This is a genomic window from Pseudomonas sp. GL-RE-29 (assembly GCF_019947275.1).
Lineage (GTDB): Bacteria > Pseudomonadota > Gammaproteobacteria > Pseudomonadales > Pseudomonadaceae > Aquipseudomonas > Aquipseudomonas fluorescens_A.
Genome location: NZ_JAGYGD010000043.1, coordinates 1 through 52,302, shown reverse-complemented (window position 1 = coordinate 52,302; position 52,302 = coordinate 1). Strand labels below are relative to the sequence as shown.

Sequence of the window (52,302 nt, the reverse complement as noted above, 5' to 3'; positions counted from 1 at the left end):
CGATGAATTCCTTATCGGCGCTTCGGGTAGAAAGGGCGGGACGAGAAGTCTCCCACGGTCCGTACTGGCTAGAGTCGGAATCGAGCTTTTAGTCCCGCCCACCCCTTCAAGTCTAAACATACAAGCGAGCTTGCTCGCGATGGCGGTGTTTCATTCGAAAAGAATGCTGAATGTCACTGCGCAATTGCGAGCAGGCATTGCAGCCAGTGAGAGCAGAGTCGGTTGTTCAAAACGCCAGCCGCCACTGACCTATCACACCATGATTGCGACTGTCGGTGCCGAACTCGGCGTTGATGCCAGCGCTCAGGGTATGGCGGGCTGACAGGCTGAGATCGAGACCGGCAGCGAGCGTCAGGCTGTTGCGATCCATTGCTGCGCCTTCGACTTCGAAGCGTTGGCCACCCACGACCAATTGCTGGCGCGTTTCGCTGTTGAGTTCACCGTAGATGTGTTTCACGCTCGCGCTCAAGCGCGGCGTCACATGCATGCCGTTATCCAGCGTGTTTTTCTTCGCCAGGCGTAGGCCGAATGTGCTGCTCATGTAGTCCAGGGTCTCGCCGTAGACTTTCAACGAGGCGGCACCGCCTTTTTCGGTGTAGCTGTCTCGCTGGTAACGCTGGTATCCGAGACCGGCAAACGGTTCGATGCTGACATTGGCGCGCCCCAGGTTGTAACTGACCTCGGCGAAGGCTTGTTGGGTGTTAGCGTCGTAACGACCTTTTGGCCTGTCACTGAATCGATTGAAAGCCACCTGGCGTTTGCTGCTGCCGTCATGGCCGGCGTAGGAGGCGCCCAAGCGCAGGGCGACCGGTCCGTCTTGTCGAACCGCATAAGCGCCCAGGTGCCAGCTGTCGAGATCGCCATCGAATTGCCGGGCATCAAGTCGCGTTTGCGATTTGCCGCCGATCAGCCCCACATGCCAGTGCTCGTCGACGCGCCAATCTGCGCCCAGTACCAGTCCTTGGGTGGCATGTTTCAGGGTGCTGTCGAAGTCACGATCGACTTTGCCTCCATGGCCTAGCGCCTGAAGCCACACTCGGCCGTTGTCGTCACTGCCGCTGGCCAGGCGGGGCGCCTGGTCGGACCTTTGGAGTGAGTTGCTGCGATTATTCAACTGGCGCATGGCCGAGAGCATGCTCACGCTCACTGGATTGACGCTGCTGAAAGTAGCTTTAGCCAGATTGGCATTGTTACTGGCGGCCAATTGTTCGATGGCGTGTGGGGCGGTTTCTTTATTGCTATGCACCAGTGCGCGGACGGCGGGGTTGTCAGTCGCCGCTTTCGCTGTGTCTACGCTACGCGCCAAGGCTTGGCCGTTTGAAGAAGCGGCTAAGTGATCGACTCTCAAAGTGTTGCGCTCAAAAGTAAGTGTCACTGTGGTATCGGTACGCGACAACTTCGGTGTCATGTAGGCAAGGCTGCTGCTGGGCTCTGCGAAATTGCCTTCTATCTTCGCGGCTTGCAAAACCGGGCTCACGGTTCTGTCGGCATAATCGCCCGGGACGGCGGAAACATGAAAACCCGCACCTGCCAAGGTGGCAGTGCCGCTGACAATGACGGGTTTGGAGTTTTCGTCGACGGTCATTCCATAGGAAAAATTCGCCCCGGGTGAGAGCGTCAGGTTGCCCTTGATAACGGGGGAGCCGAGTAACGGGCTGACCACCAGCGCACCGTCCACATGCAGGTTGTTCACGCTGCCATGGCCGCTATAGACCGCATTCGCATCGATGACGGCATCACCCTTGATCGAGCCGTTGTTCAAAAGGTTCGCTCCAGCCTTGACCTCGGCGTGACCCGCGAAATCATGGTGCAGTGTCCAATTACCTCGGGCGATGCGAGCGCGTTTAAAATTCCTGGTTTCGCCAATCTCACCGCCTTCCAAGGCGTTGAGCAGCAAGTTGTTCGTGCCGCCGCCGCCGTCGATCCGCCCATCCCATCGGGCACCCTTGTTGATCACCACCAGGTCGTCCGCTTCACCCAGCTGCAGTGATATTCCGTCAATGTTTTCCAGTGGCGTTGAGAGCAGCTGAGGGTCAGTGGTGTAGGCGTACCGGAATTTGTCGAACGCGTCCTCCTTTACCGGGGCCGCTACCGTTTCAGTCGGTGCGGGCTCGGTGAAAAAGTCAGCGAATTCCTGGGACATTTCCTCAAGCTCGGCAGCGAAGGGATTGGGTGTCGTCGTGGGTGACTGAGGGGGCTGCTCCTCGCCCGGCAATGTTTTGGACGGGACTGAATGTTCAAGTGGGCCGATGAATTCCTTGATGGAAAAAATATCGTTATTGTCGGCTGCCGGCTTAGGAGCTTTTTTGCGCGGCTTGGTGGTTTTTTCTTCAGTGGCGGTCGGGATGGGCGGCTGTTGTGCCTGAGCGATTTCTACGTATCCCAAGGCTAAGGCAATCGCCAAGGCAAGGTGTTTCGGTCGGTATTTGTGTTGAGCGGGCATCGAGTCTGGCCTCTTTTAGCAGGAGGCCAAACTCTAAAAGGACGGGTATGGGTGCCGATGTCAGCTGCTTCCGGCAGCGTTGAGGGGTGTGTCAGATAGTCGTGTGGAAAAAATCCGAATGCTCGAAGAAGACAGTTTCTATCCCTTCGTGCTGATGTTTTTTCTTACAACAAATCGGGAGGCGGCCGTCTATCACAACTTGAATAAACTGTGCATCCGGTGGTTTCAAGGCTTTAGCCACGACACTCCGCCAACGTTTTCACCTGTCCCGACCCCGTCTGATTCTCATCGCTCAACCAACGCTCGAACCCCGCCCCAATCGCCGGCCACTCCGAGTCCAGTATCGAGTACCACGCGGTGTCACGGTTCTGGCCCTTGACCACCATGTGTTGGCGAAACACCCCTTCAAAGCTGAACCCCAAGCGCTCGGCGGCGTACTTGGAACGGGCGTTGCCGTTGTTGCATTTCCACTCCAGGCGTCGGTAACCGAGGTTGAACGATTCTTTGGCCAGCAGGTAAACCGCTTCGGTGCTTTTCGGTGAGCGCTGCATCGGCGCGCCGAAGGTGACGTGGCCGATTTCGATGCGGCCCTGGGCCGGGACTATCGACATCAGGCTGAGGATGCCTTGCACGTCGCCGCTGACGCGATCGATGACGCTGAAGAAATACGGATCGCTATTGGCCGCGTGGTTGTTGAGCCAGTCATCGAAAGCGCTGCGTTCCGGGAAGGGACCGTAAGGCAAATAGTCCCAGAGTTTTGGGTCGGCGCCAGGGCCTTGCAGGGCATTCCACAAGCCGTCGCCATGGCGCGCCGGGTCGAGTTTTTCCAGGCGGATGAAACGCCCTTCGATTGTTTGCACCGAGGGGGCCGGGACGCCTTTCCAGTCCGCGAGTGAAGTCGACATGCTGTTCTCCTTGAACCTTAAATGGCTTTGCGATACTGGATGAAACCGGGGCGTTCGGCGATGCGCTCGTAGAGCTGGATCGCGGTGGCGTTGGTTTCGTGGGTCAACCAGTGAACCTTGCAGCAACCATCGGCCTTGGCCGTGGCGTAGACGAATTCGATCAGCTTGCGGCCAACCCCGGTGCCGCGTGTTTCCGGGGCTACCAGCAGGTCTTGCAGGTAGCAGGAATTCTCGATGCTCCAGTTCGAACGATGGTAGATGAAATGCACCATGCCCACCGCTTTGCCGTCGGCCCAGGCCAGCGCGGCGTGAGTCGGTTCATTCGGGTCAAGCAGGCGTTGCCAGGTGCTTTGGCTGACGGCGTCCGGCAGTTCGGTGTTGTAGAAGCGCAGGTAGGCTTGCCACAGCGGTCGCCACGCGGCGTGGTCGTCGGCAGTGACCTGGCGAATCTCGATCTGACTCATGGTCATTCCTTGGGCATCAATTGGGCGAGGGTTTGGTCATTGACGTCGGGGCTGGCGGCCAGCCCTTTGCGCACGCCGGCGATGTCCGCGGCGCTGCGGTTCTGACTGAGCTTGCGCTTGCCCTCCAGACGGTCGATGGGAATGGCGAAACCGACGATGGCCTTGAGCATGCCGTCAATGTAATCGGCGGGGGCATCGGCCACTGACCACGGTTGGGTGCGGCCCGCTTCATGACGGTCGGTGAGGGTGCTGACGATGTCGAGCAGCCGCCCGCCATCGCTGAAGGTTTCGGCGCGGCCATAGGCGTGTACGGCGACGTAGTTCCAGGTTGGCACGACCTTGCCGTGTTCGGCCTTGCTCGGGTAGAAGCCAGGGCTGACGTAGGCGTCGGGGCCGGCAAAAATCAGCAGGGCTTCGGCGCCGTCGCGCAGGTCTTTCCACTGTGGATTGGCTTTGGCCAGATGCCCGTACAACGTGCCGTTCGAGCCTTGTTCGCAATGCAGCAGCACCGGTACGTGACTGGCTTGCAGGCCGCTTTCGCCGTGGGTCACCAGGATGGCGAGTCGGCTGGCGAGAATCAGTTCATGCAGTTGGGACAACTCGTCGATGGCGAAACCATGTGGCGTGTACATGGAGATATTTTCCTTGGCGAATGACTGCATCCTAGGCAGGCTATTGGTCTGTTGTAAGAGCCATTAATGACCAATTTCATAGGTCCATTGCCATGACCAGCGAACCACTGTCGTTATCGTTCAACCCGGCGGGCATCGAGCTCGACCGCCGCCAGGGGCTCAGTCGTCAGCTCTATCAGGCGTTGCGGGTGCGGGTGCTGGATGGTCGACTGGCCAGTGGTACACGTTTGCCGGCCAGCCGTGATCTGGCAGCGGCCTTGGCGATTTCCCGCAACAGCGTGGTTCGGGCCTACGACCAGCTCTACGCTGAAGGCTTCATCGAGGGACGGGTCGGCGACGGGACATATGTTGCCCAGCTGCCGCAAAGCGCCTTGCCGGTAAAAAAATTATCCACAAAAGTATCCACAGGGTTGTCAACAGGCTTACCCACAGCTTTATCCACAAATTGGCTGGATTTACCTGTGGTTTCATCCAGTAAAGTTATCCACAGCGGCGCGTTGGGGCGGGTAGAAAAGAATCATTTACCGACTCCTCCAAGTGGCCCGCCACGGGCGTTTCGGGTCGGCGTTCCAGCGTTCGATCTGTTTCCCTTCGAGGTCTGGGCCAAGCTGAATGCGGCTTTCTGGCGCAAACCGGATTTGCAGCAGCTGTGTTACGGCGACCCGGCCGGCGACCCGCGCTTGCGCGGGATGATTGCAGCGTACTTGCGCAGTTCTCGGGGCATGCAGTGCACGGCTGAGCAAATAGTGATCACCAGTGGCGCGCAGCAGGGGATTAGCCTTTGTGCACAGTTGCTGGTGGAGCCGGGGGATGGGGTAGCGATCGAGAATCCGGGCTATCGCGCAGCGGGTCATGCGTTCGCTGTCGCAGGGGCGCGTTTGCACGGGGTATCTGTTGATAGCGAAGGCATCGACTGCGGCGAGCTGGCGAAACTCAGTGATTGCCGTCTGACCTATGTCACGCCGTCCCATCAGTACCCGACAGGGGTAGTGATGAGTCTCGCTCGACGTCTGGAGTTGCTGGCCTGGGCCGAGCGCACCCAAGGCTGGATCGTCGAGGATGATTACGATGGCGAGTACCGTTACAGCGGTGCACCGCTGGCGCCATTGGCGGCACTCGATCGCCAGGGTCGGGTGCTGTACGTCGGCACCTTCGGCAAAGTCGCGTTCCCGGCATTGCGCCTGGGATATCTGGTGTTGCCGATGGGTCTGGTGGACGCGTTTTCCCAACGTCGTGCCGTGGATGTGCGCCATTCCGAAGTCAGCACCCAGGCGGTGATGGCCGAGTTCATGGCTACCGGGCATTTCCAGCGGCATATTCGTCGCATGCGGCGTGCGGCGCTGAGTCGGCGTAATACGGTGATGAATGGTTGGCCACTGGATATCCCGGGCGTTGGCCAATTACCCACGGTCGCCTCCGGGCTGCACATGACCGTGCCGGTCGAGAGCGTGGCGCGTGAGCATGAGTTGATCGAGCGGGCGAACAGCGTCGATGTCGAGATCAACGGTTTGAGCAGCTACTGGCTACCGGAATCCACTACGCCGAACGATCAACGCGCCGGGCTGGTGCTGGGCTTCGCCGCCGTTCCCGAAAAGGCGATCGAGGCGGCGTTGGAGCGATTGCGGGCGGTGTGGCGTGTTGGCTGAAGCGGGCGGATTATCAGTCCGCCCGTGTACCTGTATCAGCGTTGTGTTTCGAGTTTCAAAAACAGACTCGGGTCGCCAATCCGGCGCAGTACATAGTCGAGCGGTGACAGGGTCGTCAGTGCCTGACGACGTTCAGCGGTGAGTTGCATAAATTGCTCATCGGCGATTTTCAAGTGCGCAGCCGTGAACTGCTCCGGCGGGGCTTCAGGCGAGTCGTAGTGAAAATGCGCGAGCCACAAAGGCCGGTCTCGGCTCGTGGTGTCGAGCACCTGATACTCCTGAAAGTAGTCCTGGCGTTTTTTGGTCTTGATCCGGCCTTTTGCGTTTCTCACGACACGGACCTGGTTGTTGTCCAGCAGCCACTGCAAATACGCCTGTCGAGGCTGCCGGTCCTTGAGCAGGCTGGCGCGGATATTGATGCCTTGATCGCGTAGCCGGATGGCGGCGTCCCGCAGTTCCGAGCTTAGGTCGCCCACAGGGAGCCGCGTTCCGCCCGTCGCAATTATGCGAGCCAAGGCCTGGTCGACATTGATCGCAGCTTGTTCCAGGCGTCGAGCCTGATTATCGAACAAGTCCTGTATGTCTGCCGGAATACGATTGGGCCTGAAGGCATCACGGCGGGTTCGATCAATGAAACTCTGTACATCCTCGTTCTGGGTCAGGGCATCGGCAATGATATCGATGTCGTCCAAGTGTGCTACTGGCGAGGGCTTTGGCCTGGCAGGAAGGAATTCCTCGAGTGGCGGCTCGCTGGATGTCGAGGGTTTAGCGGGTGCAGGGTCACGGGGGCGGCTCTTGGTGACTTTGCCAACGGGCCGTGAGGGGCCTGCGACAGCGGGTTTGGGCTCGACCGGTGCGACGCTTGCAGCACCCTCGGGCAGCAGCGCACTCAGTTGCTCCTGAGCCAGTTGCCTGAACTCGCCGATCAAGCTGCTGACCCGTGCCAGCTCGGTCGGTTCCACCATGCCGGGGTACTCACCGGGAAGGTCTGCAAAACGCTGATCGGCATCGATGTAGACATCGATCAGCCTGCTCAGACGATCGATGCGCCAAGTGGTGGTCTCGCCGCTCTCCGGGGTTCTGTTTAACGCTGCATGCCGATGGCTGGCAGTTGCGGCCTCGATAATCAACAAACCGACCGCTTCGCGAGCCGGCTCAGTGGCCGCCTCACGCATGCACAGCTCATGGGACAAGCCGATTTCATTGGACTTGAAGTCCCACTGAGTAAACGTTGGAAGCAGATCTCGCAGGCGTTGTGCAGTGGTCATGCCCGCGCTGCCGATGGCGTCGAGGGTTTCCAGGGATGTCTGCGACAGGTTCAACCGAGCGATGATGTCCCGGCTTAATGCCAATGTCTGCTTGACCTCCTTGATGTGTGACTGCAGGGAAGCGGCTGAATCAATGACATTGTCCTTGGCGAGCTTACCGGTGAGCGTTGAGTAGGCGTTGCGTTTGAGGACAAACCACAGGCTGAGATTTTTTTGCAGCAAAGTCGTCATGCGCTGCAGATCAGCGAAGTAGCCGTCACTGCCGCCCTTGAGACGCCATTGCCCGAGCTTTTTCAGGGCGTCGTCGTAATCGCCGATCAGTTGTTCTACCTGGACGAGGTAATTGTGTGTCGCTTCCTCGTGCGCTTGCCCGGTGGCTGCCAACATCTCCTTGTGGACCTTGTCCAACGCCGCATTGCCGGTCGCTTCCTGACTTTTGAACGTGTCCAGCGCTGTGCGCAGCTCTTTCCTTTGATTTTCTTTCTCCTTGCGCTGTGCCTTGAGCTGACTTTGCAGGCTGGTGCCACCCGCACCACCGCGCAGGCGCAATCGAGTGTCGACGAACCAGTGGCCTTGCTGGTTGTGAATCAATAACGGACCGGTCTTCGAGGGCGTTTTCGGGTAAACGATTTGTACCTGCTCGTCATCGTTTTCCATGACGCGGAACCAGCGCTCACCGACCTGTGCGTAGGTCTTTGTGTCGAGGCGATACAGGGTGGCTTTGTCGCGCAGCAGGGTTTCCAGGTCCGTAGACGTGAGATCGGGAGCCGTGACTGTCAGTGTGTTCAAATAAGTTGCCAATGCCGTGTTGGATCGATGGGGCACTGAGCCGTTGACCTCAAGCGAGGAGTAATGGCTGGACGGAAGTTCCCCGGTCAACGTCGCCGTGAGTTGCGTCACTGTTGGCTTCGCAGGCGTCACCGATGGAGTCACTTCGGCCACCGGCAGCCTTTCGTCTTCAAGCCGTATCGACGTTCGATCCCCGGTCTGGCGTCGGGTGGCCGCGTGATGGGCCAGGATCATGCCCAGATTCAGCAGCATATCGGCGACGGTGCTCCATTGAGCGTGAGCATCACCGCGTTTGTGGGCGTCGAGTACTTCCTCGATTTCACTGATGCTTTGCCAGACCCAAACCGCCGCCCCGGCCTGGCCGCAGAGAAAGTTCGCGGCGGAGTTAAACACTGCCCAGCCGCTGTCACGCAGCAAGGCCCAGCGTCGTTCAGCGTCGGACTGGGACTGCCGGTCGGCGAGTTCGGCCATGGCCAGTGCATGGGTCTTGAACAGCACCGGGAAAACGTCGCCGGCCAGTTCAGTGGATGAGAGTTCGACCGGGCCGGCCCAGTCCACGGATGTCCAGGGTTCGGAGAGCAGATGCGCGCCCAGCCACAGACTGGGCAGACCGACGGGAAAGGTGTATTGGGCGTATTTGAACCGGGTGGCCGAGTCGGGCAGCCATGCCAGTACCGAGTCCCGCAGTTCGCCGGGCTGATGCAAGGCATACAGCAGGTTTTGCGGTGAAGGAAATTGCAGCAACGGCTGGTCGAGCAACGGGCGATACAGCAGGCACGGCCCGGCTTCTGGCTGACGCGGAGCGATGATGAACATGTTGGCAACGGTGTCGCCATCGGTTGACCCGGAATGGACGAAAGTCAGGGGGCGGATGACCACGGGTTGCAGGTGAGCGGGTGTCGGCTTGAGCCATTCGCGGATGTAGCGATAACCCAGCTCATCAAAACCGCCGATGCGGCGGATCTTGCATTCCAGCGCAATCAGCGGCAGCAGGGCGCGCATTTGGCTGATGTAAAAATGCTTCTGCAAGGGTGCCTGTACCGGATCATCGATCAGCTTGTCCTTGATCAGTTTGGGATAGCCCTCACCGATGTCGACTTTGCTCGCCATTTTCGTCAGGTACGCCACGTCCAGCCAATCCGGGACCGGGTGTGTTGGGTTGAATTCAAGGGTGGCCAGATAAGGCGCGGAATTTTGCAAGGCGTATTCGCCCAGGGATTCGGTATGGATGTCGTGCGGATTGGGCAGCGTCAAACCACCGGATTCGAAGCTGTTGGTGATGGTGATTTGCAGACTGTCCAGGGGCATATCGGCGGCAGATGCCTTATCGGCATTGATCGCTTCGCGCATGCGGTTCTGGGCATAGGTAGTAATGGGCAGAATGCGGAACAGTTTTTTATCGGTCTGCTTGTACAGCATGCCCAATGCATTAATGGACTGGCTGTACTGATCCAGATCTGCAGCCGAAGCACCAAACAGCCAGTCGGGTATTGAATCATCAAGGCCAGTGAGCACGTTTTTATCTGCGTCACTGGCATGTTCGACCAAGGGCGTGGAGCTGATGCCGTCATCCGTTTCGACGGCGAGGCCTTCGTGTGTGATCAACCTAATTGCGTCGAGCTGACTGGCAATCAGGGCCCACGCCATGTGATCGAAAAAATTACCCTCAGGCTCGAACAGTTGCCATTGCAGGTTCTGGCCGGCCGGTGGCGTTTCAACTCGCTCTGGTAATGAAGCGCCCAATTGCGTCAGGGAAGCGAACGATTCATATCCTTTTTCCACTGTGTACATCATTACCAGGTCACGCTGTTTGTAGCGGCCGATGACCACCGCGGCTCCCCCCATAACCAAGTGTCGGGTTTGGCCTTGGGCATCGACGGAATCAATATCAATCAAGCAGACCTGGATAGCCGAGAGCGAAGGGTCATGGGTTTGCCGCGCCTGTTTGTCGGGATGAAGCGAGATAGCCCGGGCCACCAGACATTGGTCCGCATCCCAACCCTCGACGTTTTGCACATCAAGGGTTTTGCGCAAGGCTGCGGACAGTTCCTGCCAATGCGGCACCTGATGCCGGGTGCTGTTCCAATAGCCCAGTTGTCGTTCCCCGAAGGCCACGAACAGCAAGGGCGAGTAGTCATTGAGCATCTTGGCAATGGCTTCGATGTCGATGTCCAGATGCACCACTGGCGAGGCTTGGGGGTTGAATGTCAGGAAGTGTTCACCTTCCAGAAAGTTGGCGCTGGAAGAGCTGAAGAATTGTCGTACCAGCGCATGGGTCAGCGATTCAAACTGGGCAGGCATGGCCACGAGTTCACCGTCGAGCAGTAGCCATCGAGGTGTGCCGATCATGGTTTGGTCGGGGTCGATATACCGATCTGGATACAGCACTTTCAGTGCCTGGCGCAGCATTTCGGCGGCCACTTCATCGACCGTTGGACCACGACTGGTCTGATGGATGATCTGGCTTTTTTCCAGCAATGCGTGGGTTTCGGAGTTCTCTGATGGTTCAGTCATCGTCATTTTCCTTTTTGACGTCCGGGCTTATGCAAAGAACAGGGAGCGCGCCAGTTGCGGGCTGATCTCGCTGCGATAGATGGCGATTACTTGTGGGTTGGAGGTCGCCGAACGCAGGTCGAATGCGCCGGCTAACCGCCGTTGATCCTGCAGTTTCAAATGGGCTGCCGTGAACGCGTCGACCGGTGCATCCTGGGTGGCGTAATGGAAATGCGCATACCACAACGTCTGTTGAGTACGACGCTCGCGAATTTCGTACTCCTGCAAGTAATCCCGACGCGGGCCCTTGAGGCGACGTCGATCACCGGCAGACACAATGTCGATTTCATCTTTGCTTAGTAGCCATTCGATACGGGCTGCGGTGGGCGGTTGTTGTTTGATCATCTCGACCCGTACCCGGTAGCCCTCGGTGTACAGCCGGTCACGTGCCTTGTTCAGTTCCGCGATCACGGCCGGAGGCTCATCGGTGGTGTTCGCACGGAGCCGGGCTTGCTCCAGGTTCCTGGCGTTTTCGTCGAGCTGGTCGGCTTTCTGTTGGAACAGTTCTTCGATTTCCACCGGGATACGGCCAGGTTTTTTCGCACTCGCCTCGGTTTGATGAATGAAGTTTTCCACACCATCGAGCAGCGTCTGGCCTTGAGCGATTTGCGTGTTGAGGTCGGGTAATTGTGTCGTCGGGCGGCGGCGTCTGGGTTGGATTCGCTCAACCCAGACCCCGGGTGTTTTCTCGTGAAAAGTGGCGATCACGTTGCCGGTCATGGGCGCTTTCACGTCCAGCAGTATCGGTTGCCCGGGAGCCGATGGACGTACTTCGCCAACGACCGTGCCCCTGAAGCGGGTTTTGATCACCCGTTTACGCGATGGCGGCGCGGGCCTTGAGGGACCGGGCCGGGGTTCCACTGGCCGTTGCTCAAGCAGCAACTGCGCCAAGTGTTTTTCGGTTTCCTGTTGGAATTCGCTGACGCGGCTACGTATGTGTTTGAGCGGTTGCTCAAGTACCACATCTTTGTGGCTGAGGCCGAAATCTTCGAATGACTGGTCGATGGCGGCAAACTGTTCGAGCATGCCACTGAGGCCTTCGATATGTTCGCTGGCGATCAGGCGGCCCTCATCCAGCATCAGTTCCTGCGAGGTCTGGATCACCAGATTGGTCGTGTCGAGCAGGTGTACGAATTCACTCTGGGCCAGGTTCAGCGCTGCGGTGTTTCCTTCTTTCAGGCAGACATCACGGGCCAGGGAGACCTGAAGCGCCTTGAGATCGTTGAGGCCGAAAACCGGCAATTTGGCGCGGTAGGTGTTGGCGATTTGCGCGGCACTTTTGCCCAGTCGGGTCAATTCCTGGAAACGCGATTGAGCAAACTCGATTTTGCCAATCATGCTTTCGGCCAGATCGAACATTTTTTGGTAGGTCGCGCGGTCGCCGGCACCTCCGGCAGTTTCTTCCGCTGCAAGCAATACCAGGGTTTCTTTCAGGGTCTGAGTGAAGGTTGGATCGCGCTGATCAAGCCAGGTCTGGTTAAAAAAAAGCTGAGTACCGAGCATTTCGGCCATGGCGGTTCGGTAATGGGGAACGGTATCGAGCAGGTTCAGCGATTTCAGCTGATCGATGGGGGCGGCGTACTCCCGGGTGCGGCGATCGAGCGTCTCCAGAAACTTGGCTTGCTCGGCGAGCAGTGCGTCGTCGCTGACGGATTTCATGGCGTCATGCGCGGCCGTCAGCTCTTTGCGCGCCCGTTCGCGCTCGTTATCGAATTCGGCCAGTTGCTTTTTGAGCTCGGCGATGCGTTCGAGATTTTGCTGTTTCTGAGCCTTGCGGCGACTCGATAAACCGCCGCCGCGCAGGCGCAAGCGTGTGTCGACGAACCACTGGCCCTGTTGATTGCTGATCAACGCCGGGCCGCTGCGCACGGGTTCTTGTCCTGAGTCGATGATCGAAACTTCACCGGTTTCCTCAACAGCCACTTCGAACCAGCGCTCGCCTACAGGGGCGTAATATTTCTGTTCGTGACGATAGAGGTGGCGATAGTGGCCGGTTTCGCCAGTGGGTGGAGTGAGCTGCCTGGGTCGGGTGATCGCAAAGCCATCCAGGGTTTTGCTGAGGCTCAGTGCGGTGTCGGTCTTCAATGACGTTTGGTGCTGCGCAGGATGCTCGCCGACCACATCTGGCTGTTGAACTATGTTCACCGGGGTCGCTGCCGGTTCTTCCTTGATCTCGGTAGCGACGGTTTTGGACGTTTTTTCCTCGATTCTGCGGGCTGTCGAGTTGCGTGTGCTGGCGTGGTGGGCGAGGACCATGGCCAGGGTCAGCAACAGATCGGTCATCGCGGTTTTCTGCTGCTCGCCGTCGCCTGCTTCAGCGGCATCCACAGTTTGTTGCAGATCATCCAGCACCTGCCAGATCCAGGCGGCCGTTCCGACCGTGCGACCGAGGAACGGCAGTGCCGCGTTGAAAATCGTCCATCCTGCGTGCTTGAAGGTCTCCCAGCGATTCTGCGCATTGGACACCGATTGTCGCTGCGCCAGTTCGACCATGGCATTGACGTTGGCCTTGAACAAGGAGGCCAGATAGTCCGTGGCGATGACCCCGGAACCCAAGGAGAGCGCACCGCTCATTTGCAGGGAGGTCAGCGGGTCGGCCAGGAGCTGTGAGAGCGTCCAGACGGAAGGCCGGTCGTCGGTGAACACATAGTTGGCGTAATTGGCGCGTGCGTCGTCCGGCAGCCAGGCGAGTACCGACTGGCGCAAGCTTGGGGAATGCTTGACGGCATAGACCAGGTTGGCCGGTGTCGGGAATTGGCTCAACGGCCGGTCGAGCAATGGCCGGTAGAGCAGACACGGCCCCTTATCCATCTGCCGGGGTCCGATGACGAACATGTTGACCACTTCGTCCGTAGAGCTACCCACGCGCCAGCCGGGCTTGAAGGCCAGCGGGCGAATGACAATCTCCTGGCCATCCACCCGGCGATTGGCGTCGAGTACCTGAACGACGGCCGCGACGTAGCGGTAACCCAATTCGTCGATCCCGCTTTGCGCGCGAATTTTCTGTTGTAAGGCCAGCAACGGCAATTCGACGCGCAGTTGGCTGGTGAACAGGTTCTGACGACGCAGGCTTTCCAGGGGATCGTCGAGCAGTTTGCTTTTGATCAGCTGCGGGTAGGTTTTGCCGATGTCGACACTGACGATCAACGCCTCCAGATAACTCGCTGTCATCCAGGTCGGCAACGCATTGGCGTTGGAACTGCGTACGGACTTGGTCCCCAGCGGCAGGGCAATCAGGTTTTGCAGCGACAGATCCACCAGGCTCAGAATGGTGCGCTGAGACCCCACCGGCGGGGTAAAACTGCCCCAGACCACCACGCTGTCGACCACGATTTCAATTTCGGCCAGGTTCAACTTTTCGGCATCGGCATGCTGCTTGAGCATGGCTTCGCGCAACTTATCCAGGGCAAATTCGCGGATCGGTTTGATGCCGTCCTGAAAAGACTTCTCGGCGTTCTGGCTTTGCACTTGCGCCAGCTCCATCAAATGACGGCTGTAGGCGGTGAGGTCGCTGGGTGAAGCGTTGTCCATCCAGTCCGGCAGGGCTTGTTCGACCCGGTTGAACCGCGAAGGCGCCTGTCTGTCCGTCGGGTCGAGTTCGTTGTCCGTGCGGCTGATGTGCGGTGCCAGGTCGGGATTCGGCGTCGAGGCATTGGCCAACGCGCCAATCGAGTCGGTTTGCAGGGCGATCAGGTTGCACGCCAAATGATCGAAATAATTGCCCTCGGGCTCGATCAGGCGCCAGTGCAAGGCGTTGCCAGGTGTCGACTCATCGACATAGGTCTTCAATGACTCGCCCAGTTCCAGCATTGAGTCGTAGGTCTCGAAACCACGGGTGATCGTGTGACAGAGGATCAGGGTGCGCGGGCCGACGGTGCCGATCAGTACCGCCATATCGAGGATGTTGAGGTGAGTCGAGGCACCTTCCTTCGTGCAATCGAGGTCAATCAGACAGGCACGCGAGCGAAAACGGTCATGAGGTGCGCGGGTGGTTTTCTCCGGGAAGGAGAACAGGTTGCGCGCCATGGCGCACAGATCGTTGCTCCACTGCGGATTCGTCTCGATGTCCCACAGGTCGCGCAGGGACTTGGACAATCCCTGCCAGCGCGGTGTCGAGGCGCGGGTGAACTGGTTCCAGTATTCGACCTGCTGTTCTTGAAACGCGACAAACAGTAAAGGCGCGAGCTCGTTGAGTAGCCTGGCGATGGCGTCGATGCTGACGGGGAATTGCGTGGGTATTGAGTCTTGAGGTTGCAGGGTCAGGTATTGCTCGCCATCGAGGTAGACCACCGGCGTACCCGCTACGCTGTGGCGAACCAGCGCGTCGGTCAGCGATTCGAAGTGGCTCGGCCCGGGGACGACTCGCTGGTCGTGGAAGGTCCAGGTTGGCGTTACCACCATCGCCAGGCGTGGGTCGATTTGTAGCTGCGGGTACAACGCTTTCAGGGCCGGTTGCAGGGCATGGGTGGCGACTTCCCTGATAGAGGGGCCGGCCACCAGTTGGGTCAGCAGGGCCTCCTGATCGCGGGAGAGGCCGGGGTCAGTAGTGGAGTTGGAAGTATCTGTCATGGTCACATCCTTTTGAGGGCAGCAGGCACCGTGGAAGGTTCGGTGCGCGATCCTTTGCAAGGTAGTGACGGGCAGAGCGGCAATGGCGGTAAATAAATATTGCGGGCAAAAAAAGACCTGCGCGAGCGCAGGTCCTGGTGACGGCGTGGAATCAGGTGCCGGACTTGATCATTGATTTAATTCCTCATTGAGCGCTTTCAAAACCTTCAAGAACGTTCACGGCATTGATGCCGATTTCTTCGACCGCGTAACCGCCTTCCATCACGAACAGCGTCGGCACGCCGAGCTTGGCGATGCGCTTGCCCATGGCCAGATAATCCGGGCTGTCGAGCTTGAATTGCGAGATCGGGTCGTCCTTGAAGGTGTCGACGCCGAGGGACACGACGACGATGTCGGCACCGTAGCTTTCTATCTCTTTGCAGGCTTGTTCCAGCGCTGCGCTCCAGGTGTCCCAGCCGCTGCCGGCAGGCAATGGATAGTTGAAGTTGAAGCCTTCACCGGCGCCTTCTCCCAGCTCGTCTTCATAGCCGAGGAAGAACGGAAACTCGGCTTCCGGGTGGCCATGGATCGAGGTGAACAGCACGTCGCTGCGCTCGTAGAAAATCGATTGGGTGCCGTTGCCGTGGTGGTAATCGACGTCGAGGATCGCAACCTTTTTGTGGCCCTGATCGAGGAAGGCCTGGGCGGCGATGGCGGCGTTGTTGAGGTAGCAATAACCGCCCATCAAGTCGCCAGCGGCGTGGTGTCCCGGTGGACGGCACAGGGCGAACGCACTGCGGGCGCCGCGCTGGATTTCCGCTTGGGCGGTCAATGCCACTTGCGCCGCGCTGTACGCCGCTTGCCAGGTGCCGGCGGTGATCGGTGCGCCACCGTCGAAGCTGTAATAGCCGAGTTCGCCGTGCAGGCTGGTGGGTTTGATGCGACGCAGGGTGCGAGCCGGCCACGTGTAAGGCAGCAAGTCACCGTCAGTGTTGAACTCGGTCCAACGGGCCCAGGCACCCTTGAAGAAGTCGAGGTAGTCGCGGCTGTGGATGCGCGCGATTGGCTCCAGGCCGAAATCCTTCGGTGCTTCGACGGGGCCGAGATTCTGCTTTTGCACCCGTGACAACACGTGGTCAGCACGGGATGGCATCTCGAAGCAGGGCTTGAGTTGCCCGTCGATGAGTTCGCAACGACCGTGGTGCAGGTGGTGATCGTCCGAGTAGATCGTCAGCATTTTCTTGTTCTCCGCAGGCGGGTTCGGTTGCACACAGTCTTGCGTCGCGGATGGTTTTGGAGAACGGCAGGAAAGGCCAAAAGGGGATCGATATGGCCAAAACATTTGACCGAAATTCGCCCCTCTCAGAGCACGCATTTGTAGGAGCCGGCTTGCTGGCGAAAGCAATGTTCGAGTCAATGGAGGTGCGTCGGATGTACCGGCCTCATCGCCAGCAAGCCAGCTCCTACAGGGGCCGGTGCTGCGGGCGGAATTGGCTGGGCGCTACTCCGCTCCAGCGCACAAACGCGTGGCGGAAACTCGCGGTCTCGCTGAAGCCCAGCGCCTCGGCTATTTGATAGATGGGCAAATGATCCTCGCAAAGCATTTGCTTGGCCTGCTCAAAGCGCAATTCGTCGAGCAATTCCTGATAGCTGCACCCCATGTCCTTGAGATGCCGACGCAATGTACGCGCCGAACAATTCATCTGCTCGGCCAGGCCTTCGAGCCCTGGCGCCGCGTTCAATTGTGCGCTGAGCAACTGTCGAATCCGCCCCAGCCACGCCTGGCGCCCGGTGAATTCGAGGTTCTGTTTGCGGCAGCGTTCGGCCATGGCTTGATGGGTGATGACGTCGGCCAGCGGCAATGGCTGGTCGAGCCAGCGCTTGTCGAAGGCAAAGGCGTTGTCCCGTGCCCCGAAGTGCAGCGGGCAATTGAAATGTTCGGCGTAGGTCGCCTCATAGTCGGGCGCAGCGTGCTCGAAGCGTGCGGCCAGTAGCGGTAATGAATGCCCGAGCAGGTCGTCACAGGTGACCTTCAGCGAAACCAGGCAAAACTCGGCGTTGAACACGGCCATTGCCGGGCTCTCGCGATAATCGGCAGCCACGAACCAGATACGTTCGCCATCGTCTTCCAGGCTTAGTTCGAAAACTGTTCCCAGCAACGCCGGATAGCGTATCGCCAAACGCAAGGCGTCACCGAAGGTGGCACTGGTGAGCAATGCGTAACCGAGCATGCCGTAACAGGAAACGTGCATCCGCCGACCCAACTCCAGGCCGATGTCACGCTTGAGCGCGACGGCATTGGCACAGACCTGCATCTCTTGATTGGTGGTGATGCGCGTGTCGGCACGGTTCAGATCCGCAGCGCTGATGCCACTTCCGGCCAACAACGCATCGCTGGACAGACCCTCGGCCTTGAAGGCATCGAGCACCAGCGAAACGGCGTTGAGCGTTGTGAGGTGTGAGTGGAGCATGGGCAGTACCCGTCATTTGTTTGATCGGGACGGAGCAAGTAGCGTGCCGTGATTCAACGCCCTCACTTTCGCAAGGGCGCCTGAACGTTAGCAAAAAGCCAACAGCCGGGATGCTTCAGGTCGTGCTGAAAAACAGTCGCTTGGCCTGCTCCAGCCCGATCATGCTGCGGTAGTGCGCAAGGCGTTGAGGCCCGCTCAATCCCTGAGTCGAGTCGGCGGCCATGCCCAGCCCTTGTTCATGTGGCGTTTTCAAGCGTGCGTAGACGAAGGATTTTGCCGGCACCCAGGATGTCGAGTACAGAAAGTGCGCATACCAGAGTATTTGCCGGGTTTTGCGGTCGGTGATGCTGTACTCATCCAGGTACAAGGTTTTGCCTCCTTTGAGACGACGTCGAGTGACGGTTTTTGCAACACTGATTGCATTGTTATTGTTGAGCCACTCAACACCGGGGACTGTAGGAGGCTGTTGCTTGATCATCGTCAGCATGTTGTTAGTCGCTTGCTGGTAGAGATTCTCCGCTGCTTCGGTGAGGGCCTTGTTGACGGTCGCTGCCGGGAGATTATTGCTCTCTGTAGCGTTACTGCTGGTCAAGGCTTTCTCGATGTCGCTGCTGGTCTGCTCCATTTGCAGGGCGTACTGGTGAAACAGGTATTCGATCCCTCCCGGCGAGCGCCCTGGCTGCTTGATGTATTCGGTCATGCGGGTATTGAACGCTGCCAGTGAATCGAGCAGGGATTGGCCCTTGTTAAGACTGATCTCAAGGTTCGGTGCCGCGGTGGCTGTTTTGGGGGGGTTGACTCGCTCGACCCAGACCCCCGGTGTTTTCTGATGGAAAGTGGCAATGACCTTATCGGTGAGGGGGGACTTGATATCGACGAGGTTGGTCTCCAACCCTTGATCCGACAAGCGCGGCTCGCCGATGAGCACGCCGTTGTAACGCGTCCTGATGAACTGTTTCTTTGGCCTTGGCGGTTGCACAGGCAGTGCAGGACGACTTCTGAGAATTTCCCTTTCGTCGAGCACCAACACCAGATTGCGCTCGGCGCGCTGACGGAATTCGTCGAGCTGCAGGCGAAGCTTCTTTACCGGCGCTTCCAGAGTTTGCGCAGAGAACGTTGTCTTGAAGTCCAGCAAACGTTCGTCGATGACGCTGAACTGTTCGATCAGATCGTTCAGGGAGTCGATTCGCTCGTCGAGCCGGCTGATGCTGCGTTCATTCAGGGTGTCGCGCAGGGTTTGCACGACAATGTCGGCGGTGTCGACGATCTGGTCGATGGTGAGCCAGGCCTCGGCCGCCGTCGCCACCGAGTTTTCCGGCAGGCATACGTTGCGCGCCAGTGTCACCTGGAGGGCCTTGAGGTCATCGAGTGAATAGCCGGGGAGCTTCGATCGGCTGTTCTGAATCACCCGTAGCCCTTCTTTTTCGAGGCGCTTGAGCTCTGTAAACCGTTCCTGAATCTGCTCCAGGCGCGAAATCATGTCTTGGTTCAGCTCAATCAACTGTCGAACCGCCGGGATTTGACGATCATGCCGGTCCTCGGACTGACGGTCGATTTGATTCAGAACGGCCCGCAATTTCGGGGTGAAGACAGTGAGCGCTTCGCCAACACCGGCGGTTATCAGCTCAAGCTGAGCCTTGAGATAGCCAAGGGATTTTTGTTGATAGTCCGCCGTCGGCGAAAAGACATGCAGCGATTTGAGATTGCTTAGCGCTGCCGCGTATTCCGCGCGTTGGGATTCCAGTGCCTGGAGGTAGAGCTGACGTTTGGCTTGAGCCTCGTCAGCGGTAGCGCTGCTCATTGCCTGGTGAGCTTTCTGGAGTTCTTGCTGGGCCGTCGCTTTACGCTTCTCGAAAGCCGTGAGTTTTGTGCGCAGTTCCTTGGCTTCGCGCTGGCCTTCGGTCTCGGCCAGGCGGGTCAGGCTCGTCGAGCCGCCGCCGCGCAGGCGCAAGCGAACATCAACCACCCACTGTCCTGGCAGGGTGTGGGCCAGGGCCGGGCCAGAACGGGCAGGCTCTTTTGCGTCGATGATCACAACGGTGCCGTTTTCATCCACCGTGACCTCAAACCAGTTCGGTCCCACCGGGGCGTACCATTTGCTGTTGAGGCTGTAGAGATGTTTATAGGCGCCTTCTTCGGTGTTGGCGGTGCCAAGCCCCTCGGGACGGGTGATCTTGAAATGATCAAGCACGGTCGCGAGGCTCGCGGGCGTTCGATTCGCAGCGCCGCTGATGCTGACCCCTTGCTGGAGATTGGACACCTGATGGGGGGCGCTTTTGCTCAGTTGCTCGACGCTGATTTTTTTCTCCGTCGATTCCGGAAGCTTGGGTGCCTCGGTCGTGGCTAACTCCTTCGCCAGACGCGGATCAATGTTGCTTCGGGTACTGATATGTAACGTGATCGCCATTCCGAGATTGAGCAGTACATCCGTGAGCGCCGCCCATTGCGCCTGCGTATCTTCTTTCTCATGGGCCTCGTGCAGCTCTTGAAGTTGATCCATCACTTGCCAGATCCAGGCGCCGATGCCGACGGTACGCCCCAGAAACGGAAGAACTGAATAGAACAGCATCCAGCCGGCCTGCTTGAAACTGGCCCAGCGGTTTTCGGCGTTCGAAACCGACTGACGATCGGCGAGCGTCACCAACGCCTGAGCATTGGCCTTGAACAGGGCTTCGGGCAAATCGCCCTCAAGCGCTTTTCCACCCAGACCCATTGGCCCGGTCATTGTCGTGAGCTTGTCCGGGTCGATCAAGAAATCGGTAATGGTCCAGGGTGAAGGCAGCGTGCCTGGAAACACGTAATTGGCGTAGTCGCTGCTGACGTCTTCCGGTAGCCAGGCCAGCATCGTGTCCCGCAGGCTGGCCGATTGCTGAATGGCGTACAGCAAGTTGCTCGGCGATGGGTACTGACTCAGTGGCTGATCGAGCATCGGCCGATAGAGCAGGCACGGACCGGCTGCCGAGTCCTCGGGGCCGATCACGAACATGTTGGCGACCTCGTCCTGCGAGCCGTCTTTGCGGCGTTTGGGTGCGAAGGTCAGTGGCCGTATGACGATGGTCTGGCCTTCCACCACGCGATTGTCGGTCTCGGGTTCCATCGCGGCGGCGACGTAACGGTACCCGCGTGCATCGATGCCGTTCTCTTCGCGAATCTTGCATTGCAAAGCCTGCAGCGGTAACTGGATGCGCAGGTGTTGGGTGAACAGGGTTTGTCGGCGCAAGGCTTCTGGCGAGTTATCGATCAGTTCGCTTTTGATCAGTTCCGGGTAAGTTGAGCCGATGTCCGCCTGGCTGATCAGTTCTTCGATGTACTTGACGGTTAGCCATGCGGGAAGCGTTTTGCCGCGGGTGGAATGCAGCGTCTTGTCGCCCAGAGGCAATGCAATCAGGTTTTGCAAGGCAAGGTCGGCAACACTGAAGTTGAAGGTATCAATCTTGCCCGGGACGGTGAACGTCCCCCAGATAACGGGGCTCTTGACCCGAAGCTGAATCGACTCAAGCGCCGTTTCCAACTCTGGGGCCTCTTGCAAAACCTTGGCATGTTCCAGGAGTTTGCTGGAATGGAGTGCGTTCAATTTGCTCAGTGCGTACTGGCGGATGGGCAGGATTCCGTCCATATAGGATTTGCCCTCGTTCTGACTGTGCAGCGCGGCCAGATCCTTCAGATGTCGCGAGTAGTTGTTCAGATCCGAGAGTGACGCCGTACTCAGCCAGTCAGGCAGCGCATCCTTGAACCATTCCAGACCCGGTCCTGTTTTTTTGACACTGTCATCCACTTCGGGTGTCGGGGTAGACGGGAGCTTGTTCGGATTGGCGGTTGCAGGGAGAGAAAAATCCATGGCGCCAATCACATCGATCTGGATGGAGATCAACGCGCAAGCCTGGTAATCGAAAATGCTGTCGAGGGGCTCCAGCAGTCGCCACTGAATTTTCTGGGCGGGCTCGGCCGTGCTGACATGCTCAGGCAAGGTGGCACCGAGCTTTTCCAGGGAGTCGAATTTTTGAAAGCCCTTGAGCAACGAGTGGGCAAGGATGATCGTGCGCCCTTTGTGCGTGCCGATCAGCACGACAATCGACACCTCATTGAGGTGTGTGACCTTTTCGCCATCGACCAGGTCGATGCCAATCAGATAAGCGTTGCTTTTGTAGGGATCGTTGAGCTTTCTGCTCGCAAGATCCGGGGCGCGAAACAAGCTACGCGCCATCTCGCAGTCATCGTTATCCCAGCCCCCGATCCGATCAATATTCCAGACTTCGCGCAAGGTCTTGGATAGCTCGTGCCAACGTGGCTGCGAACCACTTTCGGGCGCATTCCAGAACGCCAGTTGTTGTTCCTGGAAGGCGGTGAGCATGACCGGTGCCAGCAGGTTGATCAGGTTGGCGATTTCGTCGATGCGCACCGGCAGATGGATCTCGGGCTCGGTAATCGGTTGTTGCGCCAGGAAGTGCTCACCCTCGATGTACAGTGCAGGAACGCCGTGCACGACCTGGGCAGCGAGAATGTCGGTCAATGCCTGGAACGTGGGGAACCCGGACACGACTTGGTCATTGACGATCAACCATGTGGGCGTGCCGACCATGGTAATGGTCGGGTCGAGATCCAGCGTGGGATAGAGCTTGCGCAAGTGCTGGCGCAACAGGACCGCGGCTACGTCGCGCAAGTCGGGACCGACACTGAGTTGAGTGATCAGGGTATCGGTCGGGTTGTGGCGAGAGGGCGTGTCGGGTGTGGGAGTTAAGGCTGGTGTACTCATCGTGCATCCCTGCGTTTCAAAGTAATGGAAGCGGCTCGAGGTCAGGCCTCAAGGCCGCTTCCATGCTAGGGAGTCACGATTTGGAGAGGGTGGTAATTATGTATATGCCGGAGTGGGGTTCAGCTCAGTTCACCGCACAGATCCAGTTCCACGAGATTTCGTATTTGGGCGTTATCCAGCCCTGCGCCCAATAGCGCATGGAGCTTGCCGAACGCGGCTTCACGGGTCATGCCGCCACCGGACAGAACTCCCGCGCCACGCAAGCGGCTACCGGCTTCGTAGACATCCAGCTCGACACCCCCTTCATGGCATTGCGTGACCGCCAGTACCACGACGCCTTGTTCCTGCGCACGCTTTAGGCTGGCCAGGAAATCGGGGTTGTCACTGGGCCCCGTGCCGCTGCCGTAGCATTCCAGCACCAGGCCTTGAATCCCGCTGGTCAGCAAGCCATCCAACACCTCGGCGCCGATGCCGGGGAATAGCGGCAACACAGCGACGTTCGCCAGTTGCCTGGGTTGGTTGTAATGCAGTTGCGGCGGAATCGAAGCCGCTTTCACACCGCCGCCCTGACGCTCCAGGCGCTTGAACGGGTGCCGACCGAAACTGCGCACTTTGGCGCACCGGGTCGGGTCCAGTCGTTCGCCGTGGAAATACAAATGCACGCCCGGGGCCAGGCCCTCGCCTAAGGCAACCAATGCGCCACCGAGGTTTTCCCAGGCATCGCTGTCGGTGACGCCGGCCGGCAGCATCGAGCCGGTGAAGCACACGTGGGCGTTCAAGCCGATCAATTGAAAACCCATGGCGGCGGCGCTGTAGGCCAGGGTGTCGGTGCCCTGCAGGATCAGCACGCTGTCGCAGCCTTGCACATCTACGGCGTCGACCACTGCTTCACGCAGTTGCTGCCAATAAGCCGGGCTCATGTTGGCGCTGTCGATCAGCGGCGACATCTCGCGAAAGCGCCATTGCGGCACCACGAGATCAGGCTGGCTGTGCAGGTACTCGCGCATCCGCGCTTCGAAACCGGACGCCGGGGCCAGGCCGTTGGCGCTCGCCTGCATGCCGATGGTGCCACCGGTATAGAGCACCATGACGTGCTGGCCGGCAGGATAGGTCGAAGAATTCATGGCGCTGCTCCGAGAACAATGACGTGCTGTAGGAGCCGGCTTGCTGGCGATGGCGGCCTGATCATCAACATGGATGTTGAACGTGATGGCCGCATCGCGAGCAGGCTCGCTCCTACAAGGTATGGCGCACTTTAACCGATCAGCGTTGCGCTGCGGTCACGCCTTGCAGCCCGGGCTGAGCCTGAGAAGCCGCTGGTGGATTCGCCGGCCAGGCCTGACGATCGAGATCCAGATCCGGGAACTTGCTCGAGTCGAACACTGGGGTCTTGATTCCGGCAGCGCGCTGGTCATCGTAGTCACGCAGGATGCGCATGCCGACCTTGAACAGCAGGAACAGGGCAATCAGGTTCACGAACGCGAGCAGGGTCATGGTGATGTCGGCGAAGGCGAACACGGTGCCGAGGTTTTCGATGGCGCCCCAGAAAATCAGGACCAGTACCAGCGCGCGATAGCCCATGAGCGCTTTGCGGTTTTCACCGATCAGGAAGCGCAGGTTGTTCTCGCCCAAGTAGTAGTTGTAGAGAATCGAGGTGAACACGAACAACGCCAGCGCCACGGAAATGAACATCCGGCCCCAGTCACCGACCACGGCGGCCAGGGAGTTCTGGGTCAGGGCAATGCCGTCGCCTTCGAAGCCCGGGGTGTAGAAACCCGAGAGCAGGATCAGCAACGCCGTGCAGGTGCAGATCACGAACGTATCGAGGAACACGCTGAACGCTTGAACCACGCCTTGCGCCACCGGGTGCTCGACCGCTGCGACCGCTGCCACGTTCGGCGCGCTGCCCAGGCCCGCTTCGTTGGCAAACACGCCACGCTTCACGCCCATGATGATGGCGCTGCCGATCAGGCCACCGAAGGCCTGGTCCAGACCGAAGGCGCTCTTGACGATGGTCATCAACATGCCCGGTACGTGGTCGAATTGCAGGACGATCACGTAGAGGGTCACGCCGATGTACACCAGGGTTTTCACCGGCACCAACAGGTCGGCGACCTTGGCGATACGCTTGATCCCGCCGATGAACACCAGGCCCAGCAGCACGGCCAGGCCGATGCCGGTGTAAGTCGTGTCGAGACCGAACGCGTTGTTCAGCGAGTGAGTCACGGCGTGGGCTTGCAGGCCGTTGAAGGCGAACCCGAAGGTCACCAGCAACAGGAACGCCATCAACATGCCGAGCCAGCGCTTTTGCAGACCGTGCTGGATGTAATAGGACGGGCCACCACGGAACTGGCCTTCGGAGTCGCAGCGCTTGTAGAGCTGGCCGAGGGAGCATTCGAAGAAGCTGCTGGACATGCCGACCAGCGCGGTCACCCACATCCAGAACACCGCGCCCGGGCCGCCGAGGGTCACGGCGATGCCGACACCGGCGATGTTGCCCGCGCCGACGCGGCCGGCGAGGCTGAGCATCAGTGCCTGGAACGAACTGAGTTGCCCGGCGCTGCTTTTGAGGCTGTCGCGGAACACCGCGAACATGTGGAAGAAGTGACGCAATTGAACGAAACGCGAGCGGATCGTGAAGTAGCTACCGAGCCCGACAATGAGCACGATCAGTACTTTCCCTGAGAGGAAGTCGTTAATGACTTCGAGCATGGATTATTCCTCGCTGTTTTTGTGTAGGCAAATGCTGGCCGGTCAGACACATCGAGTTACATCAGTTGGCACTCGGCACAACAGGTGGGTCGATGTCCGTCCCGGTTTCATATCGCGGGTTTGTTATTAGTTCGGGTTTCGCATGGGTTCAGGTCTCGCTACCGACGACCGCCCACGTGAAGAGGGGCGGCACTATACCGATGGGAGTGCCGTCCGTCTGCACGGTTGTGGTGCATGCGGTGAAACGAAGATCAAAAGATCGCAGCCTGCGGCAGCTCCTCCATTTGAATACGGCCCCTGTAGGAGCTGCCGCAGGCTGCGATCTTTTCGCTTTTAAAAAAAAGGGCCTGGAGAATGATCTCCAAGCCCTCAAAAGGTGAGAGGTGTCTAGTCCCTCGACCTGGTGAGCGGTGCTACCAATAACGCGTCGGTTCAGGCTTTAAGCGGAACCAGACGCGGAGCAATCATGTTTTCCGGGCGCAGGATGTCGGCGAGCATTTCTTCGTCGAGCAAGCCTTCTTCGCGCACCAGTTCCAGCACGCCGCGGCCGCTTTCGAGGGCGATACGGGCGATGCGGGTGGCGTTTTCATAGCCGATGTACGGGTTCAGTGCTGTCACCAGACCGATCGAGTGCTCGACCAGTTCACGGCAGCGCGCTTCGTTGGCGGTGATGCCGGTGATGCAGTGTTCGCGCAGCATGTCCATGGCGCGTTGCAGCAGGCGGATCGAGTCGAAGATCTTGAAGGCGATCAGCGGCTCCATCACGTTCAGTTGCAGCTGGCCGCCTTCGGCCGCGATGGTCAGGGCCAGGTCGTTGCCGATGATCTGGAACGCCACCTGGTTAACCGCTTCCGGGATAACCGGGTTGACCTTGCCTGGCATGATCGAGCTGCCTGGCTGACGCGCCGGCAGGTTGATTTCGTTGATGCCGGTGCGAGGGCCGCTGGACAGCAGGCGCAGGTCGTTGCAGATCTTCGACAGCTTCACCGCGGTGCGCTTGAGCATGCCGGAGAACAGCACGAAGGCGCCCATGTCGGAGGTGGCTTCGATCAGGTCGGCAGCTGGCACCAGCGGATGACCGCTGATGGTCGCCAGACGTTGAACGGCCAGGTGCTGGTAACGCGGGTCGGCGTTGATGCCGGTGCCGATCGCGGTGCCGCCGAGGTTCACTTCGGTCAGCAGCTCAGGTGCCAACGTTTTCAGGCGTGCCAGGTCTTCGCCCAGAGTAGTGGCGAAGGCGCGGAATTCCTGGCCAAGGGTCATCGGCACGGCGTCTTGCAGCTGGGTACGACCCATCTTCAGGACGTGGCTGAATTCTTCACCTTTGGCGGCAAACGACTGGATCAGGCTGTCGAGGCTGGCCAGCAGCGCGTCGTGACCCAGCAGCAGACCCAGACGGATTGCCGTCGGGTAGGCGTCGTTGGTGGACTGCGCCATGTTCACGTCGTTGTTCGGGTGCAGGTACTGGTACTCGCCTTTCTCGTGACCCATTGCTTCGAGGGCAATGTTGGCGATCACTTCGTTGGCGTTCATGTTGGTGGAAGTACCGGCGCCACCCTGAATCATGTCCACCACGAACTCTTCGTGGAAGTCGCCGCGGATCAATCGTGCACAGGCTTCGCTGATGGCAGCGTGCTTGGCTTCGCTCAGGTGACCCAGCTCGCGGTTGGCGTCAGCGGCGGCTTGTTTAACCATCGCCAGGCCGACAACCAGCTTCGGGTAATGCGAAATCGGAACGCCGGAGAGACGGAAGTTATTCACCGCTCGCAGGGTCTGGATGCCGTAATACGCTTGAGCCGGTACTTCGAGTACGCCAAGCAGGTCTTTTTCTGTGCGGAATGATGCAGCGGAGGACATGATAGAAATCATCTCAATATGGACCCGGTCTGTGCCGGAACACTGCAAATGCTAGGCTTGTGGAGAATTTTGGGCCAATGCTGTTAAACACTGGCCTATGCACATTCGGCATAATGCCCGTGTGACGCCGCGTTGACGGCGAGCGTGTGACCTAATTTGGTGCGTGTCCGGGAGGACGTGATGAATCTGGAAAGTAAATGGCTCGAGGACTTCAGTGCCTTGGCCGCCACCCGCAGCTTCTCCCAGGCCGCGGAACGCCGCTTCGTGACCCAGCCTGCGTTCAGTCGGCGAATCCGCAGTCTCGAAGCGGCGCTGGGGCTGACGTTGGTCAACCGTTCGCGCACGCCGGTCGAGCTGACAGCGGCGGGGCAGTTGTTTCTCGTCACCGCGCGCACCGTGGTCGAACAGCTCGGCGAGGTGCTGCGCCATCTTCATCACCTGGAAGGCGGGCAAGGCGAAGTGATGCAAGTCGCTGCCGCTCACTCGTTGGCGCTGGGTTTCTTCCCGCGCTGGATCGCGCAACTGCGTAACGAAGGCTTGAACATCGCCACGCGGCTGGTCGCGACCAACGTCGGCGATGCGGTGCATGCGCTGCGTGAAGGCGGGTGCGACTTGATGCTGGCGTTCTACGACCCGGACGCGGCCATGCAAATGGACCCGGAAATTTTTCCGTCGCTGCACTTGGGCAATACCGAAATGCTGCCAGTCTGCGCGGCGGACGCCGACGGCAAGCCGTTGTTCGACCTGGAAGGCGAGGGCAGTGTGCCGCTGCTGGCCTACAGCGCCGGCGCGTTTCTCGGGCGTTCGGTGAACATGCTGCTGCGCCAACGGGCGCTGCGATTTACCACCATCTACGAAACCGCGATGGCGGACAGCCTGAAAAGCATGGCGCTGGAAGGGCTGGGGATTGCCTGGGTGCCGCAACTCAGCGTACGCGCCGAACTGGCTCGCGGCGAATTGGTGGTTTGCGGTGGCCCGCAATGGCATGTGCCTTTGGAGATTCGGCTGTACCGCTGCGCGCTGGTGCGCAAGGCTAATGTTCGGTTGTTATGGCGCAAACTCGAAGGCGGCGCCGCGCAAACCTCCATCAACCCGTAGGAGCCGGCTTGCTGGCGATCCATGCGACGCGGTGTGTCAGGTTAGACCGCGTCGACTTGATCGCCAGCAAGCCGGCTCCTGCAAGGGATTTGCAGTGTGTTTTGGCTGACCTCTGAGTCAATAAAACCGGCGCTTTGCGCTGTATGACGGATGGTCGATTCGGGGGCTGTTTATCTGCTTCATTGAGGTATACTGCGCGGCCTTCGGCCGGTTACGACCGGCCATAATTCGTACAATCAAGCCACGCATTCTGCGTGGCTTGTTGTTTTTTGATGCGCCTGCGGGCGCCCAGAGAGAAGAGGCACGACGATGAGTGCATTGGTTGGCGTGATCATGGGCTCCAAGTCCGATTGGTCCACCCTTAGCCACACCGCCGATATGCTGGAAAAGCTCGGCATCCCTTACGAGGTGAAGGTGGTTTCCGCTCACCGCACCCCGGACCTGCTGTTCCAGTACGCTGAAGAAGCCGAGGCGCGTGGCATCGAGGTGATCATCGCCGGTGCCGGTGGCGCGGCCCACTTGCCTGGCATGTGTGCGGCCAAGACCCACCTGCCGGTGCTGGGCGTGCCGGTGCAGTCGGCGATGCTCTCGGGCGTCGATTCGCTGCTCTCTATCGTGCAGATGCCTGCGGGCATTCCGGTCGCCACCCTGGCCATCGGCAAGGCTGGCGCGATCAACGCCGCGCTGTTGTCGGCGAGTATCCTTGGCGCCAAGCACCCGCAGTTCCACGAAGTGCTGAAAACCTTCCGTGCTGAGCAGACAGACAGCGTCCTGGAAAATCCAGACCCACGCATCGCCTGAGGTTGTTGACGATGAAGATCGGTGTAATCGGTGGCGGCCAGTTGGGCCGCATGTTGGCGCTGGCGGGGACTCCGCTGGGCATGAACTTCGCTTTTCTGGACCCGGCGCCGGACGCGTGCGCTGCTGCATTGGGCGAGCATCTGCGCGCCGATTACAGCGATCAGGATCACCTGCGTCAGCTGGCCGATGAAGTCGATCTGGTGACCTTCGAGTTCGAGAGCGTTCCGGCTGAAACCGTGGCATTTCTCTCACAATTCGTTCCGGTCTACCCAAGCGCCGAGGCCCTGCGTATCGCCCGCGATCGCTGGTTCGAAAAGAGCATGTTCAAGGACCTGGGGATTCCCACCCCGGCGTTCGCTGACATTCAGTCGCAAGCCGATCTGGACGCCGCCGTGGCTTCCATCGGTCTGCCGGCCGTGCTCAAGACACGTACTTTGGGTTACGACGGCAAGGGCCAGAAAGTCCTGCGTACCGCTGAAGACGTGGTTGGCACCTTCGCCGAACTGGGCAGCGTGGCGTGCCTGCTGGAAGGCTTCGTGCCATTCACCGGCGAAGTCTCGCTGATTGCCGTGCGTGCTCGCGATGGTGAAACGAAGTTCTACCCGCTGGTGCACAACACCCACGACAGCGGCATCCTCAAGCTGTCCGTGGCCAGCACCGACCATCCGCTGCAAGCCCTGGCCGAAGATTACTCCAGCCGTGTGCTCAAGCAGCTGGATTACGTCGGCGTGATGGCGTTCGAGTTCTTTGAAGTCGACGGTGGCCTCAAAGCCAACGAAATCGCCCCGCGTGTGCACAACTCCGGGCACTGGACCACTGAAGGCGCCGAGTGCAGCCAGTTCGAAAACCACCTGCGGGCGGTTGCCGGTCTGCCGCTGGGTTCGACGGCCAAGGTCGGCGAGAGCGCGATGCTCAACTTCATCGGCAAAGTACCGGAGACCGAGAAGGTCCTGGCGATCGCCGATTGCCATCTGCATCACTACGGCAAGGCGTTCAAGGTCGGCCGCAAGGTCGGTCACGCCAACCTGCGTTGTGCAGATCGCGAAACCCTCGCCGCGCAGATCCTCAAGGTCGAAGCGCTCATCGCCGAGTAAAACAGTTTCATGTGGCAGCGGCGGAACCATTAAGGGGCCGCCGTTCTCTCATGGCAGGATGCGAAAGTCTGACTAGGCTTTCGCATAACTATCCATTCAGAGGGAAATGCCATGGGAATTATCGGAACCATCTTTATCGGCTTGATCGTCGGCCTGCTGGCGCGGTTCCTGAAACCGGGCGATGACAGCATGGGTTGGATCATGACCATCCTGCTCGGTATCGGCGGTTCGCTGGCGGCCACTTACGGCGGCCAGGCCCTGGGCTTCTACCAGGCCGGCCAAGGCGCTGGCTTCCTCGGTGCCCTGGTTGGCGCTGTGATTTTGCTGGTGATCTACGGCCTGATCAAAAAGAACTGATCAAGCGACAAAGCCCTCTCTGCCAAATACGTGGGGAGGGCTAGAATGCTCGGCGTTTCACAGTCCTCTCCTTTACCGAGCACCTTCATGCGCCGTCTTCTGTTGTCTCTTCTTTTCCTGGGTACGGGCCTTGCCCACGCCGGCGAGCTGCCGGAAACCGACTGGCTCGAACTGATGCCAAAGTCGGATCAAAAGGCCCTCGAAGCCATGCCCGAAATCGACCACAACTCCCCCGAAGCCAATGGCACCTTTACCGAAAAGGGTGGCATGAAGCAGAGCAAAGGCTTGCCGGCGGTGATGTATTCGACCAAAACCGTGGCGTCGATGAACGACAAAAACATCCGTCTCGGCGGTTATCCGGTGCCGCTGGAATCCGACGCCAAGGGGCACAGCACCTTGTTCTTCCTCGTGCCGTATCCGGGCGCTTGTATCCACGTGCCGCCACCGCCACCGAATCAATTGGTGTTGGTGCGTTATCCGAAGGGTTTGAAGCTGAACGACATCTACACGCCGCTGTGGGTGACCGGCACGCTGAAAGTCGAGAAGGTCAGCAATGATTTGGCCGATGCGGCGTATGCGCTGGATGCGTCGAAGGTGCGAGTGGTTAAAGAGTCGGATTTGTAAAAACACCGTAGGAGCCGGTTTGCGGCGATAGCGATCTTGAGGACGCCATCGCCAGCAAGCCGGCTCCTACAGGTTTACAGCGGTTTGCTACCGATGCTGACGCCCAGTGTGTGACTAGCCCCAGGCGCCAGGTTCACCACATCCCCCATCACATTCGCCGTCTCGATACACAGCATGCGCTGCCAGCCATCGTCAGCCATGTCACTGAACGCCGCAGCGCGATCGATCCACGGGTTCCAGATCACCGCCGAGCGTGAACCGCTGCTGGTCAACTCGATGCGCCGTTCCCATTGCGGGTCGACGATACTCAGCTTCGCAGGTGTATCGAGATAGATGCGATCCGTCTCGCCGGTAAAGTGCAAGTCACCGGTTTGGGTGACCGTTTTCCAGTCATCCAGCGTCTCGATGTAACTCAAGCCATCCAGCCCTTCGACATGCACGTTGCGCGCGTCGCTGACCGCGAAATAGCTGTGCAGCGCCTGGCTGATGGTGACTTTTTCGGTGCCCTGGTTGTGGCTGGTCAGGCTGATGTGCAGCTGTTCATCCAGACGAATGCTCAGCTTCAAGTCCACCTGATGTGGCCAGCCCGGCAGGCCACCTTCGGGGTAGGGCAGGAGGAATTCGACCTTCAGGCTTTCGCCCTCGGCTTCGATGCCGACCAGTTCCCAGTCCATTGCACGCACCAGACCATGAGCCGCCGCCGGTTCGTTGCTGACGCGCATTGCCTGAACGCTCTGCGGGTTGCGCGCCAGATTACCGAACCACGGCCAGCACACCGGCACACCGGCGCGAATGCTTTTGCCGGTCTTGAACACCGCCTCATCGTTGAGCCAGATGATTGGCGGCTGGCCAGCCAACTGATAACTGAGGATGTGCGCGCCTTGCTGGGCAACCAGCAATTCGGCCTGACCGTGGCGGATGCGCCAGCAGTTCAGTTCATCCAGTTTCACGGCTTCAACGTTGGGCGTGTTCATGGGACAGCTCTCGATCAGTAACAGGAGTGCAATGGACCGCGAAGCGATCGTCAGGTTTAACGCAGCCCTGGTTCAACGAGCTCTGGGCGGAACCGAACGGGTGCGGCCGCTGCCATCGATGGCCACGAACACGAACACCGCTTCGGTGACTTTACGCCATTCGCTGGACAGCGGATCGTCGCTCCAGACCTCGACCATCATCTTGATCGAGCTGCGGCCGATTTCCAGGGCCTGGGTATAGAAGGAGAGCTGAGCGCCCACCGCTACTGGAACCAGGAACGCCATGCGATCGATCGCAACCGTCGCCACGCGACCACCGGCCACCTTGCTGGCCATTGCCGTGCCGGCCAAATCCATCTGCGCCACCAGCCAGCCGCCGAAAATATCGCCAAAGCCGTTGGTTTCGCGCGGAAGCGCGGTGATTTGCAGGGCCAGGTCGCCTTGCGGGATCGGATCTTCTTGTTCGAGCTCTATCATGCCGGGGGTGCCTCTGACCCGTGACTCTTCGTTGGTATTGCTGGTGGTAGCCGTCTTTGGGAAAAACGATTCAGCACCGAACATACTACGTTCGTCACGTTTTCCATAAGGCGCCTAAAGGGAAACTCTGCGAAATCGCCTATGAACCTGACAGGCGTTTTCGCACAGCAACCCTTTCAAAGTGCAGCAAGATTGCGAGTATATCGGTCGGTAGACTCCGAGACGACCGTCCGGTTCTCATTTTGACCGTCAAATACGCGCCTCTATGTGCTTTTTCGAACAATTTGCTATGGTGCGGACCTGCCCGAGCCCTTGCCAGCGTTGTTGGGGCGGCAGATCTGACTATTAGAGAAGCCCTTGCCATGACCACAGCGCCCTCGAGTATCGCGCAGCCAAGCCAATCCGCCCGTCCGTTGACCCGCAACGACTACAAAACCCTATCGTTGTCGGCCCTGGGTGGCGCGTTGGAGTTCTACGACTTCATCATCTTCGTATTCTTCGCCACGGTAGTGGGCAAGCTGTTCTTCCCGGCGGACATGCCTGAATGGTTGCGCCTGATGCAGACCTTCGGCATCTTCGCCGCCGGCTACCTGGCGCGGCCGCTGGGCGGCATTGTGATGGCGCACTTCGGCGACCTGCTGGGGCGCAAGAAAATGTTCACCCTGAGCATTTTCATGATGGCCGTGCCGACCCTGATCATGGGCTTGCTGCCGACCTATGCGCAGATCGGCATGTGGGCACCGATTCTGTTGTTGCTGATGCGCGTGATTCAGGGCGCTGCGATTGGCGGTGAAGTGCCGGGTGCGTGGGTCTTCGTTTCCGAACACGTGCCGCAACGGCATGTCGGCTACGCCTGCGGCACCCTGACCAGTGGCCTGACGGCGGGCATCCTGTTGGGTTCTCTGGTCGCCACGGCGATCAACAGCATTTATACGCCGGTGGAAGTCTCGGATTACGCGTGGCGGATCCCGTTCCTGTTGGGCGGTGTGTTCGGCCTGTTCTCGGTGTACCTGCGCCGCTGGCTGCACGAGACCCCGGTGTTTGCCGAACTGCAACAGCGCAAGGCTCTGGCCGAAGAAGTGCCACTGCGCGCCGTGCTGCGTGACCATCGTGGCGCGATCGCGATCTCCATGTTGCTGACCTGGCTGTTGTCTGCCGGCATCGTGGTGCTGATCCTGATGACCCCGACCGTGTTGCAAACGGTCTACCACTTCTCGCCCACCACCGCGTTGCAGTCCAACAGCGTGGCAATCGTGTTCCTGAGCATCGGCTGCATCGTTTCCGGCGCCCTGGCGGATCGCTTCGGCGCGGGCCGGGTGTTCGTGTTCGGTTGCGCCGCGTTGCTGGCCAGTTCCTGGACCTTCTACCACAGCCTGGCCGACCATCCTGACTGGCTGTTCCCGATGTACGCCCTGACCGGCCTGCTGGTGGGCACCATCGGTGCGGTGCCGTATGTAATGGTCAAGGCCTTCCCGCCGGTGGTGCGCTTCAGCGGCTTGTCATTCTCGTACAACGTGGCCTACGCGATTTTCGGTGGTTTGACGCCAATGATCGTCAGCCTGCTGCTGAAGGAAAGCCCGATGGGGCCGGCTTATTACGTAGCGGTGCTGTGCGGGGTCGGGATTCTGGTGGGTGCGTATCTCTGGAAACAGGGGCGTTAGTTCTGGCCTCATCGCCAGCAAGCCGGCTCCTACACAAGACCGTAGGAGCCGGCTTGCTGGCGATTGGGGGCGCATGAATCATCCGGTAAAAACTCGAATACTGGCCTTTCATCCAATTGTCATATTTCAGCCATAGAGTGTTCACACGGCCTGCTGATACTTGGCCCCGACTTAACACACCCTATCTGCTAGGAGTAAGGCATGAAACTGAAGCGTTTGATGGCGGCAATGACTTTTGTCGCTGCTGGCGTTGCGACTGCCAACGCGGTTGCCGCTGTTGACCCTGCTATCCCGAGCTACACCAAGACCACTGGTGTGTCGGGCAACCTGTCCAGCGTCGGTTCCGATACCCTGGCCAACCTCATGACCCTCTGGGCTGAGAACTACAAAAAAGAATACCCGAACGTAAACATCCAGATTCAGGCCGCTGGCTCCGCCACTGCGCCACCTGCGCTGACTGAAGGCACCTCCAACCTGGGCCCGATGAGCCGCAAGATGAAGGACACCGAACTGGCGGCGTTCGAGCAGAAGTACGGCTACAAGCCAACCGCTATCCCGGTTGCCGTGGACGCCCTGGCTGTGTTCGTACACAAGGACAACCCGATCCAGCACCTGACCATGGAACAAGTCGACGCGATCTTCTCGTCCACTCGTCTGTGCGGCGCTAAAACCGACGTTAAAACCTGGGGCGACCTGGGCGTGACCGGCGACTTGGCCAACAAGCCAGTTCAACTGTTCGGCCGTAACTCGGTATCCGGCACCTACGGCTACTTCAAGGAAGAAGCCCTGTGCAAAGGCGACTACAAGCCAAACGTCAACGAACAACCAGGCTCGGCTTCGGTCGTGCAGTCGATCAGCTCCTCGCTGAACGGCATCGGTTACTCGGGCATCGGCTACAAAACCGCTAGCGTGAAGACTGTGGCCCTGGCCAAGAAAGGCGGCACCGAGTTCATCGAAGACACCGAAGAAAACGCCCTGAATGGCAAGTACCCGCTGTCGCGCTTCCTGTACGTGTACGTCAACAAAGCCCCGAACAAGCCTCTGGCCCCGCTGGAAGCCGAGTTCGTGAAACTGGTTCTGTCGAAACAGGGTCAGGAAGTTGTAGTGAAAGACGGCTATATCCCGTTGCCAGCCAAGGTTGCTGCAAAAGCACTGGCTGACCTGGGTCTGCAGGAAGGCGGCGCTGAAGTCGCAAAAAAGTAAAACCCTGATCCGGGGCTAATCCCGGATCTGTAGGAGCTGTCGAGGAACGAGGCTGCGATCTTTTGATCTTGTCTTCAAAAAACAAAGTCAAAAGATCGCAGCCTCGGTTCCCTCGACAGCTCCTACAACCCCCAAATTCCCGATCCACTGCTGGCTACCACCAGCGGCGGATTTGTTGCGTCACTGCACTGTCATCTTTCTGTCATACAGGATCGCTAGGGTGTGCGAATGAATGATCTGGCCAATTCCACAATGACTACAAATCCCCCCAAGCGAATTGATTTCAATACGCCTGAGCTGCAACGCAAGCGCCGCATCCGCGCGCTCAAGGATCGCCTGACCCGCTGGTACGTCCTCGTGGGCGGCCTCGCCGTTCTCGGTGCGATCACGCTGATCTTTTTCTTCCTCGCCTACGTGGTTGCGCCCCTGTTCCAGGGTGCCAGCCTGACGTCCAAGGACGCCATCACGCCGGCCTGGATACAAGACGCCGGCAAGCCGCTGATGATTTCCCTGGAAGAACAGAACCAGGTCGCCATGCGGGTTTCCGACAAGGGCCAGGCGTTGTTCTTCGACATCGACAGTGGCGCTGAACTCAAGCGCGTCGATCTGCCGGTTCCGGCGGGTGCCACCGTGACTTCCATCGGTGACGACCAGCCAGGTCAACCGCTGGTGGCCGTGGGCTTTTCCAACGGCCAGGCACTGGTGTTCCGTCACACCTACAAAGTCAGCTACCCGGACGGCAAGAAGACCATTTCGCCGGCCATTGAGTACCCGTACGGCGAAACGCCCATTGCGCTGAATGAAGCCGGCGGCGCTCTGGAGCATGTCAGCCTCAACGCCAACGATTCGACCCTGATGCTGGTGGGCGCCACCGGTTCGCAACTCAATGTTTTGTCGCTGACCAGCGAAGAAAACATGATGACCGGCGAAATCACCAACGAGCAGAAGCGTATCGACCTGCCGCAAATGACCGAGCCGGTGAAGAACATCTTCGTCGACCCGCGTCAGCAGTGGCTGTACGTGATTAACGGTCGTGCCCAGGCCGACGTGTTCAGCCTGCGCGACAAGAGCCTCAACGGTCGCTACAAACTGCTGGAAAACGGCGACGCTGAAATCACTGCCAGTACGCAATTGGTCGGCGGTATCTCGCTGATCCTCGGCGACTCCAAAGGTGGCCTGGCCCAGTGGTTCATGGCTCGCGACCCGGATGGCGAGCAACGCCTGAAGCAGATTCGCACCTTCCAGATGGGCACCACGCCTATCGTCGAAATTACCGCTGAAGAGCGCCGCAAGGGCTTTGTTGCCCTCGACGCCTCCGGCAAGCTCGGCGTGTTCCACAGCACCGCGCACCGTACTTTGCTGGTCGACCAAGTGGTCGAAGGTCAAGGCCTGTTCGGTCTGTCGCCACGGGCCAACCGCGTGATCGTGGAAGCCGGCGGCAAGCTGCAACCGTTGCTGCTCGACAACCCGCACCCGGAAGTTTCGTGGAGCGCGCTGTGGAGCAAGGTCTGGTACGAGAACTACGACGAGCCTAAATACGTCTGGCAATCGACCGCCGCCAACACCGACTTCGAGCCGAAACTGAGCCTGTCGCCCCTGACCTTCGGCACCTTGAAAGCCGCGTTCTACGCCATGCTGCTGGCCGCTCCACTGGCTGTTGCCGCTGCGATCTACACCGCGTACTTCATGGCCCCGGGCATGCGCCGCAAGGTCAAGCCAGTGATCGAGCTGATGGAAGCGATGCCGACGGTGATCCTCGGTTTCTTCGCCGGTCTGTTCCTCGCGCCGTATGTAGAAGGGCATTTGCCGGGGATCTTCAGCCTGCTGATGTTGCTGCCGATCGGCATCCTGGTCGCCGGTTTCATCTTCAGTCGCCTGCCTGAATCCATCCGCCTGAAAGTGCCGGATGGTTGGGAAAGCGCCATCCTGATCCCGGTAATCCTCTTCGTGGGCTGGCTCTCGCTGTACATGAGCCCGTTCATGGAGAACTGGTTCTTCGGCGGCGACATGCGCATGTGGATCTCCCACGACCTGGGCATCACCTACGACCAGCGCAACGCACTGGTGGTCGGTCTGGCCATGGGCTTCGCGGTCATCCCGAACATCTACTCCATCGCCGAAGACGCCGTGTTCAGCGTACCTCGTGGCCTGACCCTCGGCTCCCTGGCCCTCGGTGCCACGCCGTGGCAGACCATGACGCGCGTAGTGATCCTCACCGCCAGCCCGGGCATTTTCTCGGCGCTGATGATCGGCATGGGCCGCGCGGTCGGCGAAACCATGATCGTGTTGATGGCCACCGGTAACACCCCGGTCATGGAAATGAACCTGTTCGAAGGCCTGCGCACCCTGGCCGCCAACGTCGCGGTGGAAATGCCGGAGTCGGAAGTCGGCGGCAGCCACTACCGCGTGCTGTTCCTCTCGGCGCTGGTGTTGCTGTTGTTCACCTTCGTCATGAACACCCTCGCGGAACTGATTCGTCAGCGTCTGCGCAAGAAATACTCGTCGCTTTAAGCAAAGGTAGAAGTCTGTGAAACAGAACTCCCTGAAAGGATGGTTCAAGAGCGGCGCCCCCGGCGTCTGGATCAGCGGTGGCGCGGTGTCCATCGCGGTCATCATGACCATTGGCCTGCTGGCAGTGATTGCCGTGCGCGGCCTGGGTCACTTCTGGCCGGCGGACCTGATCCACGCCAGTTATGACGTGCCGGGCCAGGCCAATCACCTGGTCATCGGCGAAGTGGTACAGAAGGAAGAAGTGCCGCGTGCGCGTTTGAAAAGCGCTGGCTTGCCAGTGCCGGACGAAGGCCCGGAGTTCATGACTCGTGAGCTGATCAAGGTCGGCAACCGTGACCTGAACGGCAATGACTTCACGTGGATCGTCGGCGAGTGGCTGACCAACCAGAAGACCCCGGTCGAGCTGATGGCGCTGGAGCGCCGTGAATGGGGCAACTTCTACGGCTACCTGGTCAACGTCAAACAGGATGGCAAGGTCATCGCCGAAGGCGAAGCTGCCTGGCCTGAGCTGCAAGCGCGGATCAACCGTGTGAATCAGCTGGCCTCACAACTCAAGACCCTGGAAAAGGTAGATATCGGTGCGATCAACGCCGGTCTCGAACGCATCCGTCTGCACAGCCGCAAACTGGAACTGGACGGCAAGCTCGACGCGGCCGCGCAAGCGGACATGGAATCCGAGCGCGCCGAACTCAATGCCCGTTATCAGGACATCGAAGCGCGTCTTGGCGACCTGCACGCGCAGTTCAACCGCGACAGCCTCACCGCTCGTGATGCCAACGGCAAAGAAATTGAAATTGGCCTGGGCAAAGTGGTTCACGCCTACCAGCCGAACGCGATGAGTACGTTCACCAAGGTCGGTTTCTACTTCAGCAAGATCTGGGAATTCCTGTCGGACGACCCGCGTGAAGCGAACACCGAAGGTGGGATCTTCCCGGCGATCTTCGGCACCGTGATGATGACCCTGATCATGGCGATGATCGTCACCCCGTTCGGCGTGCTGGCGGCGGTGTACCTGCGTGAATACGCCAAGCAGAACACACTGACCCGGATCATCCGGATTGCGGTGAATAACCTGGCTGGCGTTCCGGCGATCGTTTACGGCGTGTTCGGCCTGGGCTTCTTTGTTTACGTATTGGGTGGTTCGGTCGACCGCTTGTTCTTCCCCGAAGCGCTGCCGGCGCCGACCTTCGGTACGCCGGGTCTGCTCTGGGCTTCGCTGACCTTGGCGCTGCTGGCGGTGCCGGTGGTGATCGTGGCCACTGAAGAAGGCCTGGCGCGAATCCCGCGCACCGTGCGCGAAGGCTCGTTGGCCCTCGGTGCGACCAAGGCTGAAACCTTGTGGAAGATCGTTATCCCGATGGCCAGCCCGGCGATGATGACCGGCATGATCCTCGCCGTGGCTCGCGCCGCCGGTGAAGTGGCGCCGCTGATGCTGGTGGGTGTGGTGAAACTGGCGCCGTCGCTGCCGGTGGACGGCAACTACCCGTACTTGCACCTTGACCAGAAGATCATGCACCTGGGCTTCCACATTTATGACGTCGGCTTCCAGAGCCCGAACGTCGAAGCTGCACGACCGCTGGTATACGCCACAGCGCTGCTGCTGGTGCTGGTGATCGCGACATTGAACCTGTCGGCGGTGTACATCCGTAACCACCTGCGCGAGAAGTACAAGGCGCTGGATAGCTGATACAAAACCTGTGGGAGCTGGCTTGCCAGCGATGCAGGCGACTCGGTCTGCCAGCCACACCGCGGTGATGCAATCGCTGGCAAGCCAGCTCCCACAGGGACCGCGACAGACACAGAATTTGAGTAACCCGCTGGCCAGGCCAGTGGTTCAACGAACCGAATTTGTTAGCACAGGGAGCCTCCCATGCAGCACGAAACACATACCCACGGCATCAACATGTCGGCCCTGGGTCGCGACAAACAGAGCCTGAGCCTTGAGCAGGAAACCGTTGCCATCGAAGTGCCGGGCCTGAGCCTGTTCTACGGCGACAAACAAGCGCTGTACGACGTCAGCATGAACATCCCTAAACAGCGCGTGACCGCCTTCATCGGCCCGTCCGGCTGCGGCAAGTCCACGCTGCTGCGGACCTTCAACCGCATGAACGACCTGGTCGATGGCTGCCGTGTCGAAGGCGCGATCAACCTGTACGGCAACAACATCTACCGTAAAGGCGAAGACGTGGCCGAACTGCGTCGTCGCGTCGGCATGGTGTTCCAGAAGCCCAACCCGTTCCCGAAAACCATCTACGAAAACGTGGTTTACGGCCTGCGAATCCAGGGCATCAACAAGAAGCGCGTGCTCGACGAAGCCGTCGAGTGGGCATTGAAAGGCGCGGCGCTGTGGGACGAAGTCAAAGACCGTCTGCATGAGTCGGCATTGGGCCTGTCCGGTGGTCAGCAGCAACGTCTGGTGATCGCGCGCACCATCGCCGTGGAACCGGAAGTGCTGTTGCTCGACGAACCGTGCTCGGCACTCGACCCGATCTCGACGCTGAAAGTCGAAGAGCTGATCTACGAACTGAAATCGAAGTTCACCATCGTCATCGTGACCCACAACATGCAACAGGCCGCGCGGGTTTCCGACTACACGGCGTTCATGTACATGGGCAAGCTGGTGGAGTTCGGCGACACCGACACCCTGTTTACCAATCCGGCGAAGAAGCAGACCGAAGACTACATCACTGGTCGTTATGGCTAGTTGAAGCAGCCGCTAGCTACAAGCTGCAAGCGGCAAGATAGAAGCGGTGCGATTCCAGGACTTATACATAACTGCTTGAAGCTTGCAGCTTGAAGCTTGCAACTTTCGCGGAGCGAAACAGATGATTAGTAAAGAAGGCCTTACCCACCACATTTCCGCGCAGTTCAACGCCGAACTGGAAGAAGTGCGCAGCCACCTCCTGGCCATGGGCGGGCTGGTCGAGAAGCAGGTCAACGACGCGGTGACCGCGCTGATCGAGGCCGACTCCGGCTTGGCCCAGCAGGTCCGCGAGATCGATGACCAGATCAACCAGATGGAACGCAACATCGACGAAGAATGCCTGCGCATTCTGGCCCGTCGCCAGCCAGCGGCTTCCGACTTGCGTCTGATCATCAGCATCTCCAAATCGGTGATCGACCTGGAGCGCATCGGTGACGAAGCGACCAAGATCGCCCGTCGCGCCATCCAGTTGTGTGAAGAAGGCGAAGCGCCGCGCGGTTATGTCGAGGTTCGCCACATCGGCGACCAGGTACGCAACATGGTGCGTGATGCGCTGGACGCCTTTGCCCGTTTCGACGCCGACCTGGCGTTGTCGGTGGCGCAATACGACAAGATCATCGATCGGGAATACAAGACCGCCCTGCGTGAGCTGGCGACCTACATGATGGAAGACCCACGCTCTATCTCGCGGGTCTTGAGCATTATCTGGGTACTGCGTTCGCTGGAGCGCATCGGCGACCACGCGCGCAATATCTCGGAGCTGGTGATTTACCTGGTGCGCGGCACCGACGTACGTCACCTGGGGCTCAAACGCATGAAGGAAGAAGTTGAAGGAACCAGCGGCGAAAGCGCTAATGTTCCGGGCAAATCTGACGATAAGTAAGATTGCCCAAGTAAAGCGCCCGGCCTTTTGGCCGGGCGTTTTTGTTTGTGGTTTGCGAATTTCAAATGCAGCACCCGCGAACGAAAAGTCCCGGCGTGACTGAAGGTTTTTGGCAAAGTGCCATCAGCAAAACGGTATGCTTGCCGGGGTTTTTTAAAGGGGTTATGGATGAGTAAGGTCAGTGTGTTGGTCGTGGACGATGCCTCGTTCATTCGTGACCTGGTGAAGAAATGCCTGCGCAATTATTTCCCGGGCATGCGGATCGAAGACGCAATCAACGGCAAAAAGGCTCAAGCCCTGCTGGCACGTGAAGCGTTCGACCTGGTCCTGTGCGACTGGGAAATGCCGGAAATGTCCGGCCTGGAATTGCTGACCTGGTGTCGCGAGCAGGAATCCATGAAGGCCATGCCGTTCGTGATGGTGACCAGTCGTGGCGACAAAGAGAACGTGGTCCAGGCGATCCAGGCCGGCGTTTCCGGCTACGTCAGCAAGCCCTTCACCAACGAGCAACTGATCACCAAGGTCAAACAGGCGCTGCACAAGGTCGGCAAGCTCGACTCGTTGATGAGCGTTGCCGCGACCAAAACCAGCTCGGCGTTCGGCAACGATTCCCTGAACGCATTGACCGGCGGCAAAGCTGCCGTGGTCGCGCCAACGCCTGCCGCACCCGCTGCCGCACCGTCCCGTGGTTTGCTCAACAGCCCGCCGGTCAAGGCGCCGGCAGCGGCCGCTGGCGCCGGGGGCGGGCGTGGTCAAGGTCAATTGCGCCTGCCGAACGGCATTCAGCAATGCGTTATCAAGGCGCTCAGCCTCAAAGAAGCGCTGCTGGTGGTGAAACGCTCGGAAACCCTGCCGCAAGTGCTCGACAGTGCCGTACTGGACCTGGAGCAAGGCGACAACGCTGAAACCGCACGTCTGAACGGCTACCTGCACGCCATCGTCGCCCACGAGCCAAAGCCCGACAGCGACTGGCTGCAACTGACTTTCCGCTTCGTCGATCAAGATGCGCAAAAACTCGATTACATCTCCCGGCTGATTGCGCGCGGTACGGCGCAGAAGCATTTCATTCCGGGCGCCTAAGATCGGCTTCGCCTGCTAGTCCGCCATCGCGAGTTTGCTCGCGATGGGGTCATTTCCATCCCGCACGTCTGATATCTCGCCCCCGCGACTTGATTTATATCTGTTCTGATATAGCCTGATTGTTAGTGCTCCATCCCGGCCACGCCTTGAAACAACCTCGATCTACCGATCCCCAAGTCATCGATTACGCTTTTTCTGTCAGCAACAGGAGACGTCGATGCCAAGGCACAAGGATGTGGTGTTTATCGCGACCGCACTCAAGGATTTGAAAGCTTTCCCGCTGGATGCGCGAAGAGCTGCGGGGTTTCAGCTGGATCTCTTGCAGCAGGGCGAAGAGCCTTTTGACTGGAGGCCGATGAAAACAGTTGGCCGGGGCGTCAATGAAATCAGAATTACCGAAGAGTCAGGGGCGTACCGGGTATTTTATGTCGTCAGCCGGCCTGAAGCCGTTTATGTGCTGCACGCCTTGCACAAGACCACACGAAAAACTGAAGTACGGGATATCGAACTGGCACGGGCCAGACTGAAGGAAATAGGTTAATCAAATGACGGATGATCAGAACCAGACCCAGCGCTTTGCCAGTATTTGGGATGCACTGGAAGATACTCCCCAGGAAGCTGCAAACATGCGCCTGCGGTCCAAGCTGATGCTGGAACTGGGCAAAACCGTTCAGGCTTGGGAACTGTCGCAAAAGGAGGCGGCCAAGCGACTGGGCATCAGCCAGCCGCGACTGAACGATGTTCTCAGCGGCAAAATCGACAAATTTTCACTCGATGCCTTGGTGAATTTGTCTTCGTCGGCCCATTTGTCTGTCGACATTTGTATATTGCCGCGCGAGCCACTCCAGCCAGCCTGATCGATCTACACCGGCCAATTTTGAAACATCTGCCGACTACACAGGTCAATTCCGACTGCTAGGCTCACTCCAGACCCTACTCGACAGAATCTCGCCCATGCTCGCGCGCCTGCTTTTTTTCTGCGGACTGTTCATGGCTGCCTCCTCAGCAGTAGCCGTGACCATCTACAAGTCCACCGACACCAATGGAGTGGTCTCCTACAGCGACCGCCCCACGAAAGGCTCCACGGTGTTCACTTTTCGCGATCGCATGGTCGAGCACCTTGAGCGTCAGGTGTACCTGGTGATCATGAAGAAGGAAGGCGTGGACAGCGTTTATGTGCGCAACGACCTGTATGCACCGGTCGAGATCGAGTTGAGTTTCGCCGGGTTGAAGAATGTCAGCGGCGCGCCGAGCCGGCCGATTCGGCGGGTGATGCCGGCACGCAGCAGCATCCGTCTGGCGATGCTCACGGCGACGCAGGCCGAAAGGCCGATTGCCTACGTTCCCAAGTTCGAATATTCCCTGGGCGACCCCGCAGGTGCCTCCATGGCCTATCGATACCCGTTGCCCTGGCGTGGCGGGCCGTTTCGGGTGAGTCAGGGCGCCAACGGCCAATACAGCCACTTCGGGCCGAAGAACCGCTACGCCATCGACATCGCCATGCCCGAAGGCACACCGATCATTGCCGCGCGGGGCGGGGTGGTGATCAAGACTGAAAACAGCCAGGACGGGCGTGGCACCGACGCGTCAGGCAACTTTGTGCGGGTGCTGCACAATGACGGGACGATGGGCGTGTACCTGCACCTGAAAAAAGGCTCGGTCAGCGTTCGGGAGGGGCAGCAGGTGGCAGTGGGCAGCCCACTGGCGCTATCGGGCAATACCGGCAACAGTAGCGGCCCGCACCTGCATTTCGTGGTGCAGCGCAATACCGGGATGGGGCTGGTATCGATCCCGTATCAGTTCAACCAATCGGTGGGTGCGTTGCCCAACTTTGTGGTGGGCAAGCAATAACGAGGGCTTGCGAAGACTTATTGTGGCGAGGGAGCTTGCTCCCGCTCGGCTGCGCAGCAGCCGTTAATCCGGTGAATGCGGTTGATCTGAAGGATCGCGGTTGCAGGATTGGGGCCGCTTCGCAGCCCAGCGGGAGCAAGCTCCCTCGCCACATGAGTAATCGTTCAGCCGAGGTGTGTATCAGTCCAGCATCAACACCTTGGCCAACACAATCTTCGGTCCTTTCATCTTCTTGATGATGATCCGCAGTCCTTCGACTTCCAGCACTTCTTCCTCTTCCGGCACCCGCTTCAGGCTTTCGTAAACCAGCCCGGCAAGTGTTTCGGCTTCAACGTGATCCAGATCGATACCCAACAGTCGCTCGACTTTGAACAACGGCGTATCGCCCCGCACCAGCAGTTTGCCCGGCTGATAAGCGAGGATGCCGCGCTCGGCCTTGCGGTGTTCGTCCTGAATGTCGCCCACCAGCACTTCCAGCACGTCTTCCATGGTCAGGTAGCCGATGATGTTGCCGTCGGCCTCTTCGACCACGGCGAAGTGCGAGCCGCCCTTGCGGAACTGTTCCAGCAGTTGCGACAGCGGCATGTGCCGGGACACGCGCTCCAGCGGGCGGGTCAGCTCGGCCAGGTTGAACGACTCGGGAATGTGGTCCAGTGCTGCCAGTTCCAGCAACAAATCCTTGATATGCAGCAGGCCGACGAACTCCTGGCGCTCGCTGTCGTACACCGGATAACGGCTGAACTTGTGGCGACGGAACATCGCCAGGATTTCCTTGAGCGGTGCATTGAACTCCAGGGTCACCAGGTCTTCGCGGGAGTTGGCCCAGTCGACCACTTCCAGTTCACCCATTTCCACCGCCGAGGCCAAAACGCGCATGCCTTGGTCGCTCGGGTCCTGGCCACGGCTGGAGTGCAGGATCAGTTTCAGTTCTTCGCGGCTGTAATGGTGCTCGTGATGCGGGCCGGGTTCACCCTGGCCGGCGATACGCAGGATCTGGTTGGCGCTGGCGTTGAGCAGGTAAATGGCCGGGTACATGGCCCAGTAAAACAGGTACAGCGGCACGGCGGTCCACAGCGACAGCAGCTCGGGTTTGCGGATCGCCCAGGATTTCGGAGCCAGTTCGCCGACCACGATGTGCAGGTACGAAATGATGAAGAACGCGGTGAAGAACGACACACCCTTGACCACTTCGGCGGATTGCACGCCGACGGTTTCCAGCAACGGCTCCAGAAGGTGCGCGAACGCCGGCTCACCGACCCAGCCGAGGCCCAGGGAGGCGAGGGTGATACCCAATTGGCACGCCGACAGGTAGGCATCGAGCTGACTGTGCACGGTGCGCAGGATGTGCCCGCGCCAGCCGTGTTGTTCAGCGATGGCTTCGACCCGGGTCGAGCGCAGTTTGACCATGGCAAATTCCGCCGCAACGAAAAAGCCGTTGAGCAAAACCAGGATCAGAGCAAAAAGAATCATGCCGAAATCGGCGAATATTGTAGCGAGGGTCAAGCCAGGGGAAGGGTCCATGATGGAGTTTTGCGGGTTCCGTGAATTCAAAAGGGAAGAAAAATGTGTACCTGAAAGGCAGGCACAAGTCAGCCAATGTAGCGGCTGACTTGTCGATTGCCTAGTGGCGCGTGCTGGCCGGTATCAGTCAGCCGCGCTGATGACCCTGGATTGGCTGACCTGGGCAGGGGCGAAATGGCAGGTAAAGGTGCTGCCGTGACCCGGCACGCTGCTGATTTCCATGCGTGCGCGATGGCGTAACAGCACGTGTTTGACGATCGCCAGCCCGAGGCCGGTGCCGCCGGTGTTGGAGTTGCGGCTGGAGTCGACGCGGTAGAAACGCTCGGTCAGGCGCGGCAGGTGTTTGGTGTCGATGCCGATCCCGGAATCCTGCACGCTCAGGTGCGCGCCTTGCTCGTCGCCCCACCAGCGAATGCGGATGTTGCCTTCGGCCTGGGTGTATTTCACGGCGTTGAACACCAGGTTGGAGAACGCGCTGCGCAATTCGGCTTCGCTGCCCTTGAGCAAAATCGTCGGGTCGGCTTCCAGGGTGATGCGCTGGTTCTTCTGGCCGGACAGTTGCTGCGCATCGCTTTTGATCGACTGAAGCAAACCGTCGATGGCCACCGGCTGGTTGTCCGACGGGTAATCGGTGGCTTCCAGTTTGGCCAGCAACAGCAAGTCGTTGAGCAACGTCTGCATGCGCCCGCCTTGCTGCTGCATCTGCTGCAGGGCGCGGGTCCAGCGCGGGTTCACGTCTTCGACGTTATCGAGCAGGGTTTCCAGGTAGCCGCAGATCACCGTCAGCGGCGTGCGCAGCTCATGGGATACGTTGGCGATGAAGTCTTTGCGCATCTGTTCCAGCTGATGGATGCGCGTCACGTCGCGCACCAGCATCAAGTGTTCGTTGTTGCCGTAGCGGGTGATGTACAGCTGAATGCGCATCCGGTCGTTGGTCGGTGAGGGGATTTCCAGCGGCTCCGCGTAGCTGTCCTGCTCGAAATATTCCTTGAAGCGCGGGTGGCGCACCAGGTTGGTCACGGGCTGGCCGCTGTCTTGTGGCGTCTTGAGGCCCAGCAGGGTTTCAGCGGCGCGGTTCCACCATTCCAGATTGCCGTCGCTGTCGAGCATGACCACGGCGTCTTTCAACGCGGCCGTGGATTCCTGAACCCGGTCGATCACCGCTTGCAAGCGTCCGCGAACCCGTTGGTCACGACGTTGCAGGTGGTAGATGCTGTCGAACACCTCACCCCACAGGCCGTAGCCATCGGGCGGCGCTTCATCCGGTTTGTGCAGGCGCAGCCACTCATGCAGACGCAGCAATTGCTTGAGCGTCCAGGCCAGGTAAATACCCAGGCCAGCCGCGAGGCTCCAGCCGTAGTAGCCGGTGATCAGACCAATCACCAGGCAAGCGGTGACCAGCAGCAGCATGTGGCGAATCAGGGTGCCATGCCAGTTTTGGTTCACTTGAACGCGCGTCCTTGTCAGAGAAGCAGCTTTTAGCTTCAAGCTTCAAGCCTCAAGTTTGAAGCGGCTTGGCTTTCAGCTTGAAGCTCGTAGCTGCCGTCAGGCTTTGGTAGAAAAGCGGTAACCAGTGCCGCGCACGGTTTGTACCAGATTTTCGTAGGCGTCGCCGAGGGCTTTGCGCAGGCGCCGGATGTGCACGTCCACGGTGCGTTCCTCGACATAGACGTTGCCGCCCCAGACTTGATCCAGCAACTGGCCGCGCGTGTAGGCGCGTTCCTGGTGGGTCATGAAAAATTGCAGCAGGCGGTATTCGGTCGGGCCCATTTCCGCCGGTTTGCCGTCGATGGTCACGCGGTGGCCGATTGGGTCGAGCAACAGGCCACCGACTTCAATTGGCGCCTCGCCATCGGTAGGCCCGGCGCGACGCAGCACGGCTTTGAGGCGTGCGACCAGCTCGCGGGGGGAAAACGGTTTGGTGATGTAGTCGTCAGCGCCGACTTCCAGGCCCTGGATCTTGTTGTCCTCTTCGCCCTTGGCGGTAAGCATGATGATCGGGATATCCCCGGTCAGCTCATCACGCTTGAGGCGGCGGGCCAGTTCGATACCGGAGGTGCCGGGCAGCATCCAGTCCAGCAGGATCAGGTCCGGTTTGCGGTCGACGATAATGGCGTGGGCCTGCTGGGAGTTCTCCGCCTCCAGACAGTCATAGCCGGCCATTTCCAACGCAACGGCGATCATTTCGCGAATGGGCGCTTCGTCGTCGACGATCAGAATGCTCCTGCCAACCATGCCTTAATCCTCTTGTCATTTAACTGTCTTGCGCCGCATTAGATAACGGAATTATTGCAGTCGTGTGACAGTATTTTAGTCGCTCGGCGATTGTCATGAACCTGGACTAAGCTCTAAGTCCGAATCCTGACAACCACAAAAGGAAGGTTTCCATGAATCACCTTGCTCAATCCTGGAAGGCTCTGCTGGTTACGGCCGCGCTAACGCTGCCGACCATGGCCTTCGCCGCCGACCCGGCGATGATGAAAGACGGGATGATGGTCGACCACAAGGGTATGACCTTGTACACGTTCGACAAGGACTCCGGCGGCAAGTCGATGTGTAACGATGAGTGCGCGAAGAACTGGCCGCCATTGATGGCACCGGCGGGTGCCACGGCTTCAGGCAAGTGGAGTGTCATCAAGCGCGTTGACGGTACCAGTCAGTACGCTTACGACGGCAAGCCGATGTATACGTTCGTGAAAGATGAAAAGCCGGGTGACATGAAGGGCGACAAGATGAAGGACGTCTGGCACGTCATGCACGAGTCGCAAAAATAACCGTAATCCAAAAAAGATCGCAGCCCCCTGTAGGAGCTGCCGCAGGCTGCGATCTTTCAAACCCGTCAACGCAACCCGTAATCCAGCACAATCCCGACAAAAATCGCCAACCCGGCCCAATGGTTGTGCAAAAACGCCTTGAAGCAACGCATCCGGTCCTTGTCACGGGTGTACCAGAACTCCCAGGCAAAACAGCCCGCCGCCACCGCCAACCCAAGGTGGAACCAGCCACCGAGCTCGAATTTCGAACCGGCCAGCAACAGGCAACCCAGCGCCAACCCTTGCAAGGTCAGGATGATTACCCGATCCGCCTCGCCAAACAGAATCGCCGTGGATTTCACCCCGATCTTCAAATCATCGTCGCGATCAGTCATCGCGTAATACGTGTCGTAACCCACCGTCCACATCAGGTTAGCGATGTACAGCAACCACGCCGCTGCCGGCAATTCACCGGTTTCGGCGGTGAACGCCATCGGCATACCCCAGGAAAACGCCGCGCCCAACACCACTTGCGGGTAGTAGGTGTAACGCTTCATGAACGGGTAACTGAACGCCAGCGCCAGGCCGCCGAGTGACAGCCAGATCGTGGCGGCATTGGTGCACAGCACCAGCAGGAAACTCACGCCCATCAGCAGCGCGAAAAACACCAACGCTTCCCTGGAACTGATCTTGCCGCTTACCAGCGGCCGTTGTTCGGTGCGCTTCACGTGCCCGTCGACTTTACGGTCCGCCCAATCATTGATCACGCAACCGCCGGCGCGGGTCAGCACCACGCCGAGGACGAAAATCACGATGTTGGCCAGGGACGGCGAGCCTTTGCCGGCAATCCACAATGCCCACAAAGTCGGCCACAACAGCAGATAAATGCCGATCGGCTTGTCCATGCGCGTCAGCTGAATGAAATCCCAGGCCCGTGGGTTCAAGCGGTTCAGGGACTTGAGCAGGCTCTGGTACATCAGCAATTCTCCGGATGGACGCGGGCGGCGTTCCACAGGGTCGGCAGGAAAATCTCGGCCACCAGCACGCTCAAGGCGCCCCGGTCGAAGCGCGAACGGCGGCCCCACAGCTCTGGCGCCTGCACTTCTATCGGCAGCCACGCTTGAGGATAGTGACAAACCTCGATGGCCCGGCGCTGGAAGGCGTGATCGCAAAACAGCAATTCGCCCAGGGAGCGGCTGCCCAACTCGTCCATGTGCAAACCATCGCCCTGCAACGCACTGCGCGACGCGACGCTGCGGGCGAACACCCACGGCTCGCCATGACCGCGCAAATACACCTCGCGCACCCAACCCTCGCTGCCTTCGGCCAGGTCCAGCGCGGCGCATTCGTCGACGCGCAGGGTCTGCCAGCCTTCGAACAACGGCGTGACACTGAACGCATCATTCGATAGCTGAATGAGGCGTCTGGTCAGCGAACCTTCATCGAACAACCAGTCGAGGATGGTGGCGTCGGGGAGGGGAGCGAGTTGGCTTCTGGGAGCCCAAAACAGGGATTTTGAGTGCGGCACAGTGAGTCATTATTGGCAGCAAATGAGGCGGCGAGCTTACCATGTCAGCTTATAAATTTGAGTGATCCGGCCGCCCGTTGCGCCGAACAGGCTTGCATCTGCCCGGCCCCATCAGTACAAAACGCCCTGAGCCGGACGGCAGCGCTTTATCCATCGACCGTTCGCGCCAGTAAAAGCCTGAATTTGAGGAAGTACCGGAATGAAAAAGTGGCAATGTGTAGTCTGCGGCCTGATCTACAACGAAGCCGACGGCTGGCCGGATGACGGCATTGCGCCGGGCACCCTGTGGCAAGACGTGCCGGAAGACTGGCTGTGCCCGGATTGCGGCGTCGGCAAAATGGATTTCGAAATGATCGAAATCAACTAAGACACCCAGAGGAGTAAGGAATGAACGCACCTGTTGTCATCGTCGGCACCGGCCTGGCTGGCTACAACCTTGCCCGCGAGTTTCGCAAACTCGATGGCGAAACCCCGCTGCTGCTGATTACCGCCGATGACGGGCGCTCTTACTCCAAGCCGATGCTCTCCACCGGTTTCGGCAAAAACAAGGATGCCGACGGCCTGAGCATGGCCGAACCGGGCGCCATGGCCGAGCAGTTGAAAGCCGAAGTGCGCACCCACACGCGCATCAGCGGCATCGACCCGGGCCACAAGCGCCTGTGGATCGGCGAAGAATCGGTCATCTATCGCGACCTGATCCTGGCCTGGGGCGCCGAAACCGTGCGCGTGCCCATCGAAGGTGACGCGGCGGACTGCGTGTTCCCGATCAACGACCTCGAAGACTACGCACGCTTTCGTGCCGCCGCGGCTGGCAAACGTCGCGTGTTGCTGCTCGGCGCCGGCCTGATTGGCTGCGAGTTCGCCAACGACCTGAGCCTGGGCGGCTACGAAGTGCAATTGGTGGCGCCATGCGAACAAGTCATGCCGACCCTGTTGCACCCGGCAGCTGCTGCTGCGGTGCAGGCCGGGCTGGAAAGCCTCGGCGCGCGCTTCCACCTCGGGCCGGTGCTCAATCGCCTGCAACGGGTTGAAGATGGTCTGCAAGCGCATCTATCCGATGGCCAGGTCATCCCGTGCGACGTGGTGGTCTCGGCCATTGGCCTGCGCCCGCGCATCGACCTGGCCGCCGCTGCCGGCCTGCAAGTCAATCGCGGCGTGGTGGTCGACCGTCACCTGCAAACCTCCCACGCCAACATCTACGCCCTGGGTGACTGCGCCGAGGTCGATGGGCTGAACTTGCTGTACGTGATGCCCCTGATGAGCTGTGCGAGAGCGCTGGCGCAAACCCTCGCCGGCAACCCGACGCGGGTCAACTACGGCCCGATGCCGATCACCGTCAAAACCCCGGTGTGCCCGTTGGTGGTATCCCCGCCGCCACGGGGTACGGAAGGCGTCTGGACCGTCGAAGGGCAGGGCGCCGACATCAAGGTTTTATGCCGTGATGCCAGCGGCAAACTGCTCGGATATGCCCTGACAGGCGCGGCCGTGATGGAAAAACTGGCCCTGAACAAAGAGCTTCCGGCACTGCTGGCGTAAATACCGGTCGTTCTGTCGGAATCACCCCCCTTTTGCCCCTACATTGGCCGCGCCGACACTGGCGCGGCACCTCGCTGCGTGCCATCCTCACTCCCGTCTGCCGCAGAGTAGAGCACCTGCGGCGCTTTGGGCGCTGCTCCACAGAGAGCAGCACGGACATAACAACAAAAAACCGTCAAAGGGGCTTCACTAATATGCGTAAACCAGAACTCGCCGCAGCAATTGCTGAAAAAGCAGACCTCACCAAAGAGCAGGCCAACCGCGTTCTCAACGCCGTCCTCGAAGAAATCACCGGCGCCCTGCACCGCAAAGACAGCGTGACGCTGGTGGGTTTCGGCACCTTCCTGCAACGCCATCGCGGCGCCCGCACCGGCAAAAACCCGCAAACCGGTGAGCCCGTCAAAATCAAGGCCAGCAACACCGTTGCCTTCAAGCCAGGCAAATCGTTGAAAGACAGCGTCAATCCGTAATCCGTCTGCACCGCCCGCGTAGCGGGGGAGCGGAAAAAAATGGGCACGCCAACCAGGTTGGGTGCCCATTTTTTGTGCCTGGAATACTGCACTTTGTAGGAGCCGGCTTGCTGGCGATGGTGCTCTCATTGACGC

Annotated in this window: 39 protein-coding genes; 20 read left to right on the top strand and 19 right to left on the bottom strand. The window is 59.4% G+C overall.

What is annotated here, in order from left to right:
- Positions 1-226: 226 nt before the first annotated feature.
- The 4 genes from KGB21_RS26325 to KGB21_RS26310 all read right to left on the bottom strand — a co-directional run bounded on the left by KGB21_RS26325 (position 227) and on the right by KGB21_RS26310 (position 4,444).
- Complete coding sequence (locus KGB21_RS26325; protein WP_223507167.1) at positions 227-2,443, bottom strand: autotransporter domain-containing protein; 2,217 nt, start codon at positions 2,441-2,443, stop codon at positions 227-229.
- A 233-nt stretch (positions 2,444-2,676) separates the two neighbouring features.
- Positions 2,677-3,348: a GNAT family N-acetyltransferase gene (locus KGB21_RS26320; RefSeq protein ID WP_223507166.1), complete on the bottom strand. Its 672-nt coding sequence runs from the start codon at positions 3,346-3,348 to the stop codon at positions 2,677-2,679.
- Positions 3,349-3,365: 17 nt separating this feature from the next.
- A complete protein-coding gene (locus KGB21_RS26315) occupies positions 3,366-3,812 on the bottom strand; it encodes a GNAT family N-acetyltransferase (protein WP_223507165.1) in 447 nt (148 codons plus the stop codon).
- 2 nt (positions 3,813-3,814) lie between these two features.
- Positions 3,815-4,444: an FMN-binding negative transcriptional regulator gene (locus tag KGB21_RS26310; protein ID WP_223507164.1), complete on the bottom strand. Its 630-nt coding sequence runs from the start codon at positions 4,442-4,444 to the stop codon at positions 3,815-3,817.
- A gap of 92 nt (positions 4,445-4,536) precedes the next feature.
- Between KGB21_RS26310 and KGB21_RS26305 the strand changes: the two genes are divergently transcribed.
- Positions 4,537-6,090, top strand: coding sequence for a PLP-dependent aminotransferase family protein (locus tag KGB21_RS26305; protein WP_034149351.1), 1,554 nt, complete (start codon positions 4,537-4,539; stop codon positions 6,088-6,090).
- Positions 6,091-6,125: 35 nt separating this feature from the next.
- Here the strand turns inward: KGB21_RS26305 and KGB21_RS26300 are convergent, their stop codons facing one another.
- The 8 genes from KGB21_RS26300 to aspA form a co-directional block, all read right to left on the bottom strand.
- Positions 6,126-10,661 carry a dermonecrotic toxin domain-containing protein gene (locus KGB21_RS26300; protein WP_223507163.1) on the bottom strand — a complete coding sequence of 1,512 codons (4,536 nt, stop codon included), beginning with the start codon at positions 10,659-10,661 and terminating at the stop codon, positions 6,126-6,128.
- A 27-nt stretch (positions 10,662-10,688) separates the two neighbouring features.
- Complete coding sequence (locus KGB21_RS26295; RefSeq protein ID WP_223507162.1) at positions 10,689-15,269, bottom strand: DUF6543 domain-containing protein; 4,581 nt, start codon at positions 15,267-15,269, stop codon at positions 10,689-10,691.
- A 184-nt stretch (positions 15,270-15,453) separates the two neighbouring features.
- The gene (locus KGB21_RS26290; RefSeq protein WP_034149349.1) at positions 15,454-16,485 is read right to left on the bottom strand and encodes a histone deacetylase family protein; all 1,032 of its coding nucleotides are present in this window, start codon (positions 16,483-16,485) and stop codon (positions 15,454-15,456) included.
- 226 nt (positions 16,486-16,711) lie between these two features.
- Positions 16,712-17,719 carry an AraC family transcriptional regulator gene (locus tag KGB21_RS26285; protein WP_034149348.1) on the bottom strand — a complete coding sequence of 336 codons (1,008 nt, stop codon included), beginning with the start codon at positions 17,717-17,719 and terminating at the stop codon, positions 16,712-16,714.
- A 115-nt stretch (positions 17,720-17,834) separates the two neighbouring features.
- Positions 17,835-22,472 carry a dermonecrotic toxin domain-containing protein gene (locus tag KGB21_RS26280; protein ID WP_223507161.1) on the bottom strand — a complete coding sequence of 1,546 codons (4,638 nt, stop codon included), beginning with the start codon at positions 22,470-22,472 and terminating at the stop codon, positions 17,835-17,837.
- Positions 22,473-22,591: 119 nt separating this feature from the next.
- Positions 22,592-23,596: an asparaginase gene (locus tag KGB21_RS26275; protein ID WP_223507160.1), complete on the bottom strand. Its 1,005-nt coding sequence runs from the start codon at positions 23,594-23,596 to the stop codon at positions 22,592-22,594.
- A gap of 139 nt (positions 23,597-23,735) precedes the next feature.
- Positions 23,736-25,184, bottom strand: a complete 1,449-nt coding sequence (locus KGB21_RS26270) for an alanine/glycine:cation symporter family protein (protein WP_034149346.1) — start codon at positions 25,182-25,184, stop codon at positions 23,736-23,738.
- A 432-nt stretch (positions 25,185-25,616) separates the two neighbouring features.
- On the bottom strand, positions 25,617-27,041 hold the full coding sequence (gene aspA, locus KGB21_RS26265) for an aspartate ammonia-lyase (RefSeq protein WP_034149344.1): 1,425 nt from the start codon (positions 27,039-27,041) through the stop codon (positions 25,617-25,619).
- 180 nt (positions 27,042-27,221) lie between these two features.
- Here aspA and KGB21_RS26260 point away from each other — a divergent pair, with 180 nt between their 5' ends.
- From KGB21_RS26260 to KGB21_RS26240, 5 genes are all read left to right on the top strand, one after another.
- On the top strand, positions 27,222-28,139 hold the full coding sequence (locus KGB21_RS26260) for a LysR substrate-binding domain-containing protein (RefSeq protein WP_223507159.1): 918 nt from the start codon (positions 27,222-27,224) through the stop codon (positions 28,137-28,139).
- A gap of 309 nt (positions 28,140-28,448) precedes the next feature.
- Entirely contained in the window at positions 28,449-28,940 is a 492-nt protein-coding gene (gene purE, locus KGB21_RS26255) for a 5-(carboxyamino)imidazole ribonucleotide mutase (RefSeq protein ID WP_034149342.1), read from the top strand.
- An 11-nt stretch (positions 28,941-28,951) separates the two neighbouring features.
- Positions 28,952-30,034 carry a 5-(carboxyamino)imidazole ribonucleotide synthase gene (locus tag KGB21_RS26250; RefSeq protein WP_034149341.1) on the top strand — a complete coding sequence of 361 codons (1,083 nt, stop codon included), beginning with the start codon at positions 28,952-28,954 and terminating at the stop codon, positions 30,032-30,034.
- A gap of 111 nt (positions 30,035-30,145) precedes the next feature.
- Positions 30,146-30,391 (top strand): GlsB/YeaQ/YmgE family stress response membrane protein, encoded by a 246-nt coding sequence (locus tag KGB21_RS26245; RefSeq protein ID WP_033059272.1) that lies wholly within the window; start codon positions 30,146-30,148, stop codon positions 30,389-30,391.
- A gap of 87 nt (positions 30,392-30,478) precedes the next feature.
- A complete protein-coding gene (locus KGB21_RS26240) occupies positions 30,479-31,015 on the top strand; it encodes a DUF3299 domain-containing protein (protein ID WP_223507158.1) in 537 nt (178 codons plus the stop codon).
- Between the two features lie 74 nt (positions 31,016-31,089).
- Here KGB21_RS26240 and KGB21_RS26235 read toward each other — a convergent pair whose 3' ends face one another.
- Together KGB21_RS26235 and KGB21_RS26230 are read right to left on the bottom strand one after the other, a co-directional pair.
- Positions 31,090-31,989, bottom strand: a complete 900-nt coding sequence (locus KGB21_RS26235; protein WP_223507157.1) for a D-hexose-6-phosphate mutarotase — start codon at positions 31,987-31,989, stop codon at positions 31,090-31,092.
- Between the two features lie 72 nt (positions 31,990-32,061).
- Complete coding sequence (locus KGB21_RS26230; protein ID WP_007942704.1) at positions 32,062-32,466, bottom strand: acyl-CoA thioesterase; 405 nt, start codon at positions 32,464-32,466, stop codon at positions 32,062-32,064.
- Positions 32,467-32,828: 362 nt separating this feature from the next.
- On the opposite strand from KGB21_RS26230, the gene KGB21_RS26225 reads away from it, so the two are divergent.
- The 10 genes from KGB21_RS26225 (at position 32,829) to KGB21_RS26180 (ending at position 44,359) form a co-directional block, all read left to right on the top strand.
- The gene (locus KGB21_RS26225; RefSeq protein WP_223507156.1) at positions 32,829-34,127 is read left to right on the top strand and encodes an MFS transporter; all 1,299 of its coding nucleotides are present in this window, start codon (positions 32,829-32,831) and stop codon (positions 34,125-34,127) included.
- A 201-nt stretch (positions 34,128-34,328) separates the two neighbouring features.
- Positions 34,329-35,330 carry a phosphate ABC transporter substrate-binding protein PstS gene (locus tag KGB21_RS26220; protein WP_034149337.1) on the top strand — a complete coding sequence of 334 codons (1,002 nt, stop codon included), beginning with the start codon at positions 34,329-34,331 and terminating at the stop codon, positions 35,328-35,330.
- A gap of 228 nt (positions 35,331-35,558) precedes the next feature.
- A complete protein-coding gene (locus KGB21_RS26215) occupies positions 35,559-37,841 on the top strand; it encodes an ABC transporter permease subunit (RefSeq protein ID WP_223507155.1) in 2,283 nt (760 codons plus the stop codon).
- Between the two features lie 16 nt (positions 37,842-37,857).
- A complete protein-coding gene (pstA, locus tag KGB21_RS26210; protein WP_034149335.1) occupies positions 37,858-39,528 on the top strand; it encodes a phosphate ABC transporter permease PstA in 1,671 nt (556 codons plus the stop codon).
- Between the two features lie 183 nt (positions 39,529-39,711).
- Positions 39,712-40,545: a phosphate ABC transporter ATP-binding protein PstB gene (gene pstB / locus KGB21_RS26205; RefSeq protein ID WP_034149334.1), complete on the top strand. Its 834-nt coding sequence runs from the start codon at positions 39,712-39,714 to the stop codon at positions 40,543-40,545.
- A gap of 121 nt (positions 40,546-40,666) precedes the next feature.
- Positions 40,667-41,428, top strand: a complete 762-nt coding sequence (phoU, locus tag KGB21_RS26200) for a phosphate signaling complex protein PhoU (RefSeq protein ID WP_034149333.1) — start codon at positions 40,667-40,669, stop codon at positions 41,426-41,428.
- A 168-nt stretch (positions 41,429-41,596) separates the two neighbouring features.
- Entirely contained in the window at positions 41,597-42,508 is a 912-nt protein-coding gene (locus KGB21_RS26195) for a response regulator (RefSeq protein ID WP_223507154.1), read from the top strand.
- A 217-nt stretch (positions 42,509-42,725) separates the two neighbouring features.
- A complete protein-coding gene (locus KGB21_RS26190) occupies positions 42,726-43,049 on the top strand; it encodes a type II toxin-antitoxin system RelE/ParE family toxin (RefSeq protein WP_034149331.1) in 324 nt (107 codons plus the stop codon).
- A 4-nt stretch (positions 43,050-43,053) separates the two neighbouring features.
- Positions 43,054-43,365: a helix-turn-helix domain-containing protein gene (locus KGB21_RS26185; protein ID WP_034149330.1), complete on the top strand. Its 312-nt coding sequence runs from the start codon at positions 43,054-43,056 to the stop codon at positions 43,363-43,365.
- Between the two features lie 97 nt (positions 43,366-43,462).
- Positions 43,463-44,359, top strand: coding sequence for a peptidoglycan DD-metalloendopeptidase family protein (locus KGB21_RS26180; protein WP_034149329.1), 897 nt, complete (start codon positions 43,463-43,465; stop codon positions 44,357-44,359).
- 180 nt (positions 44,360-44,539) lie between these two features.
- On the opposite strand, the gene KGB21_RS26175 is transcribed toward KGB21_RS26180, so the two are convergent.
- The 3 genes from KGB21_RS26175 to phoB form a co-directional block, all read right to left on the bottom strand.
- A complete protein-coding gene (locus KGB21_RS26175) occupies positions 44,540-45,880 on the bottom strand; it encodes a hemolysin family protein (protein WP_223507153.1) in 1,341 nt (446 codons plus the stop codon).
- A 123-nt stretch (positions 45,881-46,003) separates the two neighbouring features.
- Positions 46,004-47,290, bottom strand: a complete 1,287-nt coding sequence (gene phoR, locus KGB21_RS26170; protein WP_253277095.1) for a phosphate regulon sensor histidine kinase PhoR — start codon at positions 47,288-47,290, stop codon at positions 46,004-46,006.
- Between the two features lie 135 nt (positions 47,291-47,425).
- Entirely contained in the window at positions 47,426-48,115 is a 690-nt protein-coding gene (gene phoB, locus KGB21_RS26165; protein WP_034149326.1) for a phosphate regulon transcriptional regulator PhoB, read from the bottom strand.
- Positions 48,116-48,267: 152 nt separating this feature from the next.
- Here phoB and KGB21_RS26160 point away from each other — a divergent pair, with 152 nt between their 5' ends.
- Positions 48,268-48,654: a hypothetical protein gene (locus KGB21_RS26160; RefSeq protein WP_223507152.1), complete on the top strand. Its 387-nt coding sequence runs from the start codon at positions 48,268-48,270 to the stop codon at positions 48,652-48,654.
- Between the two features lie 65 nt (positions 48,655-48,719).
- Here the strand turns inward: KGB21_RS26160 and ubiA are convergent, their stop codons facing one another.
- Both ubiA and KGB21_RS26150 read right to left on the bottom strand, forming a co-directional pair.
- Positions 48,720-49,610, bottom strand: coding sequence for a 4-hydroxybenzoate octaprenyltransferase (ubiA, locus tag KGB21_RS26155; protein WP_223507151.1), 891 nt, complete (start codon positions 49,608-49,610; stop codon positions 48,720-48,722).
- Positions 49,610-50,161: a chorismate--pyruvate lyase family protein gene (locus KGB21_RS26150; protein ID WP_223507150.1), complete on the bottom strand. Its 552-nt coding sequence runs from the start codon at positions 50,159-50,161 to the stop codon at positions 49,610-49,612. Before KGB21_RS26150 ends, ubiA begins: the two co-directional genes overlap by 1 nt.
- Positions 50,162-50,360: 199 nt before the next feature.
- Here KGB21_RS26150 and KGB21_RS26145 point away from each other — a divergent pair, with 199 nt between their 5' ends.
- The 3 genes from KGB21_RS26145 (at position 50,361) to KGB21_RS26135 (ending at position 52,167) form a co-directional block, all read left to right on the top strand.
- On the top strand, positions 50,361-50,528 hold the full coding sequence (locus KGB21_RS26145; RefSeq protein WP_007954349.1) for a rubredoxin: 168 nt from the start codon (positions 50,361-50,363) through the stop codon (positions 50,526-50,528).
- A 20-nt stretch (positions 50,529-50,548) separates the two neighbouring features.
- Complete coding sequence (locus KGB21_RS26140; RefSeq protein ID WP_034149322.1) at positions 50,549-51,697, top strand: NAD(P)/FAD-dependent oxidoreductase; 1,149 nt, start codon at positions 50,549-50,551, stop codon at positions 51,695-51,697.
- Positions 51,698-51,891: 194 nt separating this feature from the next.
- Positions 51,892-52,167, top strand: coding sequence for an HU family DNA-binding protein (locus tag KGB21_RS26135; protein WP_003213368.1), 276 nt, complete (start codon positions 51,892-51,894; stop codon positions 52,165-52,167).
- The last annotated feature ends 135 nt before the right edge of the window (positions 52,168-52,302 follow it).

Bases quoted from the DNA above. Each gene is read 5' to 3' on its own strand.
- KGB21_RS26300 (WP_223507163.1), bottom strand. From the start codon at position 10,661: ATGACTGAACCATCAGAGAACTCCGAAACCCACGCATTGCTGGAAAAA.
- KGB21_RS26135 (WP_003213368.1), top strand. From the start codon at position 51,892: ATGCGTAAACCAGAACTCGCCGCAGCAATTGCTGAAAAAGCAGACCTC.
- phoB (WP_034149326.1), bottom strand. From the start codon at position 48,115: ATGGTTGGCAGGAGCATTCTGATCGTCGACGACGAAGCGCCCATTCGC.
- KGB21_RS26185 (WP_034149330.1), top strand. From the start codon at position 43,054: ATGACGGATGATCAGAACCAGACCCAGCGCTTTGCCAGTATTTGGGAT.
- KGB21_RS26260 (WP_223507159.1), top strand. From the start codon at position 27,222: ATGAATCTGGAAAGTAAATGGCTCGAGGACTTCAGTGCCTTGGCCGCC.
- ubiA (WP_223507151.1), bottom strand. From the start codon at position 49,610: ATGTACCAGAGCCTGCTCAAGTCCCTGAACCGCTTGAACCCACGGGCC.
- KGB21_RS26245 (WP_033059272.1), top strand. From the start codon at position 30,146: ATGGGAATTATCGGAACCATCTTTATCGGCTTGATCGTCGGCCTGCTG.
- KGB21_RS26315 (WP_223507165.1), bottom strand. From the start codon at position 3,812: ATGAGTCAGATCGAGATTCGCCAGGTCACTGCCGACGACCACGCCGCG.
- KGB21_RS26250 (WP_034149341.1), top strand. From the start codon at position 28,952: ATGAAGATCGGTGTAATCGGTGGCGGCCAGTTGGGCCGCATGTTGGCG.
- KGB21_RS26295 (WP_223507162.1), bottom strand. From the start codon at position 15,269: ATGACAGATACTTCCAACTCCACTACTGACCCCGGCCTCTCCCGCGAT.
- KGB21_RS26160 (WP_223507152.1), top strand. From the start codon at position 48,268: ATGAATCACCTTGCTCAATCCTGGAAGGCTCTGCTGGTTACGGCCGCG.
- KGB21_RS26310 (WP_223507164.1), bottom strand. From the start codon at position 4,444: ATGTACACGCCACATGGTTTCGCCATCGACGAGTTGTCCCAACTGCAT.
- KGB21_RS26190 (WP_034149331.1), top strand. From the start codon at position 42,726: ATGCCAAGGCACAAGGATGTGGTGTTTATCGCGACCGCACTCAAGGAT.
- KGB21_RS26285 (WP_034149348.1), bottom strand. From the start codon at position 17,719: ATGCTCCACTCACACCTCACAACGCTCAACGCCGTTTCGCTGGTGCTC.
- KGB21_RS26225 (WP_223507156.1), top strand. From the start codon at position 32,829: ATGACCACAGCGCCCTCGAGTATCGCGCAGCCAAGCCAATCCGCCCGT.
- KGB21_RS26235 (WP_223507157.1), bottom strand. From the start codon at position 31,989: ATGAACACGCCCAACGTTGAAGCCGTGAAACTGGATGAACTGAACTGC.
- KGB21_RS26220 (WP_034149337.1), top strand. From the start codon at position 34,329: ATGAAACTGAAGCGTTTGATGGCGGCAATGACTTTTGTCGCTGCTGGC.
- phoU (WP_034149333.1), top strand. From the start codon at position 40,667: ATGATTAGTAAAGAAGGCCTTACCCACCACATTTCCGCGCAGTTCAAC.
- aspA (WP_034149344.1), bottom strand. From the start codon at position 27,041: ATGTCCTCCGCTGCATCATTCCGCACAGAAAAAGACCTGCTTGGCGTA.
- KGB21_RS26140 (WP_034149322.1), top strand. From the start codon at position 50,549: ATGAACGCACCTGTTGTCATCGTCGGCACCGGCCTGGCTGGCTACAAC.
- pstB (WP_034149334.1), top strand. From the start codon at position 39,712: ATGCAGCACGAAACACATACCCACGGCATCAACATGTCGGCCCTGGGT.
- KGB21_RS26320 (WP_223507166.1), bottom strand. From the start codon at position 3,348: ATGTCGACTTCACTCGCGGACTGGAAAGGCGTCCCGGCCCCCTCGGTG.
- KGB21_RS26230 (WP_007942704.1), bottom strand. From the start codon at position 32,466: ATGATAGAGCTCGAACAAGAAGATCCGATCCCGCAAGGCGACCTGGCC.
- KGB21_RS26280 (WP_223507161.1), bottom strand. From the start codon at position 22,472: ATGAGTACACCAGCCTTAACTCCCACACCCGACACGCCCTCTCGCCAC.
- purE (WP_034149342.1), top strand. From the start codon at position 28,449: ATGAGTGCATTGGTTGGCGTGATCATGGGCTCCAAGTCCGATTGGTCC.
- KGB21_RS26175 (WP_223507153.1), bottom strand. From the start codon at position 45,880: ATGGACCCTTCCCCTGGCTTGACCCTCGCTACAATATTCGCCGATTTC.
- KGB21_RS26145 (WP_007954349.1), top strand. From the start codon at position 50,361: ATGAAAAAGTGGCAATGTGTAGTCTGCGGCCTGATCTACAACGAAGCC.
- KGB21_RS26240 (WP_223507158.1), top strand. From the start codon at position 30,479: ATGCGCCGTCTTCTGTTGTCTCTTCTTTTCCTGGGTACGGGCCTTGCC.
- KGB21_RS26270 (WP_034149346.1), bottom strand. From the start codon at position 25,184: ATGCTCGAAGTCATTAACGACTTCCTCTCAGGGAAAGTACTGATCGTG.
- KGB21_RS26290 (WP_034149349.1), bottom strand. From the start codon at position 16,485: ATGCTGACGATCTACTCGGACGATCACCACCTGCACCACGGTCGTTGC.
- KGB21_RS26325 (WP_223507167.1), bottom strand. From the start codon at position 2,443: ATGCCCGCTCAACACAAATACCGACCGAAACACCTTGCCTTGGCGATT.
- KGB21_RS26215 (WP_223507155.1), top strand. From the start codon at position 35,559: ATGAATGATCTGGCCAATTCCACAATGACTACAAATCCCCCCAAGCGA.
- phoR (WP_253277095.1), bottom strand. From the start codon at position 47,290: ATGCTGCTGCTGGTCACCGCTTGCCTGGTGATTGGTCTGATCACCGGC.
- KGB21_RS26180 (WP_034149329.1), top strand. From the start codon at position 43,463: ATGCTCGCGCGCCTGCTTTTTTTCTGCGGACTGTTCATGGCTGCCTCC.
- KGB21_RS26195 (WP_223507154.1), top strand. From the start codon at position 41,597: ATGAGTAAGGTCAGTGTGTTGGTCGTGGACGATGCCTCGTTCATTCGT.
- KGB21_RS26275 (WP_223507160.1), bottom strand. From the start codon at position 23,596: ATGAATTCTTCGACCTATCCTGCCGGCCAGCACGTCATGGTGCTCTAT.
- KGB21_RS26305 (WP_034149351.1), top strand. From the start codon at position 4,537: ATGACCAGCGAACCACTGTCGTTATCGTTCAACCCGGCGGGCATCGAG.